This window comes from Sinorhizobium sp. NG07B (assembly GCF_002532005.1).
In the GTDB taxonomy this organism is placed as follows: Bacteria; Pseudomonadota; Alphaproteobacteria; order Rhizobiales; family Rhizobiaceae; genus Sinorhizobium; species Sinorhizobium fredii_C.
In genome coordinates this window covers 1-57,671 of sequence record NZ_NWTD01000014.1, presented here as the reverse complement: position 1 = coordinate 57,671, position 57,671 = coordinate 1, and the positions used below count along the sequence as shown (strand labels likewise).

Here is a 57,671-nt window from a genome sequence, read left to right as displayed (position 1 = left end):
CATGCGATGAGAAGCATTGCCAAACCAAAAACAATCAACTCGACAAGCTCCGGGTAAGGAGCATCTTCGAGCCAGTGAAGAAAGATAGCTGCCAATATCGACATTGCGGCTGCAAGTACGACTGGCTTTTGCCCGCCGACGAACGCGGCGATCAGCATACCGGGAATAAACGAGGACAGAACAAGGCTGTCGCCGATGAACGGTGACAGCGCTAGTCTCAGTGCGAGAATGGCTACTGGAACCGCAGTTACGATTACATAGGATCTCATCCCCTCCCCTCGCCATCTGGCAAGCATCTGCCAAGGCGGATCGTTCCACAGACGTTTTGTGAATGCATTTGCCTGATCCATCAGAGGACTAGTTTACTGTTGCTGTGTCCAGTCTTTCGCCGAGGAAACGCCTTAGTCAAGCGCACGCCGCCTATTCCATAGGCTATGCCGCAGTCATCAGCCATCCCGCGGCTATGTTGCCGCACTTCGATCGCCCCGCATAATTACGTGAATTTGGAAGCAATCCTTGCTTTCGATCAAAGAGCTCGCGAGATGAGGCCCTAGAGTGCGGTACTTGCACCGCCCTCTAGAGAAGGATCTCCCTATGCAATCAGCTCTTGCTGCAAAATACGGCGATGCGCGCCTGCCCCGCTACACGAGTTACCCGACGTCGCTACAATTCTCACCCGACGTGGACGCAAGCGCCTATCATGACTGGCTCGCCGAGATACCCCGGGAGAAACCGGCGTCGCTATACGTGCACATCCCCTTCTGTCGCTCGAGGTGTTTGTACTGCGCCTGTCACACGACGATCACGCGACGCGACCTACCGATCGGCAACTACCTTCATATGCTGCGTAAGGAGATATGCCTCGTATCGGCAACGACAAAAGCGCCCCTCAACATCGACCATGTACATTTCGGCGGAGGAACTCCAACAATCATGCGACCGAAGGAAATGCTGGCATTTATCGAGCTTCTAAACGAGCACTTCGATCTCGCAAGTACCACCCAAATCGCCATTGAGATTGATCCTAGGACGCTAGAGCAGGAGATGGCGGCGGTTCTTGGCATAGCAGGGGTCCGCCGTGCAAGCCTCGGGGTGCAGAGCTTCGATCCGGTGGTACAGAAGGCGATAAACCGAAACCAGAGCCTCAAACAGACAATAAATGCGGTTTCCCACCTGCGCCGCGCGGGCGTAGACAGCATTAATTTTGATTTAATCTATGGCCTGCCACACCAGACGGTCGAATCCTGCATCGACACGATCAAGATGGCGCTCGAAATGCAGCCAGATCGTTTCGCCGTTTTCGGCTATGCCCACGTGCCTACTCTCAAGAGGCATCAGCGAATGATTAATGAAGCCATGCTCGCCAGTGCTGGAGACCGTCTTGCTCAGGCACAGGCGATTGCGGAAAATCTCCTTTCGGCCGGGTATTGCAGCATAGGGCTCGACCATTTCGCCCGGCCAGGCGACAATCTGGCAATTGCACAGGCAAACGGGCAATTGCACCGAAACTTTCAGGGTTACACCACCGACGCCTGCGAGACGCTCATCGGCTTCGGAGCATCGGCCATTGGCCGCTTGGCAGGCGGTTATGTTCAGAATGAGGTATCCCCTGGTGACTACGCGAAACGGATTGCATCTGGTCGTCTTGCCATAGTGAAAGGCTACCGCTTGTCGGCCGAGGACCGGTTGCGGGCAAACATCATCGAGCGCCTGATGTGCGACTTGCGGGTTGACATTCCGGCACTCGCCGCCGCCCATGGATTCGAGCATAGTGCCCTTTTAGACGGGAATGACAGGCTCGCCATGCTGGAAAGCGACGGAATCCTAGAAAACGAGGGCGGGGTCATACGGTTGCGGGAGGAAGGGCGTTTCCTGATCCGTGCAGTCGCTGCAGCTTTCGATGCCTATCTGAACGTATCGACGCGAAGCTGCATCAAGGCGGCTTGAAGCTATTTTCGATGACGAAGACGGCATGGCGTGAACCGAGAGGTTGTTCAGCATATAACGTCAACCGACTTCAGTCGGACATTTGGCAGACGTCCACTGGACGATCTCGTTCGACAGGCTAGAAGTATCGCGAGAGAGCTCAACCTGCAAACGCTCACACCTGTCAGAATGGCTCTTGCGGATCTGTTATTCGGGTATCCCCTGGTAGTGACAGTCACCGCTTGCGGCGACCCATATTTTCTTGGGAGCGTTTGATCTCGCTCAAAGACCGGCGACGAAGCATGCATCAATTAAGGTGCTTTTTAAAGTCGAGGCTTTTGTCACAGCCGGAAAGTAATTTTGTGACATAGCGCAAGGGAGGGCAGGCCTAGCCGCGTTTCTGGGATTACCCGCGGCAAGGTAAGCATCTGGCTTGTTTCCAACGCTAACACGAGGAGGAGCGTGATTATGGCCCACGCAGATGGAGGTTTTATACCTGGCAAGACGGACACGGCGGAGCTGAGTGACCAGGGCTCTCCGGCCGCGGATTTCCGCATTGAAAGAAAGGAAGCGCGAAAATGGCGCATCAGCCTTCTTTCGCTAAGGGCAAGTCCCTGGTTCGAGACTAACTTTTCAAGGAGCACTCGAGACGGGCACGTGTTCGAGACTGGTCTTGCCGGGGCGAACGCCTTTATCCGAAAGGCGCGAATGGATGGCTTTAGAATCGAATATATAGGGCCACTCGCACGATCGTATTTCTAACCGGACATTCCTCGAGATTCCCAATCTGCGTCGCCGCTGGCCGCTCGAATAACGGCCAGAAAGATCTCCTCGCTCGATAGTCGACCCGCGACCCCGGCGCAGGCAGAAGGCTGCCATGAGCATGAGACCGATCGTCGCGGGGGCGAAGCCGTTGTACAAAAGCGGAGGCCCAGCGAGGCTCGCGGCCCCGAACGAGAAAGTGCGTGCCCCGAAAACTTAGCGAGACTAAAGGGCCCACCACCCACGAGGATGCTGCTGCCGTCGACGAAGCGCTCGTCAATATCCGAAGCTACTTCATGCCAAAGCGCGCAAAGCAGAAGTTGTGAAACAACGGACGAAAGCCGTGCGCTGCTCGCCTGCGCCTGGTCGCCGGGAGAGGTTTCGAAAGGAACGCGAGAAAAGCCGTACCCAAAAAGGCATTGCGAATGGGCAGGGTCGCAACCTTTATACCCTGGCCGGCTTCGACTTACCTTCCTTAGCGCACTCAGGAGGACGCCGGGTCCTTTGAGACGTCGCTTTGATAGGTGGACAGTAAGCTGGCTCGCTCCTATTGCAGGTAGTTTTCACGGAGCCTAGCGGCGGTGGCGGTGCAGCCTCCTCATGTCACGTGGAACCGCGCAAGCATCCTCTTAAGCTGCAAGTTCTGTGCATAAAGCTGTTCAGCCAGCAGTCTCTTTAGCCGCTTGTTTTCTGCCTCAAGGGCCGCAACTTCCTCTAGGGAGCTCGCATTGTCAGCGGTCGCGGATGGCCCGTTTTTGCGCTCGTTTGGACGCGTTGAAGTTGACCCAATTGCCCGGGCCGGCGCATACCTGGCACGCTTTCGAGAACGGCCCCTTGGTGTTGCTTGCGGCCCCGACGTCGGCTGGGTTTCTTCTACCACTGCAACACGCTCGTCGGGCAGACGCTCGGCCTCACGCTGCTTTTGTTCTTCAGTTCCTGCGGCAAGGTCCAACGGCACGGCTTCTGCTGCAACGTCGATATCGCCCGAAGGTTCGCTTGCAGAACCAACATCGATCTGCTGAGATACCATGTCTCCACTTGCGTCAGGCGTGACAGGTACTTCAGTCGAATTGAACAGGTGGGACGACTCCTCTTCTACTGCGCGGGCCAAAGCCTTGAGGTCTGTGTCCCCCCAAATGGAGTTTGTCCTCGCCTTAGTCTGTCGACGCCCCGACTTGAATTCAACGATGAAGCTCCGTTGTGGTACTTTCATATACCCTGAACCTTAAGCATTTTAAAAAACCACTCCTAGCCAGCGCCGGTGAGCCCCTGGCTGCGGACGCATATATCTCCTCACCTCGCGCTTCAACTCACTAGCGCGCGAGCCGCGGGAACATTCGCGTGACTGATTGCCCATCATGGACAATATCATGCCAGCGGTTACGGGCCGGCGCGGGCCTAGCTGGCTTAGTCTAGTCCGAGTCTTTTGCGCAGGTCGGCATTCTCCGCTCGCAACTTTTCCGCCAGAAGCTTGCGGAGCCGCTGGTTTTCCTCTTCCAGTCGAACGAAATCAGCCAACTCGTCGTCACCGGCCAGAACAGCCTTCTCGGGCTTTTGTTCAGCGGGCTTTGCGGTCCGTTTCCACTGATAGTAGGTCTGCTCCGATATGCCGGCGCTCTTTATGGCGTCTTTGAGTGTGCCTTTGCCTTCATTGACTTGCGACTCGATGAGCTTGAGCTTCTCGGCTTTCTCTTGTTCGCCATACCTTCTGGGCTTTGCGGCCGGCGCCGTCGATTGGGTGCGAGCTGGTTCGGCAGCCGCCTTCTGGCGTCTTGGCGACTTCTGCTTCTTACCCGTTGGTGTTTTCACTTCAGCATTCGTCTCTGCAACTGCAGAAATCGGTCCTGTGTTACTCTCGTCAGCCATCCTAAACTCTCCTTAAGTCATCACCTGTTTTGATCTGAGTGAACTACAGAGTCAACAGACCGTCAAACTCCTAGTTTTTGCATACTTAATCTTGGGTCTGTGCTGTCGAGTGATGTCGCAAGAAGGACTTCCGCCTTCGCAATTGGAACCTCGTGTCTCATCTTCATCGCATCGACGCGAAATTACCTATCTGCAGGGGGATGGCCTTAGTACCACGCGCGGATCGGGAGCCGGCAACCCAAGCTGAAACTCATCCCCGCGTCTGTGCAACGGCGCGGCATGCGGTCAGCCGATGCCCGTCAACTCGGATTACAGTTCGTAAGCAACAAGATCGGCTGCAATGCCTCGCTGAGGAAACCGGCATAACGCGAGGATGCCCTCGCACCGGCATCGCAATCGTCGTGCTGAACAAATTAGTCTCGCCCCGGATGCAAGCGGCCCAGTGACTTACGCGAAAACCTCTGTGCGACCGTGCGGCCTTACTAGGGAAGGCGACGTGATACCCGCATTCGATCTCGCGAGAGTTGGCCCATTCCAAGGCAAAGTTAGGATGAATATAGTGACCGGCCAAGAATCGATTTTCGGGACCGCGTTATCCCCGTCGGTTCGCTATACAGCAACCGCCCCAGCAATCAGGAGAAATCATGGAAACCGTGGAAATCAGCAGCCGTAGCGAGTTTGTTCTGTGGGCGATACAGCGCGCGCAGGAAATTGTGACCTCGGAGGGCGCGGCGTTTGCCATGGCGGCTCATGACATGAACGAGGAAGCGGTGACGGATACTGCAGTGATGCTAGGCAAGGCCATAAGTGACGCGTTGTTGGAAGTGTTCGATAGCCTGACAGATGATACGTTATAGTTTCCGCTCTCCTCTGATGTCGCGCCATGTGGTCGTTTCGCGTCTGCTTTAAAGACGGCTGAAGCTTCATGAACAGGTTCGCTCGCCTCACGCAACGCATGAAGCATGTCAAGCTGTAATGCCATCCTCGTGGGCTCCCGTGCTCCGGGTACACCAGGGTGAGAGGAGCGTCGGACCCGGCAAAATGAAATCGTCAGCTCAAGACGAGTCAACGACACCAAAGCTGTTAAAAAAGACATCTTAGGCCTGTCCCCGCCTTCCTTCCGACCGAAATACCTGCACGCTGAGCGAATCTGAGCGACTTGCAAACAAAGGAGAAGACCGTTGAGCGAATGGAGTTCGGGCAATGAGGAACGGAGGCTCGAGCTGACGAGCCGAATTGTGGCCGCTTATCTGAGCCGCAATGTTGTTCCAGCCGCAGATCTGCCTGATCTTATCGAGCAGACGTATTCCTCGCTGAGCAGCACATCTCAGTCAGACAAGGCCGACGTTGCCGTTGAAGAACGTCGCCCCGCCATTCCGATCAAGAAGTCGGTGACATCCGAATTCATCATTTGCCTCGAGGATGGCCAAAAGTTCAAATCGCTGAGGCGGCACCTGATGGCAAAGTACGGGCTTACACCTGAGGAATATCGTGCAAGGTGGAACCTTCCGGCTGACTACCCGATGGTTGCTCCAAACTATGCTCGACAACGCTCCGCGCTCGCGCGTGCAGCCGGCTTTGGCAAGAGACGGGAGGTACGCGAGTAGACCCGCAGCTCCGACCGGCAAGACATCGCATGAGGTGTCGTTGAACTCTGTCCGAGACAGCTGTTGCACCCGGCGCGCAAGTTGCAGGATTCCGCGTCGTCGATGCTTTCCGAGGCGTCGACGGCCAACACAAGAGCCACGTCCACGCAAGGAGACAATCCGGCGGCAGGTAAAGCGGCGCAGAAAAGGACGCCGGCAAACGCACAGAATCGTACCATTTCCCTCATGGGAGCCCGCTTGTTACAAGGCTCATGTGGGCACCTCCTCGCCGAGGTTTTGAAGTCCAGGCGGCATCTCGGCTCGCGGGTAGGCATATCAACCCGTGGCGCGAGATCGCTGCGGAAGTTACCGGAACCGAAATAGGCTTCTGCTTTAGCTATGGCTGAGACGCGGGTCATATTGAAAGCCCTGTCGCCGCTGATCGAATACGGCCGGACGAGTTCGAAAGAGCAGCTTTCTCGTCATTCGTAAGCCTGGCGCCTTGGGTACAGGCCGACCACGGCTGACCACCAATGCCATCATGCGGCCGTCTGCCTGATAAGGAGGAATCCCAGTGGCTCCGCGCCCATGGCATCGGTTACCTCGCCGGAAACAACGACTTTTCGCGTCCGCGAGAGCATTCGCCAAGTGTCGCGCAATGCGGATGCGCTTGGCATTCGGCCCCCCTTCCACCCCCCGTGGGCACAACCAGTGTGGCGATCATATTGAGTGCTCTTCACGCGACGGCCTGTGGCTTCCGCTTTCGAGCGAAATCCGCCCGCGATCATCGTCCGTTCGGACGGCCCTCAGGTAAGGGAATGGGTCGTGACCGCATCAAGGGTCGGGCTGACGATCCAGCCTGTCAGGATGCCATCGCCCTTTTCCGATTCGGGACTGGACATACTTCGCGTAGGATACCGGGTCTTTCGGCCGTTTCGCGCGATGGCGAGTCCTGTTGCAGTGATGACAAGCGGCGACGATGTTGCGCTCGTCATCGGCCCCGCCCTTGCCTCTTTCGAGGAGATGCTCCGCGGTGCAGCGGTATCGCAGCGTTTCCCTCAATGACAGCGAGAAGCGCTTGCCGAAGGCGGTTTGGTCTTCGTCCCACATGGGTTCCAAGCAGTAGTGGCAACGCCCTCGCTGGCGTTGCGCGGCTTTGTTCCTGAGCATTCTTAGCTTGCGACTGTTTCTCATGAGTCCACGTCCTTTGCTTCATTCTGAAGCGGACGTGCAGCGAACCTTTGAAGGGCCGCCCCTCAGTCGGGAGGAGAATCCTCGCACAAGACGACGCATCTGAATGCGCCACTCCGCAGTCTTTGAACCGGACGAGCGCCGTTTGTAGGCAACCCGCTGTCTAGTCTTGACCAGCAAGGCAAGCTGATGTCTCGCCCCCGCTGTTTCAGGCTAAACAAAGCGGCGTGATTGTCAACTATCGCGCCTGCTCGCCCTACCTCCAGCGCCTCCGTTCATCACAATGCGGCTTGATACCGGGTCTGGTTGGGCTGACCTGCGAGTTCTGTTCCACCTCTGCGCCCCTCTCACCAATTCTGTTTTTCGAGCGGGCGGCTGAGGCGCGGCCGTCCGACGTGAAAATTGCAATCCGCGTGACGGAGATTTGAACAGAGGCAGACATCGTCCCTGCGTGATTCAATTATACGCCCAAAGGAGCGCTGTTATGGAGGAGGTGACCGGCCAAAAGTCGGGATACATCGGAACGACCAGGGACGTCATCGTTTCTGGCGCTAGGAAACTACGAATTCGCAACCCCTCGCGTCTCCGGCGGATCATCATTCGACGGTGACCGACTTTGCGAGGTTGCGCGGCTGATCGACGTCGGTGCCCATGAAGACCGCCGTGTGATAGGCGAGCAGTTGGACCGGCAGCGAGAAGATCATCGGCGCGATGATTTCGTCGACGTTTGGAAGTACGATCGTATGCATCGTGTCGAGCTTCGAAGCGGCAGCGCCCTTCCCGTCGGTAATCAGAATGATCCGTCCGCCACGCGCCGCCACTTCCTGCATGTTGGAAACGGTCTTGTCGAAAAAGCGGTCATGCGGCGCGATCACGATCACCGGCATGTTTTCGTCGATCAGAGCGATCGGACCATGTTTCAGCTCGCCGGCAGCATAGCCTTCCGCGTGGATATAGGAAATTTCCTTGAGCTTCAGGGCACCTTCCATCGCGAGCGGGAAGCTTGTGCCGCGACCGAGATAAAGCACATCGCGGCACTTCGACAATTCGCGCGACAGGAACTCGATCTTCGGCTGGATGCTGTTGAGCACCTGCCCCATGAGGCGCGGCATCTCGGCAAGGCTCCTCACCAGCGCCTGCTCCTCCTGCTCGCTGACAGTGCCGCGCGCCCTGCCGGCAGCGACGGCGAGCGCGGCCAGGACCGCAAGCTGGCAGGTGAAGGCCTTGGTCGACGCCACGCCGATCTCCGGCCCCGCGAGAATCGGGAAGACGGCGTCGGACTCGCGCGCGATCGTCGATTCGCGCGTATTGACGACCGCGCCGATCTTCAGGCCGTGTTCCTTGCAGTAGCGCAGGGAAGCAAGCGTGTCGGCTGTCTCGCCCGATTGCGAGATGAAGAGAGCGGCCGACTGCGGCGAAAGCGGAATTTCGCGGTAGCGGAACTCCGAAGCGACATCGATTTCGACCGGCAGTCGTGCATAGCGCTCGAACCAATATTTGCCGATTAGCCCTGCCAGATACGCGGTGCCGCAGGCGGAGATCGCCAGGCTCGGCACCTTGGCGAAGTCGATCGCGTCCGAAACCGGCAGCACCCGATGGTCAATGAAGTTGATATAATGGCTGAGCGCGTGGGAGATGACCTCCGGCTGCTCGTAGATTTCCTTCTCCATGAAATGGCGATGGTTGCCCTTGTCGACCGGAAAGGCGACGTTTAAGCAGACCTCCCGCGGCCGGGCGGCTACATTGCCGTCGATATCAAAGATCTGGGCACCGGTCTTGTCGATGATCGCCCAATCGCCATCGATAAGATAGGTGATTTCATTGGTGAAGGGCCCGAGTGCGATGGCGTCGGATCCAAGGAACATTTCGCCCTCGCCGTGACCAATCGCCAGCGGCGGGCCATTACGGGCCGCCATGATCGTCAACGGATCGTCCTGGAAAAGAACGGCAAGTGCATAGGCGCCCTTCAACCGCCTCAGCGTCGCAAACATCGCCTCGCGCCGCCCAAAGCCGTCACGGCGAAATCTTGCCAGCAACTGCGCGACGACTTCCGTGTCGGTCTCGGTCTGGAATTCGGCACCCGCTTCGGACAACTCGTCCTTCAGCTCGGCAAAATTCTCGATGATGCCGTTGTGCACGACAGCGACGCCGTCGGTGAAATGCGGATGGGCATTGCGCTCGGTCGGCGCCCCGTGGGTCGCCCAGCGCGTATGGCCTATGCCGATTGCGCCGGCCAGAGGCTGTTCTCTCAACCTTGCCTCGAGATTGAAAATCTTTCCCTCGGCGCGCCGGCGATCGAGCGCTCCGCCATCGATGGTCGCAACCCCGGCCGAATCGTAGCCGCGATATTCCAGGCGCTTCAACGCATCGACCAACCGCTCCGAGACCGGCTGCTGCCCGACGATACCCACAATCCCGCACATATCCCCTCTTCGCGTTCCTTCCCGCCGATACGGCGTACTCAAATACCCCGTCTGAGCGGGCAATGCCGATAGCTTCCCGGTTGCCTCGCACGGGCGATCGTGCCTTCGCTGCGCGTCACCTGCTGTTGTCAATCGGCCGAGCGAAAATGCCGGCAGGTAAGTCTGCTGGACTTGATTTTCGTTAGTTTCAGCACTTTCTAATGGCGCTCGATGGATCGGGAAAATTGATTGTTTGGATAACAGGCATTTGCGTTACGGATGCATTACGCTGATGCGCTTCAAGGGCTCTGGCCGCAAAGTGCTCGCTGTGCTCGACGCGCGGATGACAGAGCATCTCGCAAGTCGACATGCAGCCGGTGGAACAGAGAATTGAAGCTGATGTTATCTGCTCTCAGCAGATTCTCGGCAATTGCTCGCCCGTAAGCCAGTCGACGATCCGGCGGCCGCCGAAGGAGGTCGACATCTGCACGAAGCAGTCGTCGTCAGCGACGACATGTCCGATGAGGGCCGCCTCGCGCCCGAGGGGATGTGCACGCATCGCATCCAGAATTGCTTCGGCGCCTTCCGGTGCGGCGACAGCGACAAGCTTGCCCTCATTGGCGACATTGAGCGGATCGAGCCCCAGAAACTCGCAAACCGCAGCCACCTGCGGCTTGATCGGGATCGCTTCCTCATCGATATGGAAGCCGACCTTCGACTGGCTCGCGACCTCGTTGAGAGTGGCGGCGAGGCCGCCTCGCGTGGGATCGCGCATCAGCCGGATGTGCCTCCCACCGGCTTCTACCATCATGGCCACTAGCGTGTGCAGGGGAGCGCTATCGGAGACGATCGCCGCATCGAATTCTAAGTTCTCGCGGTTCGACAACACGGCGACGCCATGATCACCAATCGAGCCGGAGAGGATAACCGCATCGCGCGGCCGGGCGGCATCGGCGCGCAGATCGAGCCCGTCCAGGACCCTGCCGACACCAGCCGTCGAGATGAAGACACCGTCGGCTTTACCTCGCTCGACCACCTTGGTATCGCCGGTGATAATCGGCACACCGGCCTCGCGCGAAGCCACGCCCATGCTGTCGGCGATGCGTTTGAGATCGGCGAGCGGAAAGCCCTCCTCGATGATAAAGCTCGCTGAGAGATATAGCGGCCGAGCAGCGGCCATGGCGATGTCGTTGATCGTGCCGTGCACGGCGAGTGAGCCGATATTCCCGCCGGGAAAAAACAGCGGCGAGACGACATAGCCGTCGGTGCTCATCACCATGCGGCCGTCCGAAACGGCGAAGGCTGACTGGTCATTCCCGGCACGCAGCCATTCGTTGTCGAAGGCCTCGTGGAAGATACCCCCGATGAGTTGTCTCATGGCACGTCCGCCGGCGCCATGCGATAGATCGACCCGGCCTTCCGCAAGATCGAGCTTTCGATTGTAGCCGTCGGTCATCATGTTCATGTGATCACCCTCCGGGCGTTCACCTGCCCTGCCTTCTCGCGCAAGCGGCCATAGGTCCAGTGTGCGGCGCAGGCACCTTCCGAAGACACCATGCAGGACCCCATCGGCGTATCGGGCGTACAGACCGCGCCAAACAGCTTGCATTCGGCAGGTTGCTTGGCTCCGCGCAGAATGGCGCCGCATTCACAGGCGGGATTGTCCTTGGCCCTGGATGTCACCATCGAAAAACGCTTCTCGGCATCGTAGGCCGCATATTGCGGACGCAGCTGCAGCCCGCTCAAAGGCAGTTCGCCAAGACCTCTCCATTCGAAGCTCTCGCGCAGCTCGAAAAAATTCGCCACCTCCGCCTGCGCCTTCTCGTTGCCGAGTCTGGTCACCGCGCGGATGTACTGGTTTTCGACCACATGCCTCCCGTCGTTGATCTGCCGCACCAGCATCAGGATTGCCTGGATGACATCGAGTGGCTCGAAGCCTGCCACTACGACCGGCTTGCAAAATTTCTCGGCGAACAATTCGTAGGGCTTTGTGCCGATCACGGCGCTGACATGAGCTGGGCCGATGAACCCATCGATTTTGATCGTGCCGAGCTTGCGGACAGGCGGGCTTTCGACAATGTGGTGCATGGCCGCCGGTGTCACTACATGGTTGCAGAAGACCGAGAAATTGCCGAGGCCCTTGGCGATAGCCGTCTTGAGTGCAAGCGCGGTTGGCGGCGTCGTGGTCTCGAAGCCAATCGCGAAGAACACCACCTCGCGCTCGGGCTCCGTCTTGGCGATCCTCAGCGCGTCGAGCGTCGAATAGACTATGCGGATATCGGCGCCGGCCGCCTTGGCCTCAAGCAGGCTCGAACGATTTGTGCCCGGGACTCGCATCAGGTCGCCGTAAGTGCACAGCGTAATCTCGGGACGGGTCGCAAGCGCGATCGCCGCGTCGATGCGGCCGATCGGCAGCACGCAGACCGGACAGCCCGGGCCGTGGATCATCCGGACATTGGCAGGTAGCAAATCGTCAAGCCCGTAACGGGAGATCGCGTGAGTGTGCCCGCCGCAGAACTCCATGAGGCAATAGGAGCGGGCCGCATCGGCAAGAGCCGCTATCCGATCCGCAATAAGCTTGGCGAGCCTTCCGTCTCGATATTCGTCGATATATTTCATGACGCGTCACCGATCGAAGCCTCTTGGATCAGCGTGAGCGTCCGTTGCGCCTCCTCAGGTTTAATCTTCGTCAGCGCATAGCCGACATGGAGGATGACGTAGTCGCCCGGCCGGACATCGTCTATTAGGGCCGTCGAGATGACCTTCAAGACGCCGTCAAGCGTGACTTTCGCCATCTCGCCGGACAGGACTTCGGTGACCTGGACCGGTATGGCTAGGCACATGTCGGGCTCTCCAGCGCCGACGCACGCTTGTTCATGATGACTTGGCGCGCATGGGCCGCTTGCCCAAGCGCAACTCCCCCGTCATTGGCCGGCGTCAGACGTGGTAGATATGGGTGAAGGCCGCGCTGCCGCAGCGCCTGCGCTAGACCCGCCGCAAGGACGCGGTTCGTCATACATCCACCGCTGAGCGCAACCTGCCGCGTGCCGAGGCTTGCCGCACCCTTGGCCGCCCAATCTGCAAGGCCGGCAATCAGCGTACCATGGAAGAGGTCGGCGGCATCGGCGGCGCCGTTGCCTGTCTCAGTCAGACGCAGAATAAGCGGCCGAAAGTCGAGCACCCCGTTCTTTATGGCATACCCACCAGGAAGGCAGCGCGGCGCCCGAACCAGCGCCTCGAATTCCATCGCCGCCTGCCCCTCATAGGTCTGAACAAGGCGAGTGCCCGATATCGCCGCGGCAGCATCGAAGAGCCTGCCGAGGCTGCTCGTAACCGGGGACCGCATGCGGTGGCTGAACATCGCCGTCAATTGCGCCATGCAGGAATGAGCCGGCGCGAGCGCCAGCGCCAGGTCGATACGGCCCGCGGCCTGAAGCGCCGCGACCCCCATGCGCCAGGGTTCACGCGCCGCGCGGTCGCCACCCGGCAGCGGCAGCGGCATGAGGGATCCCAAGCGCCGCCAGTCATGTCGCTCGACTGCAAGCATCTCGCCGCCCCAACTGCTGCCGTCGATGCCAAAGCCGTAGCCGTCAAGCGCGAGCCCTAGAACCGACCCGGCAAGCCGATGCTCCGCAACGACGGCGGCGATATGAGCGAGATGGTGCTGGACTCGCACGACCGGCAGACCGAAGCTCTCCGCCATCCGCACCGAGCGGAAATCTGGATGCAGGTCGCAGGCCGCGAATTCCAACTTCACATCAAGGATCGAACAGAGATGGGCAGCCGCCTCAAGCTGGAAGCGTATCGCCTCCCTATTGTCGAGGCCGCCCACATGTTGCGACAGGAAGGCCTCGTCCCCCCTTGTGACGCATAGGGTGTTCTTGAGGTCTGCACCGGTGGCAATCACGGAAGGTCCGTCCTCGCCGAGGTCGATGGGCTCTGGCACAAAACCGCGGGCGCGGCGGATGAAGGCGGGAGCGCCGTCGATCACCTGCATAACTGAGTCGTCGGCACGCATGATGATATCGCGATCATGGGTGACGATAAGATCGGCGACCGCGGATAGGCGGAGCTCAACATCCATATTGTCTGCGACGAGCGGCTCACCACCGGGATTGGCACTGGTCGCAACCAGCGCAGGGGGACAGAACGGCGATAAACGATCGAGCTCATCGAACAGGAGGAAGTGCGTGGGTGCGTAGGCCAGAATGAGACCTATCCGGCGGAGCCCGGGAGCAATGAGATTGGAGAGTTCGCCGGCAACGGCCTCGACCAGAACGATCGGGCTCGCGGCGGAGGTCAGCAATTCCTCTTCGGCGTCGGTCAGCTGCGCGAGTTGCCGTGCCGCCGGGATATCCCGCACCATGACGGCGAAAGGCTTCTGGTCCCGACCCTTGCGCATCCTAAGGAGATCGATCGCCACGTCGTTGCGGGCATCGCAGTGCAGGTGGAACCCGCCGACCCCCTTAAGTGCGATGATCGCGCCGCCTTCTAGCCGCGCCGCCAACTCGGCGACCGGATGGCTGAGCCTCGGACCGCAATCCGGACAGGCAATGGGCTCGGCATGGAACCGCCGGTTCTCCGGGTCGTCATATTCAGCCGCGCAGGCACCGCACATCGAAAACGAGGCCATCGAGGTCTGGGCGCGATCATAGGGAAGCGAGCCGGTGATAGTGAAGCGCGGGCCGCACTGGGTACAGTTGACGAAGGGATAGCCAAAAAACCGGCTTCCCGGATCCTTGAGCTCCCGCCGGCATTCCTCGCAAGTCGCGGCGTCGGCGCCGATACGAGCCGCACTCCTGCCGCAGAGGCTGTCGAGAATTTCGAATCGTTTGTCGCCGACAGGCGCCAGTTCCAGTACATCGACGGCGTCGATACGGGCAAGGGGCGGCGCCTGAGTTCGGATCTCCCTGGAGAAGTCGTCTGCGCCCAGGCCCTCGATCTCGATCAGCACGCCCGCACTGTCATTAAGGACGTATCCGGAGAGCCGCATCTTGCGCGCGAGCCTGTAGATGAAAGGCCGAAAGCCGACGCCTTGCACAGTGCCGCGCACCCGCAGCCTAATCCGCCGGCGGACCTGGCGTTCGGCCGGTTGTGCGTGCACCCGCGCCATTGTTCACACCACCCTCGAGCGCGCAGCGGACGCTTCGAGCCAGCCATAGAAGGCTTCCATCCCCTCGCCCGAGCGCGCGGAGACAATCAGGCTGTGCAGCCGCGGATTCACGCAGAGCGCGTTGGTGATGCAAAGCTCGATGTTGAAATCCAGATAGGGCAGCAGGTCCGCCTTGTTGAGGATCATCAGGTCGGCGGCGGCGAACATGTCGGGATATTTGAGCGGCTTGTCCTCGCCCTCGGTGACCGAGAGCACCACGATCTTGTAAGCCTCGCCGAGATCGAAAGCGGCGGGACAGACAAGATTGCCAACATTCTCGATGAAGAGCGCAGAGCCCGGCTCAGGCGCAAGGTCCTCGACCGCATGACCGACCATATGGGCGTCGAGATGGCAGCCCTTGCCGGTGTTGATCTGGATCGCGCGTGCGCCTGCCTCGCGAATGCGAGCCGCGTCATTCGAAGTCTGCTGATCGCCCTCGATGACATTGATCGTCATACGATCCTTAAGCTCGCCGATCGCCTGCACAAGCAGGCTGGTCTTGCCCGAGCCCGGGCTGGAGACAAAGTTGAGCGCGAAAATCCCCTGGTTTACGAAAAACCTCCGATTTTCGGCCGCATAAGCGTCGTTCTTGGAGAGTATCTCCCTCTCGACCTGGATGATCCGTTCCTGGCTCATGCCGGGAACATGCACGCCGCCCAGGCCGTCGCTGCGGTGATTACGGGCGCCATCGCGGTGGAGATGATCGTGAGCATGACGGTCATGGCCGTGATGGTGATGATGGTCACGGTCGAGCCCTTCGCCCTTGCTATGGCCATGGCTGCCCGCCTCGTGATTGCAGCTTTCGACGGGTGAGGCTCCACAACCGCATACCGTGCACATCAAATCACCTCCATGTCCCTGATCTTCATTTCGTCGCCTGCGGTTATCTGGATTCGATGCCGCCCGCAGCCGGGGCAGGGACCGAATCGCTTCTGCAAAGCTACTTTCTTGCCGCAATCGAGGCACCAGCCCTCGCCGGCGATGCGATTGATCTCGAGCTTCGCCCGTCCAGCGAGCGTGCCGTGCCGCACCGCTTCGTAACAGAAGAGCAACGCGTCAGGATCGACGTGGCTCAGCACGCCGACATCGAGACGGATTGACTGGACCTGTCTTGCGCCATTCAGCCGCGCGGTCTCGCACACAATCTCAATCACGCTTTCCATCAGCGACATCTCATGCATCGTCGGCCTCATGGAGGCCGACATCGAAAGCGACGCAAGGGTCGAACAGAACGGCGAGCCGGGAGACGGAGCGGGGGGCGCAATCGTCTGAGCCGATCCGCGACCACAGAAGTGTTTCGACGAAAGGGCCGGCCGGATGAAAGTTCCATGCGGTCGGGGCAAGGATTCGATAGGCCGAGAGCCTGCCGTTGTCGGCTATCTCTGCCTGATGATAAAGCCGGCCGCGTGCACATTCCACGGCTCCATAGCCGCCCGCGCCCGGCGTCGGTGCGCCGCAGGCGAGAGTTGCCCAGTCAGCTTCGCCTGCGCCGGCGAGAGTTTTCAATTGCCCGAGGCAGTAGCTGACATCGCTGATCCGGGCCAGGAAGCGCTGCACGAGATGGGAGCCCGCGGCAGCTCCCCATGCGGGGCGGCGGGCGTAGGCCCCCGTCTCGACAACCCGGCCGGGAAGATCCGGCAGGTTGGTGTAATCGGGTTCATCACGGAGGCGGGCGATGACCTCCGGGTCATCTTCGACGGTCAGCGCATCAAGCCGCCGGTCAGCAAAAACTCGATCGTCGACTATGTCCTGCAGCATTGCTGCACAGGCCGAGCCCGGCAAGGGCATGTCGCCCGGGTCGGAAACTCCGATCGCCCTGGCCACTGAGCAGAGGCGAGCGACCGCCAAAGCGAGATGTTGGGGGTTCGTCTTGCCGCTACTCGCCTGCGCAATTATCTCCTGTGAGGCAGCCTGTGCCTGTCGCAGACATCTGCCGGCGACCCTCGCAAGCTCGCTCGGCAATGGAGACAGCCAATGGAGAATCAGCGCCCGCAGAGTTTCGAAGATCCGTTCGGCGTGCAGACCTGCGGCGGCCGCGACGCGCTCCCCTTCACCCATGGGCAGATCTGCCGCATTCAGGACAGCGAGCCTTGAGGCGACCGATTGCGAGAAGCCGCATAGCGAAAACAGCTGCCGTGCGAGTGTGGGCGCCTCCTCTGCCCGGCGGCCGACGAAGATGCGGGTTAGGCCTTGCGGCCGGTTCGTCTTCACTGCGACGGAAGATGCAACTCCGCCTGACACCGTCACCGCAATACTGATCGTGCCCTGCCGGCGAAGAAACGTCATTTCGACACCTCCTCGCACCTGAGGAACCGCCCGCGCAACAGTTCCCGCCGGTTGAAGACCGCGGCTGGTGCCCGCGCAGGCTCGGGCGTAGCGGGACCTAAGAGGGCACGGGCGGCCTCCTCCGCCGTTTCGATTGCCGCTTCCATCGTGGCGAATTCGAAGACCGGCGAGAGCAGCGCGCAGGAATCGACCCGGCCGATCCCGTGGAGCTCGCCGGCAATGAATTCGCCTCTCCCGGCAGGAAGGCCGATTCGAACGATGGTGCCAATGGCGGCAGGCGCGACAGGTGTCCCTTCAGGCAGATCGACGCCCACCAGATTCATGAACCAAGGTGTGGTCACAATGCCGAAGGCGCGGCCGCGATAGGTCCGGAAGCCTGTAGCCGCGACCTTAAGCGCCGGATTGCAGATCGGCACGTCAGTCATGGCGGTTTCGTGAATGTGTCGATAGCAGGCCACAACCCGTTCGCCGAGCGCCAGCGCCGTGCCGGATACGGCCTCGCACTTGTCTGAGGAGCCGCTCATTTGAAGTGGGCCTCCTCCATCTCCCGAAGCCGCATCCTTGAGTCCTGGAAATCCTCCTCGGCGGCAATGGCGATCGAGGGTATGTCGCAGATCTCCAGCGTATCGAGAATGATCGTGTCCATGACGTCATAGAACTGCACCGACCAGACCTTGCGAGCCCCGGTCGCGACAATTCGGCAAGTTCTATATCCGCGAGAGGTGAGCCGCACCGGCCCAACCCCTAGTGAATCTTGCAGGAAGGTCATGTCTTGCGGACTCATAGGGAAGAGCGAGAAGGTGATGACATGAGCTGGGTCGCTGTCGCGATGGCGGGTGATCCGATCACCGATTTCGGTGAGCAAGGGCATGACATTCATGGCGCCAGCCGGCGCAGCGCCGTGGCTGATCGATGCCGGTAGTCGGGAACAGGCCAGCCTGACAGCAGCGGGAATGCTGCCCACCTCGATATAGTCGGCAACGATCCGACCGTCACCGACGGTGAAGCGGATCCGCCAGACGCCGGCCATGACAGCCTCCTGCACCTGGGCGATGATGCCGTTCTCCAGCACAGCGACACCGGCAACCTCGCCCTCGCCGAGGATCTGGGTGATCAGCTCTCTGTCGTCCTCTGGATAGTCGGTGATGTCGAACATCCGGCTCGGCCGGTCGGACTTATAAACCGCCAGCGCATCCGCGAGCGCCGGCAGGAGCAGCGCCGTCCTCCAACATCGGCGGATCAGCTCATCTGCCCTATTGGTCGAGAGCAAATTGAGCCTGCGAGCGTGGAGAGGTTCGGCGTCAAAGGTGATCACGCTTGCCTCACCCTTTGGGGCGGCCCAGAAACCAGGCTTCATCGCACGATCGCCTTGGCGGCACGGGTGATCGCGAGGTTCGGCCCGCCGGTGCGCACCTTGATTGACACGACGGAAGAAAACCGGGCGCCGAATTTCTCGACGTTCACCGACCGGTCGCTGGCCTTGCCGACCACGCCTGCCGTTCGCTCACGTCCGATAGCGGCCAAGCTCGGCTCAACCACGTTCAAGCGGCCCTTGAGCTTGCCATTGGCCGTTCGGCAGACCACAGCACCGCGCTGGCCGCAAAAGACCTGCGGTAGATGGGGACGAACGACCGCGACTCCTTCGACCTCTAGCCGCTGCGCGGGAGTACCGGTGAAGACCAGCGCGGGGTTGTCGGGTTCGCCCTTCGATCGTACGACACACGCATCGATATTCGTCTCATCGATGACGGATAGCGCCCGCTCCCTCGCGGGGCGGACCAAGATAGATGGCATCGTCTCCTCCACAAATCAGCACTCCGAACGTTCCGGGGTAGTTTGCAAGCGCCGTGCCAAACTGAAGAAATCGAGCTGCGGTGATCTGGAAGGGGAAAACCACCATCGGCAGTCTGGACATGTTGCTTTCACTCGGTGCGAAGATGCGGCGGCAATTCGGGCTCGCGGGAAATAAGATCGGCAAAGAGCGGTTCGAAGGCCCGGCCTTCGCTGGCTTCAACGAGGCCGGCGAGCGCGTCGTCGATCGCGCGGGCCTCATCGGCGTCGAGCACGCGAATGGCGGAGCCGAGATGAGTGAGGAGGTGGGTTCCGGTCGGCTGTGGGCCGACAAGCAAGAGGGAGATTGTAGCTATTGCGCCATGACGCTCGCACTGCGCGACGAACTCATTGGCAGTGACGATCCGCATGGGAATCGCTATGCACATGGTGCTCCTCCTCTACCTTTCCGATGCTGCAGAATCCGCAGGCGCGGGAACAGCGCTGCCGTACGAAGCCCAATAGCGCCAGCTTGTGAGATGCGCAGGCGAGCAGAACCGCGTCCGCACAGGCGATGGCCGTCTGCGGCGGCGACCTGCCGTTGGGGAACCCGATAAACCCAGCTCGATGCCGAGGGGACGCAGGATAAATTATGGCGGCAGTGGAGCCTGCCATATCGCCCACGCGTCCTTTCCGGCAGCTTGGCGCCATGTGCATAGCCATGGAAGAGGTTTTTAGGACTCTTCTCACCAGTTCGACGCCACCCGTTCGGCACGGCGCTCATAGTTTTCCATGTCGATATCGTTTTCGAGAAGCGGCGGAACCACTGCCCCTTCAGGCCTCGCGGCAACGGCGACGCCCCAGTCCCGCAGTGTCCGGAAGGCGGTGTCGACGGCCGCCGGAATGACGGCCTTGACCGGAGCTGTCAACGAACCGCCCCAGTTTTCAAGATCAAGCGGCTGGCAACCGATCAGGGTCAGGCGCTCGGGGTATTGTCCCATGAGATCTGCCGCGCTCAGCACTTCCTGGAAGCCGGTCTGGTGCAGACTCATTTTCTTGGCACTGGTGAACTTCGGCACTTCATCGTCCTCGACCACCTTCATCGTCCCCGGTGCGAGGCCGTAGTCGATCGCGTCGAAGACGATGAGCCGGTCGTGCTCGTTGACGAACTGCACCAGGTAGAGGCCCTGCGTGCCGCCGTCGAGGACGGTGACGTTGGCAGGCACTTCATAGGCCCTGTGGAAGGCTTCGACCGCACGCACGCCAAATCCTTCGTCGGCCCAGAGAATATTGCCGATTCCGAGCACGAGAATGCGGGGCGCGGCGCGAATGGGGGTTTGATGATGGAGCAACCGTCTAGTCCTCCATGTCCTTGGACAGCCGCTCGCCCGAGATCATCGACGAGATGATGCTTTGCGAACTCATGATGTCCTCGCGGACCGCTACATAAATGTGGACGATCGCAAAAATGAGAATGACCCACATTCCGAGATGATGGTTGGTGTGGATATCCTGACTATTCGGCCAGATCGAGAATACCCAGCCAAAAAGCATATATTCCCAACTGTCTCGGCCCGCACCGTCGCTGTAGAGCGCAAAGCCGGTGATCACCATGAAGAACAGCGGCATGGTGAACATGAGGAACATGGTGAACCGCGCCAACGGATTGTGGCCTAGATACTTCCTTGGCTGGGGTGCCATGAACATGTACCAGCGAACTTCATGCGACCACTCCTTCCAGAAGCGGTCGCTCCAGATGGGTATGTAGAAGATTTGCCGGGCATGCACGCCACCCACAAAGACCCAATAGACCCGCAGGATCAGGAGCACTGTGAGGATCTGTGCCGCCGCGAAGTGGATGAAGCGGATACGGCCCATCAGATAGTTGGCGCTCGCCTCCCCGGACACGGACGTCAGCGGCGAGGCGATGAGGTAGCCGGTCAGAGCGAGGATCATGATCGAGGAGGCATTGACCCAATGCCAGATGCGCACCGGTGCATCGTAAACATGGACGCTCAGGCGCCCGACTTCCTTTTTTTCATGGAGAGCCATCAGCAAACCTCCTTACCGGATCTGAACCCTCGTCCTTTCCTGCCCGTTCGGGCCCATGATATGGGTCGAGCATGCCAGGCAGGGATCGAAGGAATGGATGGTTCTCAGGATTTCAAGTGGCTGAGCAGGGTCGGACATCGGCATATCCATAAGCGCCGCCTCGAAGGCGCCGATGTCTCCAGCGGGATCACGTGGACTGCCGTTCCACGTCGTGGGAACGACGCACTGGTAGTTATCGATTCTCCCGTCCTTGATCTTGATCCAGTGCGCGAGCGCACCGCGCGGCGCCTCCGTAAAGCCGACGCCCTTGACCACCCTGGGCCACGTCTCCGGCTTCCACTTGTCGACATGGGCAGTGTAGGAATCGCCGCTTCTGATGCTGGCGATCAGCTTGTTGTGAAAGTGGCGCATCTGGTGGCCGGCCCAGGTAGATTCAAGGGCGCGGGCGGCGGTGCGGCCGAACGTCGAGTAGAGCGCCGATAACGGCAGGCCGAGATCCTTGAGGACCTTATCGACCGGCTCCTTGAACTCGGCCTTGTCCTGGGCGTAGCCGAGGACCCAACGCGCCAGCGGCCCGACCTCCATGGCATGACCCCGCCAGCGTGGCGCCTTGATCCAGGAATATTTCGCGTTCTCGTCGAGCTGTTCAATATTGGTCTTGCTGCCCTTGGCGTTTGGCCCGAGCTCGTAATGAGGCTCGGTGACGCCGTCCCAGGGATGCAGGCCCTTGGTCTCGTCGGGATATCTGTACCAGGAGTGTGTCACGAATTCCTGGATCTGCTCGGGATCGGCATGGTCGACGGGATGCACTTCCGCGAGTTTGCCGTTGATAATCGCGCCCCGCGGCAGCTTTAGGTTCGCTTCCGAATAGTCGTTGGCATGCTCCGGCACGTCGCCATAGGCGAGCACATTTTTGCCGGAGAGACCGCCGCCATAGAGCCAGTCCTTGTAGAAGGTCCCGATCGCCATGATGTCGGGAATGTAGACTTTGTCGTTGAACTCGATCAGCTGATCGATGACGGACCCGACCATGTTCAGCCGTTCCATGTTGATAGCGCCGACACCGCCGGTTCCGTCGATATTGATCGGACATGGCACGCCCCCGACCAGCCAGTTCGGATGCGGGTTTTTCCCACCGAAGATCGCGTGGATCTTGACGATCTCCTTCTGGAAATCGAGCGCCTCCAGATAGTGCGTCAACACCATCAGGTTTGCCTCGGGCGGCAGCTTGTAGGAGGCATTGCCCCAATAGCCATTCTTGAACGGACCGGGCTGGCCCGACTCGATGAATTTCTTGAGCCGTGCCTGGACGTCCTTGAAATAACCGGGCGAGGAAAGCGGCCAGTCGGATACCGACTGTGCCAGCGCCGAGGTCGCCCTCGGATCGGCCGACAGCGACGAGATCACGTCAACCCAGTCAAGCGCGTGCAGGTGATAGAAGTGCACGACGTGGTCATGAACCAGCAAGGCAAGCTGCATGAGGTTGCGGATGGAATTGGCGTTTTCGGGAATCGTGATGCCGAGCGCGTTTTCCACTGCTCGCACCGAGGTCAAGGCATGCGTGCCGGTGCAGACGCCACAGATGCGCTCCGTGAAGGCCCAGGCGTCTCTCGGATCGCGATTCTTGAGGATCACCTCGATGCCCCGCCACATGGTTCCGGTTGACACGGCGTTGCGAATGACATTGTTCTCATCGACATTGACCTCGATCCGCATATGGCCCTCGATGCGGGTGACGGGATCGACGACGATGCGTTTGCCGGAATTGTCCAGCGTGTAGCCTGTCGGAGTATCGATCGTCATGGCGGTGTTTCCTGCCCGTGCGATGCTTTGGTCCTTCCGCGCTTCGTGGTTACGCGCTTAATGACGGTCACAGCGGCATGCGCGGCGATCGCGCCACCGACGACGCCAGCCGCGGTCAAGCCGATCTTGTCGGCATCGGCCTCGATGCCGAACTGTTCAAAGTTGGTCAGCCGGTCATAGAAGCTGCCCTGATCCCAGAAGCTTTCTTCGGAACAGCCGATGCAACCGTGGCCCGACTGGATCGGGAATGAAACGCCGCTGTTCCAACGCACTGTGGAACAGGCGTTGTAGGTCGTCGGGCCCTTGCAGCCCGTCTTATAGAGACAATAGCCCTTGCGCGCGCCCTCGTCGTCCCACTGCTCGACGAACTGGCCGGCGTCGAAGTGCGGGCGGCGATAGCACTTGTCGTGAATCCGCTGCGAATAGAACATCTTCGGCCGCCCCTGACGGTCGAGCTCGGGCAGCTTGTCGAAAGTGATGATGAAGGTGACCACGCCGGTCATCACCTCGGCAATCGGGGGGCAGCCCGGAACTTTGATGATCGGCTTGCCGTGGATCACTTTGTCAACCGGCGTTGCCCGGGTCGGATTCGGCTTAGCCGCCTGTACGCAGCCCCAGGCGGCACAGGAGCCCCAGGCGATGACCGCCATCGCATCCTCTGCCATCCACCTCAGCTTGTCGACGAAAGGCCGGCCACCGGTGATGCAGTACATGCCGTCCTCGTTGAGCGGCGGGTTGCCCTCGACGGCTAGGATGTACTTGCCCTTATATTTCGCCCTGGTTTCCTCGAGAATGGCTTCGGCCTGATGGCCGGCAGCGGCCATAATCATTTCATCGTAGTCGAGCGAGATCATCGACAGCACGACATCCTTTACCAAAGGATGGGCCGAACGGATGAAGCTCTCCGAACAGCAGGTGCATTCGAGCCCATGCATCCAGATGACAGGCACACGTTCCTTGGTCTGAAGCGCCTCGGCCATGGCGGTCGCCGCACCCGGACCGAAGCCAAGGCTCGCGGCCGTCAGACTGCAGAACTTGGTGAAGCTGCGTCGGGTGATTCCCTGGCGGCGAATGACATCGTAGAATGTCTCAGCAGTTGCCATCGTGCTCCTCCAGCAATCCGTTCTAAACCACGTCCCGATTGGCAACCGCTTTGTCACAGGGGCATCGTGCAAGAAGCGGACCGGTTCCCGTTGGCCGACCACGTCTTCGTCAAGGCTTTGTTCAGAGGAGAAAACGAAGGGGTGGCGTGCCAACGATGGGTGATCGTCGTCCTCAATCGGCATGCGAGAGTATGGCGGAGCATCGATTGAGTAATCTATCAAGTGGGCCCGTCTTCAAGCCCTTCGAGCGATCTTCCTCAACATTGTTCCGAGCGAACCGGAAATTATGCTTTCCGCCGCGCCGTCACCCGTCGGCTGTGTAAGCCCACTGTCGAGGGGCTAGTCGCCATTCACGCAAGATGAAGGCGATTGCGCACGATACTGTCGTGTTTGTCGAATGCGCGACACGAGTTTGTTTTGTCGTTTTTATTTAGTCGAAGATTACACCTGATAAGTCTCGGAAAATCTTCCTCTCCCGATGCCGCACCGGAGTCGGCATGAGTTTTGAAACCCTTATTGACGCGACAGGCACTGACGACTGGCATTCAGTGGCGGGAACCAATGGCTGACCTTGATGAAAGCATCCGGACGGCGGAATCGCATTCGATCCAACGGAAGAAGACGCGTGGGATCTGGACATCCTCGCGGTCCGACTGGAAACAAACCATCGCGCCGCCAACTTCCCTGCATACAAAGCATTATGATGCGCGCCTGCCATGGTACACGATCTATCCGACAGTGTCGGAATTTTCCCCGGCGGTCGCCGCGGAGGATTGCGAGGAATGGCTGAAGGGGCTGCCAGCTGACGAGGCGGTGTCGCTCTATCTCCACATTCCATTTTGTCGGTCAATGTGCTGGTATTGCGGATTCCCTACGCGAATTACTCGTAGGCAGGCCTCGATTGTCGAGTACCTTTCGGTGTTAAGTGAGGAAATCCGTTTGGTTGCGGAGCAAGCGCCGCAGGCGCTACCGGTAAGCGACGTGCATTTCGGCGGTGGAACGCCAACCATCATGCCGCCCGCTGAGTTTCTCGCCCTAATGCAGATTCTGCGCCGCCGCTTCGCCTTTGAGAAAGCGGCTACCGTTGCTATCGAGATCGATCCTCGCACTTTCACGCCGGAAATGGCCGAAGCTTTGGAAGTTGCCGAGGTGACCCGCGCGAGCCTCGGCGTGCAGAGCTTCGATCTAACTGTTCAAACGAAAATCAATCGGGTCCAGTGTGAGGCAATAGTGGCGGCTGCCGTCGAAAACTTGCGCCGGCATAAAGTAAGTCGCATCAATTTCGATCTCATGTACGGTCTCCCGCATCAAACAGTGCAGTCCTGTGTCCAGAGCGCAACGACAGCGGTCGACATGCGCCCCGACCGGCTTGCGGTATTCGGTTACGGGCACGTTCCTTCTTATAGAAAGAATCAGCGCCTGATCGCTGAGACAGCACTGCCCGACGTTGCTGCCCGCGCTGAACAGGCAGCGGCCATTGCCGATACGCTGATTGCCGCGGGGTATCGCCAGATCGGGCTCGACCATTTCGCCTTGCCGGATGACGAGCTCGCGCAAAGGGCCGGTCGTCTGCGGCGCAATTCCTTGGGCTACTCGGCCGACACATGCCAAACCCTGATCGGCTTCGGCCCGTCGGCCATTGGTCGTCTCGGCAAAGGATATGTCCAGAACGAGATCTCACAGAGTTCGTATAGCCGACGCATCGCAGCTGGCCACTTGGCGACAGCGCGTGGCTACCGACTCAGCGTCGAAGATCGCGTGCGAGCCGATATCATCGAACGGCTCATGTGCAATTTAGAGGTGGACGTGCCCGCAGTCTGCGCAGCTCACGGATTTGATCCGATCCCCCTTCTGGATCGAGCCGAGCGTCTGACTCCGTTGGTCGAGGACGGGATCGTAGATATTGACAATGGTTTCGTCAGCGTGCGGCAGGAGCATGGCTTTGTGCTTAGATCTGTCGCTGCCGCATTCGACGCTTATCTCGACCGCTCCCGGTACTAGCGCCGTGGGGCCGCGTCGTGCTGATGAGCTATACACTTGCTCCTTCTTCAGAGTTTTGTATTTCAAGGATAAAGAAGGGCTTTGGCTTAGCTGCCAATCCCGCTGCGACACTCGCAATGGAAGCGGAGAAGCACGAGAGAAGAACGGTCCATGAATGACACTGCTACCAAGGCGGCCCAACGTACGGATCACCGGAGGGGCAGCGCCGGCGAGGTCTTTGCGACCTTTCTGAAGCTCGGACTGACCTCCTTTGGCGGTCCGATCGCGCACCTCGGCTACTTTCGTGACGAACTGGTCGTCCGGCGGCGCTGGATTGACGAAAAGGGGTACGCGGACCTCGTGGCGCTCTGCCAATTTCTCCCCGGCCCCGCCTCCAGCCAGACAGGATTCGCGCTCGGCCTCCTTCGCGGCGGCCCGCTGGGAGCAGCGGCAGCCTGGGCCGCCTTCACGCTGCCTTCGGCGATCCTGCTCGTCCTCTTCGCGTTCGGGGCGGCCTCCTTCGGCGGGCCTCTCGGCTCCGGCGTCATCCACGGACTGAAGGTTGTCGCCGTCGCCATTGTCGCGCAGGCGGTTTGGGGCATGGCCAGTAAGCTGTGCCCGGACAGGGAACGCGCGAGCATCGCGCTCGCCGCCGTGCTGATCGTCGTTCTCGTTCCCGGCTCCGTCGGTCAGCTCGCGGCCATTGTCGTCGGCGGTGTCGCCGGGCTGTTGTTATGCCGGAGAAAGGGTGAGGCAATCACCGGGCATGTCAGCTTTCCGGTATCGCATTCCGTCGGCTGGATCGCGCTCGTCCTGTTCTTCGGCATGCTCTTCGGCTTGCCGATTGCGGCCGCGACAACTTCGTCGCAAGGCTTGGCAGTCTTCGGCGCCTTCTACCGCGCCGGCGCGCTTGTCTTCGGCGGAGGGCACGTCGTCCTGCCGCTCCTGCAGGCGGAGGTCGTGCAGCCCGGTTGGGTGATGGCCGACCAGTTCCTCGCCGGATACGGCGCGGCACAGGCGGTGCCGGGGCCGCTGTTCACCTTTGCCGCCTACCTCGGTGCGGCGCTTGGCCCCGAGCCCAACGGCCTGATCGGAGCCGGCATCGGGGTTATCGCGATCTTCCTGCCCGGCTTTCTGCTGCTGATCGGCACCATTCCGTTCTGGGATGCATTTCGCACGAGGCCTGCGGCGCAGGCGCTGATGCGCGGGGCCAACGCGGCGGTCGTGGGCGTCCTCGGAGCCGCGCTCTACCAGCCCGTTTGGACCAGCGCGATCGTTGGCCCGCACGAGTTGGCGCTCGCTCTGATTTGCTTTGTCCTTCTCATGTCCTGGAAGTCCCCGCCCTGGATCGTGGTGGTCGTCTCAGCCGTCGGCGGCGTGCTGATAGGCTTCGCCTGACCTCCACTTTAGAATCGCGGCGGGCAAAATCTTCGCCTGACGGGTGAACGCATCAACGATGTCAGCAGAGTGCCAACGCTCGAGCTTCGCTCGTGGGGATATGGAGGAGGTTCGCGCAAAGCTGCCGCGAGGTCGGTTTCCAATCAAAATCAGCAGAGGAGCGGAAGTCGACGAATGGGATGTTTGTCGCATCTGTGGATATAATCGACCGCCACCGGATCAGCCAGAGAACGCCTGTCCTGCAACAACCGGTTCAGGGCGGTAGGGAAGATGGGTCCCGTCTGCCGCCGACCCGTTTTACCCTTTCCTATCCTCAAGGGGTGGTCCGACAATCATCACGGCGGGGTCTTGGGAGAGAAGCCGTTTTGCGGCCGACCGGACGTCCTCCGCGTTCACAGCCTCAATCAACTGTTTCCGCCGCTCGATATAATCGATGCCGAGATCTTTCATTTGGATATCGACCAGAGTGTCGGCGACGGTGCGGAACGAGTTGAGATTGCGGATTGCGTAACCGGCAATCGCCTTTCTCTTCGCCGCTCCGAGCTCCTCCTCGCTGACGCCCTCCTCCGCGATCCGCCTCACCTCGGCGCGAATGAGGGCGAGTGTCTCTGCTGCCCGATCCGGGCGGGTCCCCGTGGCGATAACGAGAGCCGAGGCATGGTCATTGTTCACGAGGGCAGATCGAATGTGGTAAGCGAGCCCTCGCTTCTCGCGTACTTCGTTCCAGAGCCTGGACGTGAACGCGCCTCCGCCTAGAATGTCATTCATCAGATAGGCTGCAAAGAACTGCGGGTCTTTGAGGCTAACTCCCGGATAGACCAGGCGCAGACCAGTCTGGGGTAAATTATACGGGATGCGAATTTCCTGCGCCAGCTTAGGGGCAGTGTCCGCAACCGGCGCCAAGGAGGGCTCGGCAGGCAACCCGCCGAATATCCGATCCAGATCGTGCTTGAGTGCACCGGCGTCGATCGCTCCTGCTACGGCTATGGCAAGCTTGCCCCTCGCGAAGAGCCGCTTATGGAGCGCCTTGAGATCGAAGGTCGTGGCAGTGGCAAGGGTTTGCTCGCTCCCTTCGTTCCGCCAGGAATAAGGATGATCGCCATAGAGCGCCTTCCTCCATGCGCCCTGCGCGGCCGTCTCCGGATCCTTGGCTTCCGCGATGATGCCCGAAACGATCTGGGCGCGGATGCGATCCATGGGCGCTTGATCGAAGCGCGGCTGCTCGATGGCCAGCCGGAGGAGATAGAACGCATCATCCTTCTGATTGGCGAGCACTCGCATGAAGCCGTAGACCGCATCACGACCGGCCTCGAACCGCATCTCGGCGCCGGTATCGTCCAGCCGCTCCTGGAAGGCTTCGCTGTCAAGGTCGCCGGCCCCTTCATCGAGCAATGCGGTCATGAGATGGGCAAGACCTTCCTTGCCGGAGGGATCCTGCGTGGTGCCGCCCCGGAACGCGAACCGAATGGTGACGATCGGTACCGAATAGTCTTCTACCAGCCAAGCCTTGATCGCACTCGATGTCTCCACTTCCTGTATGGCCATGGCCGCCCTAGCCGACGTCGCTGCAAGACCCAGCAATACAATTACGATCAGCAGTGGCTTGGCGGCTCCGGTCGGCAGTCGGTTGTACCATGTCATGGGGTTTTATCTCCTGAGACCGCGTGCTCCCGCGGCAGCAGGTATCCTGCCACCGAGCGGTCAGAATTAAGGTATTTCCTGGCAACCGCCTGCACCTCCGCCGCGGTTACCGCGCCGACCCTCAACGGCCATACCTCCAAGTCGTAGGCAGTGCTGCCGGTCACAAGCGCCTTCCCGTAGATGTTGGCCATTCCCGCCTGGCTGTCGCGTGCGAAGACCATCGAACGCACCAAGCGGTTTTTGGCCCCCTCCAGCTCGAAATCGGGAACACCGGTCTCGATGATTTTCCGGACTTCAGCGTCGAGCGCGCGTTCCACCGCCTCGATTGTCGCCGCGCCGCGCGGCGAGCCATAAATCGTGAAGCTGGACGGATCGAGCGATCTTCCATGGAAATAGGCGCCGGCCCGAGAGGCTATCCCCTGTTTCACGACCAATTCCTGATGGATCCGGCTGCGCGATCCTCCACCGAGAATTTCCGAAAGAATTTCGAGGGCTTCCGCTTCATTCGGCTCGGCCGTACTGTAGGACGGCGTGACCCACGCTTTTCGCACACTCGGCACGGTCACGCGCGCGTCGGTGAGCGCCACGGTTCGTTTGGTGTTCTGCTCCGGCTCCTGGGGCCTTACGCGCTGCGGCAAATCCGGGCCACGCGGTACGGCCCCATAGGTCTTGTTCGCTAGCCACCACACCTCCCCGACGTCCACGTCTCCTGCCACGACCAGTATGGCGTTGTTCGGGGCATAGTGGCGATTGTAGAACGCTATGGCGTCAGAACGATTGAGCTCTTTCATCTCGTGCATCCAGCCGATGACCGGGATGCGGTAAGGATGGTTCTGATAGAGGGTCGCCCGCATCTCCTCCTCGAGAAGCTCCTCGGGGTCCCTCTCGACGCGCGAGCGCCGCTCCTGGAGAATGACATCGCGCTCCGGCACGATGACCGCGTCGGTAAGTTCGAGATGGCGCATCCGATCAGCTTCGAATTCCATCATCGTGCCGAGCGCCTCCGACGTGACCGTCTGATAGTAGGCAGTGTAGTCGGACGACGTGAAGGCGTTCTCTTCCCCACCGATCTCAGCGATCTTTGCTTCAAACTCGCCGGCAGGGTGCTTCTCCGTGCCCTTGAACATGAGATGCTCCAGGAAATGCGCGATGCCGGATTTGCCGGGTGGCTCATCGGCGTTCCCTGCCTTGTACCAGACCATCTGCGTGACGGTCGGCGTCCGGTGATCGGGTATGACGACCACCTCCATGCCGTTGCTCAGTACAAAATATCCAATCTCGGGTTTGCCTCGCGGGATCTCGGCGGCCAGCGTTTCCGGGGTTGTAAACGCCTGCAGCACAACCATGCTCAGGGCGATTGCACGGATACGCAGATCTATTCGACCATACATCATCTGCTCCCCTCAAAGGCACAATCGTCGGCCTGTTAGCTGGTTTGAATTGTTTTGTTTAGCACCGCAGCCAGGTGGGCCCTGATCGAAGATCGGCCGCTTCACGCCTGTGGCCACATCCACAAACATGAAGCACTAAGCGTGCCAAAGGGGAAACTCTTGTAAAAGCAACGCGGCCAGGCGACCCGACAATGAGGCATGTTCCCTGGATCGTCGTACATCGGACAATTCCGATATACATTTGAGGTGTTGCTCGCCCGGGATGCTCCGAAACCTGGACTGCCCCGTCGCAAATGCTGTTCAGGCGCCGGCGTTTGGCGTGAAGCGGAATGTTCTGGCAGCCCCCCAGGTCTCGTACTGGTAAGCTGCAGCGGCACTGTCGAACCGCCAGTGAAGAGTGTGCCCAAGCGCGGCCATGTTTGGGCGAATCAGGAACGCGACATCTCCGCGAACAAATTGTCGCAAAAAGGGCGCTCCGTCCGACAATTCAATGATCTTCCCCGACCAAACCGTCGCCGCTATCGAACAACTGCGTCGGCAAAGAAACAATAGACTGTACGTTTGACGAAAAACCTATCCATGTTTGGAAATAAACTGGACAATTACATTTGTGTTAATAGCAGCAATTGATTTTTGCCGGTACAGCATTGACCGAACGCCACATGCCCGCAGGAAAGTCATGTCCGGTCTCGGTTCTTCTCCTCTCGTTCTGCCTTCTAACCCTGTCCTGCTCGGCGGCGAGAACCGCTCCGGCACCACTCTGCTGAGTGTCGTGCTCGACTCCTACCCCGGTTTGGTCGTCGGCCCGGAGATCGATTTCACCGATCCCGTCGACCTCGGCCCGCACATTCTCGCGGTATGCGACATGATCGACCGCCGCGATCCACGGCTGGCAGGTGCCACGAAGGACACCGTTGATCCTGAGTGGTTCGACAGCGCGCACTTTGTCGTGCAGTGCGAGCGTTTCGGTCTCGACCGTGACGACGTGCGGAGCCTGGTGACCAGCCTAATGGCGGAGCGTGGTACCGATCTGTCGTCCCTCGACGATCGCTGCCGGCTCATCGACGCCATTGGCGAATTCCGACGTGAACAGACGGGAGCCGGACGATGGGGCCTGAAGCTTCAGCGGAGAATCCAGGACATCGGCATGTACGCGGCGATATGGCCTAAAGCTCATTTCATTCACATAATCCGCGACGGCCGCGACCTGGCTGCCTCACACCTTAAGACCGTCCCAGGTTGGGGCTACCGGACTATTGCGCAGGCCGCGACCGGCTGGCTGGAGATCGTCACCCGGCCCCGCCAGACTGCTCCTGACGGTCGTTATCTGGAAGTGAGGTATGAAGATCTGGTGACCCACCCCCGCCAGACCGTCGGTCGGATGCTGGAACACCTCGGCTTGCCATGGGACGAGGCAGTCCTGCACCACGCGGAGCACAAGCACGCGCTGTTCGACAAACCCTGGGGGCATCCCGCAGCGGAAGCCGCGGGTAAACCGCTGGATACCGGGCGTCGGGGACGGTACCGACAGGACCTCACGCCCGCGGAAATCGAGGAGTTCGAGCGGATCGCCGGGAAGGAGCTGCAACACCTGGGCTATGACTTGTCGATGCCGGATCCGGGGAGCGCAGGGTGACGCGGGAGGAACCCGAAGCGCCCCGCCGCCGCCTGCCCCGAAGCTTCTACCATTCCTCGCAGACAGGTACCCCATTTCATGCTCACTGACATGTCATCCCTCGATCTGTCCCCGGGCCGCCTCACCGTCTGGCGGGCTTGCGCCCCCTGCATGTCCGAGGCCATTTGGGCGGAAGATAAGCGTCGGGCGTCTCACGTTCAGGAAGCACACATCGCATATGCACTCGAGGCGGCCGATGAGGCCTCCCTGCCACCGTCCTGGCTGGGCTGCGTCTTCGATCTGCCCGCCGAACTTGATACGAATGCCTTCGCTACGGCGCTTTGCGGGTGGACAGACCGCCACGAAACCCTGCGGAGCCATCTCAGCCTACCCCCTCGCTCCACGCCAGGCGGTCGTCTCCAACGCAGGACGCTACCGGCCGGAGCCGTGAGTATCCACCACAGTGCGGCGGGGGACTTCACCGAGGGGCAGCAGCTGGCGCGGTACCTGGAGGAACTCTTCGACGCCGAAGTCGGCCCACTCGAGTGGCCCGCATATATTTGTGCCACCATCAGTCGCCCCGAGGCCATAACGGTCTGTCTCGTCGCCGACCACATCCTGATGGACGGTTACTCCATTCTCGCAACGGCGCATGAGATTCGCACTCTGTACGCCGCAGCACTTGCCGTTCGTGACGGCAAGACCGTCCCGACTCCTCTTCCCCCCACATCCAGCTATCTCGATTTCGCGGAGGGCGAACGAACCGAGGCCGACACGCTGACCCCGGACGACGAATCCATCGCCCATTGGCGGCAGTTCCTCGCGGAGGCAGGCGGCCGACTACCGGAGTTCCCTGTACCAGTTAGTGACGTGAGAAGCAGCTCCGCGGCCCAGCCAAGCGGATACACCGAGCTTCTCGACACATCCACGGCGCGCGCCTTCGACACCGTCTGCCGTAAGGCCGGGGGAGACTCGTTCTCCGGTCTGCTCGCCTGCCTCGCCAAAGTCGGCCATGAAATCACCGGTTCGGGTGAATTTCGAACCATGGTCCCCTTTCATACCCGGACAGCTCCCTTCCGGTCCTCCATTGGCTGGTACGTAGGAATGGGCCCGTTTGTTTTCCCGCTCGGCGCAACCGACTCCTTTTGCGACGCGGTGCGTCGGGCGGCCACCAACCTGGCGTGGTCGAAGAACCTGGCCAGGATACCTATTCCCCGAGTGGCGGATCTCCTCGGCCAGCCGCTCCGCGATCCCTTCATGGTCTCGTACATGGACCTTCGCCGTACCCCCGGCGCCCGGGACTGGAACAGTTGGCACGCTGTCACCCTGCGTAGCCGCAGCACCGATCCGTACGAGGTATGCCTCTGGTTCGTGCGGACCTTCGACGGCCTCGTCGCCAACTACCGCCACCCGGCCACCGGCCCCGCAGGCATCGCGGTTCCCGACTATGTGGCCCGCACAAAGCACATCCTGGCCTCCGTCGCGAGCACCGCTTGCTGGCCCGCCACTTCACATCGGACAGGAGACCGTTGCCAATGACGGACATCAGACACATTGCAGCGACCTCTTGTGATTACACAACCTTCGACGCGGTTATCGTGGGCTCCGGGCCCTCTGGATCGATAGTAGCGCGAACGCTTGCGGAAAAAGGCTGCCGCGTGGCCGTCCTGGAATATGGAGGCCTGGTTTCTCCTGGTGCCATGCACGAGCCCCATCAAGCGGCATACAGCAAGGCATTCACGTCCACTGGCGCCACTGACGGTAACCCGTGGACGGCGTGTTGCGTCGGCGGCGGAATGCAATTCTACAACGCAATCACGTTCAGATATCGCCAATCGGATCTGTCAGCTTCCCAATATCTTGGGACCGACATGGAGGTCGATTGGCCCATTACCCTTCAGGATCTCGAACCCTGCTATTCTCAGATCGAGCATCTCCTGGAGATCGGTGGCACGAACGGGCACGCATCGTACCCAGCCAGCCCCCGTGGAGTGATGTTATCCGATGCGATGCAGGAACTCGGCATAAGGCCGAAGCAGATCCCCCTGGCAATCCGGGCGCCTGGCGACAGCAGAGGATGTATCAAGTGTTCAGCTTGCGATGAGCTGGTATGCCCTACGAATGCGAGAGCATCAGTGCTTGCAAGAAACATATTGGATGACTCCGAACTGCCAGGAGCAATTTCGGTTTTCTACGGCTGTTTCGTCAACCGCGTCGAGATTGGCCGCGGCGGCCGGGCCGAAGCCCTGGAGTGCTATGTGGCGCTCTCATCGGAACTGATCCGGATCCCAGTTGAAAGGATCGTTGTCTGCGCAAACGCGATACAGTCGGCGGCATTAATGCTTCGGTCGAAGAGCGGGCATGCCCCGCACGGAATAGGAAATGAATCTGACCTTGTTGGGCGAGGCCTCTCCTTCAAGATCAGCGGCTACTCCGTCGGCTACGTGGATGCGGCTAATTGCGGCTCCGAGGCAATGGCTTCGCACTGGGGACCGCATGCAACCGTTTATACAGACGAGTTCTACGAACATACTGACGTACCATGCAGATTCGGTGGCCTCATTTATGAAGCGAATTTCCTCTTGCCGAGTGAGAACATTGGCCGCGTGCGCCTGCACTATATAGCCGGGGACGAGCCATGGTCGCACAATCGCCTAGTGCTTGATGACGCCGCTGACCGGTATGGTATCCCCTATATCCGTTTCGAATACAGGAACTCGGAAAATGACAAAGCCCGAATAGGCTTTCTCGCCGACCGCGCAGATGACATTCTGCTCCACTTGGGCGCATTCCGCATCGAACGAGAACCTTCCTCGCATGCAAGAGGCAGTTCCCACCTGCACGGAACCATGCGCGCCGGATGTGATCCCAGGAGCTCCGTCGTAGACAGTTGCGGCAAGGTCCATGGGTTCACCAACATCTATGTCATGGACGGCTCCGTTATGAATTTCGCGGGGAACAGCAATCCGACACACACAATCATGGCCAACGCGAGGAGAATGGCCCTGTCACTGAAGTAGAGGGGTAATTTGGATGCTCAATCCTGGAGTTACTGGACATTTAGCTGAATGGGAGGCTGACACTCCGGCGCCCATCGTCTTCCGCTCCGCCAATGGCGCAATAGCGGAGGACATCCATGGCAAGACCTACCTGGATATGACATCATGCAGCGGGGCTTCCCCGTTGGGCAGCAATAACACGGTATTCACGACCCGGCTTGCGCAGGCGATGGAGCAAGAAACTGACGTTCTGCCATCGCCAGTGAGCGAGCAACGCCAGCTACTTGCCGGAAAAATATCGGATATGTTCCCAGACACTCCTAGAGTGTTCTTTCTGAGAACCGGATCTTGTGCAACGGAAGCGGCCGTTCGTATCGCTCGCTACCGAACTGGTCGGCCGGTTATCCTGACGGCTGGCTTCCACGGCTGGCACGACATCTTTCAACAGCATCCTTGGTCGGACAATCCGCCGGCTAAGGATCAACACATCCAGGATTATCAATACGATCTCAGTATTCTGGAACAGCAACTGGCCCGGAACCAGGGCAGAGTCGCAGGCATTTTCTTCACGCCTGAGCCCTCAGTCTTTCCTTCGGGATTGCTCCAAGAAATCTCCACGTTGGCAGGACTGCATGGAGCCCTACTGATTGTGGATGAGGTCCTGTGCGGACTTCGTTATGCAAAGGGTGGCTATTGCCGAAAGCACGGTGTGAAACCCGACATCATCACATTGGCCAAGGGGATCGCGCAAGGCGTCGGCCTTTCCGCGGTCGCCGGCACCGCGGATGCCATGGCGGGAGCCGATAGGGCTTATCTCGGCAACACGTATCTGCGCGAGAACCGGGCCTTCGTGGCCGGCAACCTGACACAGGAAATATTTGAGGAAGCAAAAATTGTTGATCGCCTCGTCGAAAGGGGCTCAGCGCTCAAGAGGCAATTCCAAACCTCCTTCAAGCGCAGCGAAATACCTGCGCGCGTTCTCGGAAGCGATACGATGTTCGATATCCTTCTGCCCTCGCAAAAGCATGGAAGGGCCTTCGCTCAGAGGTGTCTGCAACACGGCATCTACACAGGCTATCCGGGAACATACATGAGCAATGCGTCCATGAATGGCGCATTTTTCAAAGCTCTGCAAACAGCATTGGAGCTCGCTCTCGCAGACTATCGCAAGGACGAGGACATGAATGCTCAGGTTACCGACGCATCGATGGTCAACTACTGCGCCGAGGCCTTTCACGCCACCGAGAAAGCATGTCTTTCCAACAAGCATCATTGGGCCTGATGCACGGAGGGAACCCGTGAACGATCAAACGAGAGCTACAATCCATTCGCACAATGGCTCGAATCCTCTAGACGGAGTGACGATCGAAGTTCAGCTTGCAGGTTATGATCACGTAGCCTTCGATCTGGACGGAACCCTTGTAGATTCCCAGGCTGTCGTCGAAAGCGCACTCCGCCGGTGGGCGCTGGAGGAACGGATTTGTCCGGATCACGCAATGCGGATGTCGGCCGCTCGCAGGGATATCGAGCTGGTGAAGGCGATTGCGCCGGGCCTCTCGCCGGAACACGAAGCAGCTCGCATCGCGGATTACGAGATCCAAGCAATGAGCCTGTTGCGGCCAATCCAGGGGGCCGCGGAGTTCTATAGCTCTATCCCTGATGAAAGGAAATCCATCGTCACCTCTTCGACAAGGGCTTCGGCCCTCGCCAGACTCGAGGCGGCCGGAATCTCCTGCCCGAGGATCATGATTGCAGCTGAGGACGTCAGTCAGGGAAAACCGCATCCGCAACCCTATCAAAGGCTGTTGCGGATGCTGCGCATGGCCCCCGAAAGATGCTTGGTGTTTGAAGATACCCAAACCGGAATTGAAGCGGCAACCGCTGCAGGCTGCGACTGCGTGGGTGTCGGCCCTGATGCCAAAGGTCACGCTGACACCAAGGGCTGGATTGAGAATTTTCGCGAGCTCCTTGCTTACCGGCCGGGCTGAACCTGCTTCCCAGACCAAAAGGAGGACTAGAATTTGAAGGTAACAACAAAACAGTGCACATCTCTATTTGACGAGGTGCTGGTAAAAGGGTCGGTCCTTGAGCGCTACGCCGAGGAACGGGCGGACTACGGGGAACTTCTCGATGAACTCTTTCGTTCGTCCAACGCAACTCGTGACAAGATTGGCGCCCGTTGTATTTGGCATATAAATTCCACCGCGTTCGGCGGTGGGGTGGCTGAAATGCTTCCCCACCACATTTGCCTCCTTCGGGAACTTGGTTTTGATGTTCGCTGGCTTATTTTCAAGCCGAAGGACGAGCATTTTTTTCAGTTCACCAAAGGGCTCCACAATTCTCTTCACGACACCATCGCAGCAGGTGTGAATGAGCTGCTGCCGTATTATCTTCAGACATCGCAGCAGGGCGCCTCGGAGCTGGAAAGGATTATCGGACTGGATGACTTCCTTGTTATTCATGATCCGCAGCCACTCTGTGCAGCCGCACAGTTCCTGGATTCTCACCCACACCCGGCGATCTGGCGATGCCATATTGGCTATCCGAAGCGCACTCCGACAGTCGAGAAAACCTGGGGCCTCCTGAAGGAATACCTCCGTCCCTTCCAGCGCGTTGTTCTGAGTGACGAGGCATATGCCTTTGATGCCGGTCACCCCATCGATTTCATCCAGCCATCGATCAGCCCCTTCTCGACCAAGAACCGCAACCATGAAGGGCCGCCGAGCCAGGCACTGGAGAATTTGGTTTCGTTCAACGGTCATGAATTAGAGTCCAAAGCGACCCTTCAGGACATTCTCGGCTCCCAGTATTTCCTGCATGTATCCAGGTGGGATGGACTGAAGGGCATTGACCGCATCATCGCTGCGTTCGATCGCTTTGTAGGAACGGCCCGCGACGAGATTTCCGAAACACGCCTGGTGATCGCGGGACCGGATCCTTTGGGTGTGGCAGACGACCCTGAAGGACGCGAGTATTTCGAGAAATGCGTAGTACTATGCTCTCAATTGCCCAAGGAAGTGCGGAGGCGCGTATATCTCACCTGTATCTCGATGAAGGACAGTGACGCAAATGCCGAAATTGTCGGGCGCCTGCAACAGAACGCACATGCGATATTTCAGCTCTCTCGCGAAGAGGGCTTCGGCCTGACAGTAACTGAGGCTCTATTCCGTGGCAAACCCGTCATAGTGTCTTCCGCCTTTGGCCTGAAAAGGCAGGTCATAAATGGGTCGAATGGAGTTGTCGTCGATACCCCGGACATCGAGATCAAAGCTGCAGAAATGATGCATCGCCTTGTGGCTGATTACGATAATTTCAGGGATATGGCGAGAACCGCGCGGGAAAACTCCCAGCGCTCCAGTACGCAAATTTCGCAAATACCAAAATGGTATGGCTCCATTCAATCGGCTCTATCCAGCTTCGACCAGACTCAAGGCCGGGAACCCTTTAAGCCAACCGTTAGCTGAGCCAGGCGGCGGAGGTTTGCCCGCCACTCAGCGAGGTATGCTTCCAGCTCCCCGGCGGGCCAGCGTGCCGTTTGCGACGGGCGGAGGTGAAGATCCGCTGCTCGTCGAGGGCTCGGCACACTTCAGGCACGGCGTACCGCCGATCAAGGAGCTGCTGGTCATAGGCGCACAAAGCTAAGGGGCGAAACGAGAGGCAGCCTTAGCCCCCTGCACTGGATCCGACCCGAGTGGGGTGGCCATCCGATGGTTCGTCGTAAGCAAACCACAGAAAAAAATGAACACGGCCTCCCGATCCAGGTGAACGCAAAAAGTACTTCAGAATTGGGGAATTGACAATGCCAGACAATGGCTCTCCAAAGTTTTCATTTCGTGGTTCCTCCTTCGACGGCATGATCGAAGCTCTCGGTGGAGCTTTCGGTACATTTAAGGCCGAGCCTATTGGGAAAATTGGCGACTTTCGTTGGGGAATAAATCTTGTTGCGTGCGACAATGCAGTTTTGATCAGCGGTTATCACCAGAACGAGTTCCAGTTCAGTATCGCCCCGACCTCCGAAACAGCAGAGTATTTGTCGGTTGTCATTCCACGAAGTGGCGGCATGGAGGTGACGTATGGGGGCCGCTCGGCCGGGGCCGGAAGGGGGAAGCTGCTGCTCTATAATAATTTTGAACCCGACGGAGTTATTATGCATGGCCAATCAAATATAATAGACGAGCTGTTGCTTGATTGGTCCGTTATTCTGCATGCTGTCGGCCAAACATTTGAGGTGCCGCTCAACGACTCTCTGGATCTATTACCGGAGTTGGAGTTGGCCACACCGACTGGCCAGACGATCGGCAATCTCGCATCAACGATGATTAACGGCCTACGGGACAACGGCGCACTGCTGCGCTCTCCAATAGCAATGACACATCTGACGCAGGCACTGGCCGATCTGGTGGTGCGCCAAATTCCTCACAGATTATCGCACTTGCTCGACAAGAAGCCTTGCTCGATCGCCCCTCGGCATGTCCGTCGCGCGATCGAATACATGCAGGCCAATATCAATCAGCCGATCACAATGCCGATGGTAGCAGAAGCAGCTGGTGTGACCAGTCGAGCGCTACAACTGGGCTTTCGCGCCTTCAGGGAAACAACACCTGCTGCTTACCTGATGATGCTTCGTATGCGGGCAGCGCGGCAGGACCTGCTCAATCCCGCCAATAATCAGGCTGTGAGGGAAATTTGCCTGAAATGGGGTTTCTTTCATTTTGGAAGGTTCTCAGCCTCGTACAAAGCGACTTACGGGGAGAAGCCATCTGACACTAGGAAGAGGGTGGATCGATCTGCATTTTCGGTATCCCCAAGACGATAGAGCAGTAGCTGAATATTCGGTATGTACTCGTTCCACCAGGGACGGGTGGTGCGGAGTGGCAACGGTTCGACATAGGCGCCGCGAGCCGCGAACGCAGCAGGGGTGCCTCCTCCTTGGCAGGCTAACGCGACTTCATCTCACCCTTCTATCCGTGCCATCGATGCCTGCCATCCAAACAATCGATTGTAATTATGCTGCGGCGTCTTGCATGAAGATTGATGTGATCCGCAGGCGGAGCGGCATGCATGGGGGGAGCGGGCAAACGGGCACTAGCATGCACTCTCTTGATTTCGCAACCGAAGAGACGGCAACGGTGAATACAGGTCAGGCCTGGTCGGGTGAAGGTAACATTTCGCTTCGGTGGCTCGATGCCGCCCTGGACCGACAGACGCACCTGTCCGAGACTGACCCGGCCAGGCTTCAGTGGCACGACGACGCTGCCAATGACTCGTTATCTAACCTGCCAGCCAGTCTCCCGGTAGAGCTGCAGACGCTCTACCGCAGATCCCGCCGCCAGTCCGGACTGCCCAACGCCCGCTCTTCCGCGGAAGTCAGATACATCCAGCTGACCAGCCTGCCCGGGAACGTCCTGCAGCGCTTTGATGTGTTTGGCCGGCAGCTCCTGAACACGGCGACATTCATCGCCTGGAGGCCCTGCCGACACGTGACCGCGACCGAGCGAAAGAACAACTCCATTGCGCTGAGGCGGATTTGGGAATGTGCTGATGCCGTGACCTACGAGGATTTATAGTTGAGAAAGCCGTCTATCCCACTCACCATCATCGCCTTTTGCACAGCACTCCTTCCCTTCGGGAGTTCCATGGCGGATCAGCCCGCAGCACCCGCCCTCACGGTTTCAGTGGTCGCGCCGGCGCAACGGGACTGGCCGGAAACAGTTCCTGCAAGCGGATGGCTCAAACCATGGCAGGAAGCTGTTATCGCCTCCGAGACGAGCGGCCTGCGCGTAACCGACGTTCTGGTCGATGTCGGATCGGTTGTTACCAAGGGGCAGACACTGGCACGGCTTTCCCAGGAGAGCGTGCTGGCCGACCTCCGAAAGCAAGCGGCGGCCGTCGAGACTGCCAAGGCAAATTTAACAAAGGCCGAAGCGAACGCGGACCGAGCCCGGCAGCTTCGCCCCTCGGGAGCAATTTCAGACGAGAAGATCGCCGAGCGCTTAACCGACGAGCAGATGGCTGTAGCAAGCCTTGAATCGCAAAAGGCCGCGCTAGACAGCCAAAAGATAAAGTTTGCTCAGACGACCGTCACCGCCGTTGACGACGGGCTGATAACGTCACGCACGGCCGATCTAGGTGCAGTCGTTTCGACTGGTACCGAGCTATTCCGCCTGATCCGTCAGCAGCGCGTCGAGTGGCAGGCAGAAGTTTCGGCGCGCTACCTTCCGCGCATTTCGGAGGGACTGAGCGTTGAGGTCAACAACCCGGATGAGCGCCCCATCCAGGGCAAGGTTAGGCTTGTCGGACCGTCTGTCAGCACCGACACCGGCCGAGCGATAGTCTATGTCACGCTTCCTAGCGATGTTCATCCGCGTGTCGGCCTTTATGTCACCGGCAGCATTGAACTGAAGACGACTTCGGCGCTTACGGTTCCGGAGACGGCGATCGTATTCCGCGACGGGATAAGCTACGTCTTCACGGTCGGCAACGACCAACGGGTGCAACGGGTCCGAGCGGAGACTGGCCGGCGCAAGGATGGCGAGGTCGAGATTGTCTCCGGCATAGATCAGACCTCGAGGATCGTTGCATCGGGCGGCGCATTTCTGTCGGACAACGACCTCGTGAATGTCGCCGAGTAAGGTAATGAATTTCTCTGCTTTGTCGATTCTCAATCCGATACCGGCGATACTGCTCTTCGCAATGCTCACTGTCGGTGGGCTGTTAGCCTTCGAGCGGTTGCCGGTCCAATACTTCCCTGACATGGATCTTCCAAGGATCAGCATCAGCGCAACACTCGAGGGCGCGGCGCCGACGCAGCTCGAGACGGAGGTTGCCCGCGTTATCGAGGACCGACTCGCGTCGCTGAGCAATCTGGACCACATCGCAACCACGATCGCCGACGGTACCGTATCGATCGACGTCACTTTCGAGCTGGAGAGGAACAGCGACGAGGTTTTGAACGAAGTCCGCAATGCCGTCGACAGTGTAAAGCCAGATCTGCCGGCGCAGATGCAGACACCGAGCGTTACCAAAATCACCATGCAGAGCGCCGCGCTTGCCACCTACGCGGTCCGTTCGTCCAGCCTTAACGAAACTGAGCTTTCCTGGTTCGTCGACAACAATATGACGAAGGCACTTCTGTCGGTACCGGGGGTGGGACAGGTGAGCCGATTCGGCGGTGTCGACCGCGAGGTTCATGTCGACCTCGATCCAGGAACGATGGCCCCCCTGGGAGTCACAGCAGCGGCTGTTTCAGAACAGTTGAAGTCGGTCCAGGCCGATACGTCGGGTGGGGTTGGCGAAATTGGCGGCACACGCCAGACCTTGCGCACGCTCGGCGCCGTCGCGTCCGTCGAAAGCCTCAGGGGATTGCAAATTCCACTAGCCAACGGCCAACGGGTCCGGCTCGACGACGTCGCATCCGTCACTGACAGCTTCGCGGACCGATCCTCGCTGGCCTATCTCGACGGACAGCCCGTGATCGCTGTCGCGGTCAAGCGCTCAAACGGGTTCTCGGACACCGGTGTCGCCTCCGACGTGGACAAGGCGGTTGCACAGTTTGCCGCCGAGCACCCCGGCGTACAGATCGATGAAATCTACAGTAGAGACGTAGCGATCCTCGAGAGCTACCAGGGTTCGATGCACATGTTGTTTGAGGGGGGGATCCTGGCCGTCGTGGTCGTCTGGTTCTTCCTCCGGGATTGGCGCGCGACTGTCTTGTCGGCCGTGGCACTGCCATTGTCCGTCATACCGACTTTCCTCGCGATGTACCTCGCCGACTTCAGTCTCAACATCATTACTCTGCTTGCGCTGTCGCTGGTGGTCGGCATTCTTGTAGACGATGCCATCGTCGAGATCGAGAACATTGCTCGCCATCTCCAAATGGGCAAACGGCCGATTGATGCCGCCCTCGAAGCGGCCAATGAGATCTGGTTAGCAGTTATTGCGACTACGCTCGCGCTCGTAGCGGTCTTCCTGCCGACGGCATTCATGGGCGGCATACCAGGGCTGCTCTTCCGCCAGTTCGGTATCACCGCCGCAGTCGCCGTACTCGCCTCCCTGGTCGTTGCCCGCCTGCTGACACCCATGATGGCTGCCTACTTCATGAAGCCGCATTCCACCGAGGTAAAGGATGGACGAATCATGGGCGCCTACATGGCGATTGTGAAGACGTCCTTGTACCACAGAAACAAAACGCTCTTCGTGACCGCAATCTTTGTCGCGCTCTCGCTTTCCACCGTCCCCTTCCTGAAAGCGGGCTTTCTGCCGGCTGCCGACGATGCGCGGACCCAGGTGACGCTGGTCCAGCAGCCCGGCGCGACCATCGACCAAATGGACAACACGACCAGGAAGGCGGCAGACATCGTGAGCAAGCTTCGCGATGTGACGCATGTCTTCTCGTCCGTCGGTTCGGCATCGTCGGGTGATATCGAGACGGCTACGCTTGACGTCCTGCTGACGCCGCTGAACGAGCGAGACCGTAGGCAGTCGGAGATCGAAAACAATATCCGCTCGGCCCTCTCCGTGCTCCCCGGAGTGCGGGTTGCGGTCGGGAATGGTGGCAACGGTACGCAGCTCGTCCTCACCCTTGCCAGCGATGACTCCGATGTTCTCGACAAGGCAAGCGAAGCGCTTGAGGAGCAACTCCGTACGCTCAACGGTATTGGAGCGGTGACTTCGACCGCCTCGAGGCAGGCGCCTGAGGTTCAGATCACGCCGGACTTTTCACGCGCAGCCGCACTGGGCGTAACCTCGAGCGCCATCGCCGAAGCGGTGCGGGTTGCCACACATGGCGATTACACTTCCGCCCTGCCAAAGCTCGATCTGCCTCAGCGCCAAATCCCCATCGTCGTCCGGTTCAAACCCGAGGCGCGCACAAATCTCGACGACATCCGCAACATAAGGGTGGCAGGGGCCCATGGCAGTGTCGATCTCGGATCAATCGCCGACATTCGTATTGGCGGAAGTCCGTCCGAGATCAATCGGTTCGATCGGATGCGCAATACAACTCTTTCCGTCGAGCTCAACGGCCGCATTCTGGGCGACGTCTATCGGGAGGCAAAGGCGCTGCCAGCTCTTGAGCACCTGCCGGCGGGCGTCACGCTCGTGAAGCAAGGCGAACTTCAGCGCAGCGCGGAACTGTTCCAAAGCTTCGCTATTGCGATGGCAATCGGGGTAGTCTGCATATATGCCGTGCTCGTTCTGCTTTTTCACGACTTCCTGCAACCGTTCACTATTCTGATGGCCTTGCCTCTATCGCTCGGAGGCGCGCTGCTGCCACTGGTAGCGACCGGGACCAGCTTCTCGGCGCCAGTCGTCATCGGTCTGCTGATGCTCATGGGAGTCGTTACGAAGAACTCGATCCTCCTCGTTGAATACGCGATCGTGTCGCGCCGCCAGGGAATGGAGCGGTTCGATGCTCTCGTGGATGCCTGCCATAAGCGCGGGCGTCCCATTGTCATGACGACCATCGCCATGGCATCGGGCATGCTTCCGGTTGCTCTTAGCCTGACGGGAGGCGATTCAAGTTTCCGGCGGCCCATGGCCATTGTGGTGATCGGCGGTGTGATAACGTCAACGCTACTGTGCCTTATCGTTGTCCCCATCATCTTCACGTATTTCGATGACCTACTTGAGACACTGAAGCGGCTCGCACGCCGTACCGGGCTATGCAACGAAACATATGAGCAGGAAACGGATGCGTTCAACAGTTGCGAGCCGAACTCCTTCAAGCTGTCACTCAGAGACATGGTCAGAGATGACGTGGCTCGGCCATAACAACCTCGGGAGATCGACGAGCCGCGCACGTTTGCGCGGGGCAGTGTTTTGCGGACGCATCAGCGTGCCAAACATCGAGACGAACCGGGCCAGACTTCTGCAAATGCCTGAGAGCAATATGCATGCCAAAGAAGAAACTCTTCCAACACAACACGATCGAGCGAACCGGCATTCAACATGTTCAAGATTGTCGCATCTCGGACTGTCGGATCTGCGGGCGAGCCCGCGGGTGCACCCGCATCCTTAAAAGCGTCCGATGTCAGCGCCCGTGGCAGGCGCGAGCCAGCCGACCGGCAGCCATCGTCAGAGGCGGATTAAGTCTCCACTGTTCCGCTGAATGAAAAAGCCAGTGAGCCTGCAAGGCGCGCCATCTTCAAGGCCGTTGTCACTTCGGTATTGTCGGCGCCATCGTTCGCTGTGGCGGGGCCCTCAACAATGGGAATATCGGCGTTTTTGGCGAAAACGGTCTTGCCGGGCAGGAATTTGTCTGCCGTACATAACGATTGCACAATCACAAGGCCCGTCAGCTGGACCTCTGACATGCCCGGTGGTGCAGGACTAATGTTCATGCTGCAAGAACTCAAATCGTACTCGGAATTGTTGCTCTTCTCCTGGGGCGAGATTGACATTGTGTTCTCGCTCGTCAAATGGAATGCGTCTGCCCTCCATGTCACCGTGCCCCGTACATGGTTCCAACGCCAGAAAGTCCTGCTGTGGAAGAGACCATACAACCCAATGACGTGCATCTGGCGCGTCAACTCTGATTGTGGCCTTCTGTCCAACAAGCGACAGCCTTTTGCTGTTCGCATTCAAAAAACAAAGGGCATCATTTTCGAAAAGGGTCTCATTTAGCTGGAGAGACCTTCCGTGGAATGAAATTCTCCGTTGGTTACCTCGAATTAGCCCTTGAGAAGAGATGCAAGGAACAAGTGGAGATTCTGATTTCTCGAACTGCAGCCGCCAGCCATCTTTGCGCGACGACAGTAGTGGCCATCTAAACCCGGGATGTATTCCGATGGAATAAGGCAGGAACGCGCTATATGACTTGTTTTTTACGGAGATATCAATGCTCAGTTGGCTGTCCACAATTTTGAACTTAATCGTGCACCGGAATCGAAATGGAAACATTGTTTTCGTAAATTCATCGTCAGATGCTTCTAATATCACCTCACTTTCTGAGTTGGAAACCACGTCAAATTCCTGCATCCCGATAAAGCCGTGAACAGGCATCGGATAATATTGCCCTTCAATTTCGACAAGCGAAGACTCACTCCATCCGCATGAAGGGAACATCAGCGGACAAGTTCGGTTCCAACCTGGGGAGCCTCGCGGCCAAAGGAGGTCGTTTGCACCGACCTGCCACCTAATTAGCTCTGCTCCTTTGCGGTTGATAACTGCCTGTGCAGAACCGGAACGGATAACGACAGCATCATGCATGAATGTGGTTACCTTAGAAACTTCGGAATCGGCAGCCAGGCGGTCTTTTCTTCTACAATCGTCGCGCGATCGGATTAGTCTACTGTTTTTTTGACGGTTGCAACGATCAGGTCACAACAGGTTCCATTGGCCTCGGCGTCAGGCAACGGTGGTGACGCGGACGAGTGAGCAATTGCACCGGCTGCGTTTCGCCGTCGACACCGCATCCAGGGAATGAGTATCACGCCCGATTTGAAGGGGAAGCGCTTTGCAAAATTCCAGGGATGTCCTGAAGCTCACCGGCCTCATGCCATCTGCGTGAATGGACGGACGTCTAATAGTGTGTGGGATTGGAGGAGGCAGCCGAAAATTGCTGCCGTCCTTAGCGAAAGAGCAAACAGTTAGTGCGGTGGACATTTTACAAAGCTGTTTCAGGCATGCGCCGACGGCGCGTGTTCCTCCTGCCCCGGGTGGAAAGCACCGCAATTATTGCATCTCCGCCGTGACAAACGCTCTCCTCGGCCCCGTCACCTCGCTTTGTCCTTCGGCAACGCTAACGGAATGGCGTTCCAGTTCGGCGGGTTCTGCCCGAGAATGTTGCGAACGAAGAAGTCCAGGACTTTGCGGTCGGTGAACGTACCGGGTGCACCATGATCCGCACCGGGCACATAGACCATTTCGAAATCTTTTCCCGCCTTGATGAGCCGATCGGCAAGTTGAAAAGTGGAGGACGGATCGACATTGCTGTCCATTTCGCCGACGATGAGCATCAGCTTGCCCTGCAGCCGATAGGCATTGTCGATGTCGGAGGACTGCGAATATTCGACGCCGACCGGCCACCCCATCCACTGTTCGTTCCACCAGATCTTGTCCATGCGGTTGTCGTAGCAACCGCTGTTGGCGGCCGCGACCTTGTAGAATTCGGGATGAAAGAGCAACGCGCCTACCGCATTTTGGCCGCCGGCGGACCCGCCGAAAATCCCGACATTGGAGATGTCGTACCAGGGAAACTCCGCGGCAGCCGCCTTGTGCCAAAGGATGCGATCGGCAAAGCCCGCGTCCTTCAAGTTTTTCCAGATAACGTCATGAAAGGCGCGCGAGCGGTTGTTAGTGCCCATGCCATCGATCTGCACGACGATGAAACCTAATTGCGTAAGCGGCTCAGTGACGGTCGAGAACGATTTCGGGACGAACGAGCCTTGCGGCCCGGCATAGATGTCCTCCACCACGGGGTATCTCTTCTTCGGATCAAAATTGGCGGGCAGATGAATGACGCCCCAGATATCGGTCCTGCCGTCCCGCCCCTTGGCACGAAAGCTTTGCGGCGGTCGCCAGCCGGCGGCGGTGAGCTGGGAGATATCCGCGGTCTCGACATCCCTCAGTTTGGCATTGTCTAGGTGCGGTAGAGCACCATGCGGGGCGGCAGATCGACGCGCGACCACAGATCGACATAGTAGCGGCCGTCGGGCGAAAACTCGATGTGGTGGTTGGCCGGCTTGGGCGTGAGCGCGGTCAGCCCCTTGCCGTCGAAGCCAATGCGGTAGGCGTGGACAAAGTAGGGATCCTCCTCCGGGTTCATACCGCTTGCCTCGAACCAGATCTGACGCTGGATCGGATCGACATAGTCGACCGCCCGCACCACCCAATCGCCGCGAGTGATCTGGTTCTTGAGCGCGCCGGTCCGCCCGTCGAACAGATACAGATGCTCGTGCCCGTCGCGTTCCGATGCCCAGATAATCTCCTTGCCGTCATCGACATCGTAACGGTAGGTTTTCCCTGTCCAGCTCTGGTCCCTCGCCAGCGGTAGGTAATCGACGAAGGTCCTACTGGCCTCATCGATCAGCGCGCGCGTGCGGCCGGTGGCGGCATCCACCTCCACCAGACGATAGAGCTGATGGCCGCGTTGGTTGTATTCGAAGGTGAAGCCGCGCGCGTCCTTCCACCATTGGATGGGCGATAACTGGAATGGGTTCGAAAACAGGGTGTTGTCGATTGCTATCGCGCGCCGGCCGGCAACGTCGAACAGCACGGGCTGGGGAAGCGGAAGCACGTCGCCCGCCTTGAGATAATCGATGGAAGAAAATTCGGGTTGAAGCTGCTCCTTCGGCGACGATTTGAGATAGTGCACCTTGCGCTCGTAGCCGGGGCGGATGCGGTAGGCCGCGAGGTGGCGCGAGTCCGGGGACCAGCTCAGCGTCGAGAAGGCGTAGTAATTGCCTTCTGATCCGTCCCAGCTCAGCGCGACATCCTGGGCGCCGTCCTTGCTGCGCAGGAAGACATTGTAGTTTTTGATATAGGCGCTCCATTTGCCGTCCGGCGACACGCTCCACTTCTCGGGATCATTCGTTGCTGGCGGCGTGTAGTCGTAACTTACTCCCTGATAGTCCGTGTCGCTCGGATGCAATGCGGTGCGCGTGCAAGCATCATTCGCAAGGTCACAGCTCCACAGTTCATTCCCGCTGGCGAAGTTGAGCCTGCCACCATTGTCGGTCAGTTCGAAGCGGTCAAACGGAAGGTTTTCGGGCTTAAAGCTCTGCTGGGTCGCCTCGGTCAGCGCCGCCGCGAGGCGGACCTGATCGAAGGCCGGCCGCTTCTCGCCGGTGGCGGCGTTGACCAATATGAACTGGTGCTCGCCATGGCCGCTGCGGCGGTAGACGAAGCTGTCCTCGCTCGCCCAGAAAGGCACCTCGGGGAGATCGACGGTGAGTCGGCGATAGCGGTCGTTGATCGTGAGCGCCCGCTCGAAGTCGGTCACCGCCAGCGGCGGATCCCCAGGAGCCGGACCGTTCGGCAGTGCCTGCGCGCCGGCTGCTCCGGTCTCAACGATCAGCACGAGCGTTAAAGCCCAGATCTTCAACATGGCCATTTGCCTCCCTTCACTTCCTTCAGTTTTGTCGTTTACCGCTTGCTTTGATCGACGCCTCTCAAAAGCGGGTTTGCAGCAGCGTTCGGGCCCCGGGGAGCCTGCGGCCGCTTTGTTGCGCAACCGCCGCATCCGGACCTGCTGCCTAGACAAGTCTCCGGACACTCCAGAACCTGACGAGTCGATTGCAAAGTTGGCATGGACTTCCCGCCCCAGCCGCAGCCTGACCGAGCATTGTCATAGACCGACCCCCTGAATCGGCATCACGATGATCAGTGGGGAAGATTGAGCTATCACTTTGACTCGGCGTCATTAACGGGTTTGCGGGGTTTCTGCATACCCCAAGCATTATTCGTGCCAAAGAAGAACGTCTTATAAATACAACGCGGTTGGTCAAAACCCATATGTCGCATACCTGACATTGTCGGGAATCGGACATGTCGCTAAACACACCGGAGTTGATCGAAACGGTAATTCGATGAGTGGCGCGTTGCTATGGGCTAAGGCTAAATCTCAGAGGATCAGGAATGCGCTCGACACCGGGACCACCAATATGGTGGAAGCTGAGATCAAGTTGGCGCAAGAACTAAAGCAGAGAGTGCGAGATTATGTACAATGGTATCATCGAGACAAGCGCTCCCGTAAAGGCGTGTCGGTTCTGGAATATGGCCCCGGAACAGTGCGAGCATTCCAGCAAAAGACGCTTCCCCTTGTGACAGACTTGCGCGGCGAGGCCTCACGTTGCGTGCTGGTCGATCGGTCGAACGAGTTCCTTGGGGACATCGCTGAATCAGCGGCAGCTTTGGGTTAAAAATCGACTTTATACGCGATGATATATTCTCTGGACGACGCTATTTTTTCGATGATGAAACGGCTTTTGTTGTCATGTTTTGGCCGGACATTCGGGAATCTTGCTGCGTACATATGCGATGCACCCCCGGCGGAAGTGGTCGTGCAGGCGCTGAAGAAAATATCGAACTGCGCTAAGCGTTGCTGGGTTGCAATCTCGATTGGCTCAGATCTGAGGAGGGATGCTAGAAAGTCATACTATGAAGCGCATCCAGAGTTTCAGCTAAATGTTTTCTACAGAATGAAAGCAGAGTTGCCTGTCGACGGCAACTTCGCACACCGCCGTCGTAAAAAGAAATTCATCATTTTGCCTCAAGGGCAGCCATATCAGGTTATTACGCGGTGATCGATTGCACCTAAAGAACTCGTTTTCTTTTTCTAAGGCATTTTTTGAACAATGTGCGCACTTGGCAGGGCTCGCGTCGATCGATGTGATCTCGGATAATGCCGGCTCAGACATTCACGTGCTCGAGAAGGTGCCTTGAAGCCGGTCTGGCGAATATCGTTGATGAAACAGCTCCAAACTCATTTCAAGAAAGCTCACCCCCTGCTCTCCTCTCGATTCTAAGCACTCGTCGAAGTATTCCAGCTGAAATGGCTCACTTATCGTTCAAAAGCTGGAAGACCTGGTGCGCGTAAGCCGCCATCGTTTCACAGACTTTCGCCACATAGCGCGGACGCGCCTGCGAGCAGGAGTACGGCGCTATGTACGGGTCTTCTTTCCGAAAACCCGGTAAGCCGGTCAATTCCTCATTCCCGATCTGTCCACCCCAGGGGCGCACTCGATATCGGCATCAATTTTTGCACGCCGGAACACGCATGTCGTGCATACCGAGAGCAACCGCAACAATGTGCGGAAGTCCGCCGCTCCTCCCGACGCCGAAGCCGATCTTGGAAATCACTCGTTCATCCCTTTTGGACGCGATCAGTTCCTTCTTTAGAGCGGCGCTCCCACGATCATCACGGTAGGGTCGGCACAGAGAAGCCGTTTTGCGACCCTTCCGACGTCCTCAACGGTTACGGCGTCGATCAACTGCTTTCGGCGCTCGATATGGTCGGTGTCATCATCTCGCTCCTGAATTTCGACGAGGGTTTTCACGATCGCGCTGGAGGAGTTTAGATTGTCAATCGCGTAACCACCGATGAGCTTTTTCTTCGCCGCTTCAAGCTCCTCCTGACTTACGCCTTGCTCTGCCATCTGCCGGACTTCCGCACGAATGATTGAAAGCGTCTCAGCAGCCCGATCCGGGCGGGTCCCCGTATCGATCAAGAGCATAGAGCTGTGGCCGCTGTTCACGAGCTGAGATCTGATGTTGTAAGTAAGCCCTCGCTTCTCGCGCACCTCTTTCCGGAGCCTCGAGGTGAACGCTCCTCCGCCGAGAATATGATTCATCAGATGCGCTGCAAAGAACTGCGGGTCTTTGCAGCTAACTCCCGGATAGGCCAGGTGCAGCCCAGTCTTAGGGAGGTCATACGGAATGTGTATTTCCTGACCGAGCTTAGGGGCGGTTTCCGCCACCGGCAGCAAGCGGGGTTCGGTAGGCAACCCGCCGAATATCCGATCTAGATCACGCTTCAGGGCGCTGGCGTCGATCGCTCCCGCCACGGCGATGGTGAGCTTGCCCCGTGCGAAAAGCCGCTTATGCAGTGCCTTTAGGTCGGTGGCCGTGATTGCCGCGAGAGTTTGTTCGGTGCCGTCGGCCCGCCTCGAATAGGGATGATCGCCGTAGAGCGTCTTCTTCCAAGCGAGCTCTGCGGCAACGTTTGGATTCTTGGCGCCCGCGATGATGGAGGTGACGATCTGAGCGCGGACGCGGTCCAACGGCGCTTGGTCGAAGCGCGGCTGCTCGACGGGCAGCCGGAGTAGATCGAACGCATCATCCTTCTGATCGGCGAGCACTCGCATGGAGCCGTAGACCGCATCGCGCCGAGCCCGGAACCGCATCTCAGCGCCAGCATCGTCGAGCCGCTCCTGGAAGGCTTCGCTGTCAAGGTCGCCGGCCCCTTCGCCCAATAGCCAGGTCATAAGCCTGACCTCGCCTTCCTTACCGGAAGAATCCTGCGTGGTGCCGCCCTCGAACGCGAACCCAATGGTGATGATCGGCAGCGAATAATCTTCCACCAGCCAAGCCTTGATCCCCCCCGTTGTCTCGATTTTCTGTATCGCCGGGGCGGCTCGGCCCGACGCCGCAACGTCTAGGATGCGCGCGGCGAGCAGTGGCTTGGAGCTTTCGATCAGCATGCGGTTGAGCGTTGTCATTGGCATTTAGCTCCCGAGATGGCAGTTTCATGTGGCAGCAGGTATCCCGTCACGGAACGGTCAGGATTAAGGTACTTCCAGGCAACCGACTGTGCCTCGGCCGGCGTCACCGCGCGGATCCTCAAGGGCCAGGCGTGTAAATCGTCTACGGTGCGGCCGATCGCAAGCGCCCTCCCGTATATCTCGGCTAATCCTCGCTGGCGGTCGCCTGCGAATATCATCGAGCGCACTAAACGGTTCTTGGCCTTCTCCAGTTCGACATCGGTAACACCGGTGTCGATGATTTTCTGGACTTCAGCGTCGATTGCGTTTTCCACGTCCTCGATCGTCGCATCGCCCCGCGGTGCGCCATAAACACTGAAGCTCGATGGATCGAGCGATGTTCCGTTGAAATAGGCGCCACCCGAGGAGACTATCCCCTGTTTCACGATTAATTCCTGATAGATCCGGCTGCGCGTTCCTCCGCCCAGAATTTCCGACAGAAGATCGAGGGCTTCCGCCTCGCCGGCTTCGGAGCTCCCGTAGGAGGTGGTTACCCAGGACTTTCGGAAGCTCGGCACGGTCACGCGCGGGTCGGTGAGCACGACCGTTCGTTTGGTGTTCTGCTCCGGCTCCTGCGGCCTGACCCGCGGCGGCAGGTCCCGGCCACGCGGTGCGGCCCCATAGGTCTTCTCCGCCAGCTTGCGCACCGTTGTTGCATCCACGTCGCCCGCCACCACCAGTACTGCGTTGTTCGGAGCATAGTAGCGATCGTAGAACGCTTCGGCGTCCTCACGATTGAGCTGTTCAATCTCGTGCATCCAGCCGATCCTCGGAATGCGGTACGGATGGTTCTGATAGAGGGTCGCTTGCAGCGCCCAATAGCGACGAGCACTTGGGTTGTTCTCATAGCGCATGCGCCGCTCTTCGAGAACGACATCGCGCTCCGGTGCAATCACCGCGTCGGTTAGAACAAGATGCCTCATTCGGTCGGCTTCGAATTCCATTATTGTTCCGAGAGCTTCCGGCGTGACCGTCTGATGGTACGCGGTGTAGTCAAACCCCGTGAAGGCGTTTTGCTTGCCACCGATTTCCGCGACCCTCGCGTCAAACTCGCCGGCCGGGTGATTTCTCGTGCCCTTGAACATCAGATGCTCTAGAAAATGGGCGATGCCGGATTTCCCCGGAGGCGCATCGGCTCCGCCGGCTTTGTACCAGACCATCTGCGTGACGGTTGGCATCCGGTGGTCAGGTGTGACGACCACCTCCATACCGTTATCTAGAAGAAAATTTGCGATCTCGGGGCCGCCTCGCCAGTCCCCGGCGGCCGTTGTCACTTCCGGGGTCCTGAAAGCTTGCAGCGCAAACGTACTGATCTGCGAATCCATTCCTGTACCCATCATCTTCTCCCTAGGACAGGATCGTCAGGCCAAGTACTTCCTTTGGGCCGTCCTAATTTGCCCCGATGCCCCGCGTGCCGATCTACGGGCACGCACGCAACAAGTGTGCCAAAACGAACCAGGCTCGTTTTGCAAGGGAAACGCCCTTCAGATTCAGCGGCGGGAGTATGCCGCTGCCTATCCGTCGCGTCCTACTTTGTTTTGAACCGGACAGTCGTAAACCGAACATTCCGAACAAGACCTTTGCGCCAGGTTGCGTCCTTCGGGGTATCAAAGAACGCCTTCGCCTCGATAATCAGCGGAGGATCCCGGCGTACACGAGCGACGATAAACGGGTTTGTCTGCTGGCGTACGCGAGGCACGACGATGGCGCGACGAATGAAAGTGCAACGCGGAGGTTTGGATTTGCCACGAAGACTTCGCAAATGGATCGGCTTGCGCGTCTCGGGCGGCGTCGTCGGGCAGCCCTGCGCGTTCAGCGGCCGGGAAGGTCCCGCAACTCGCGCACGCCGCGACCGAGCCGCTTCCGCAGCAGAACGCGCAAGGTTACCCCGTCGGTGTATCCAACCTCTGCGGCAATGGTCTCGATGTCCGTGCGGCTGGTGCGCAAGAGGTGCACCGCGCGTTCCACACGCAGGTCCTGAAAATACGACAGCGGCGACTTTCCTAACACCGCTTCCATGCGGCGTTGAAGCGTACGTTTGCTGACGTGCAAGGCATCCGCCGCATCATCCAGCGAAAAACCGAGATGTAAGCGGTTGCGCGCCCAGCGTTCGAAGCGCTGAACCAGCGGATCGGCGTTCGCCAGATGCGTCGGGATCATGTAGGGGGCCTGGGAAGGCCGGGGGTCAACGAGCAGGTAGCGCGCCACCATGTCGGCCAACGCAGGGCTGGTTTGGCGCACCAGCCATAGGCCCAGTTCCAGATGGCCCATTGCTGCGCCGGCGGTAACTACGTCGCCTGATGGAACCAGCATGCGCGTTTCGTCGAGCCGAACTTCAGGATAGCGCTGCCGAAACATCGGTCCCAACCACCACGCAGTGGTAGCCTCACGACCGTGCAACAGACCCGACTCGGCCAACAGGAAAGTGCCGATGCATGCCGCCGCGATCCGTGCGCCATCGGCGTGCCAAGCGCGCAAGTGGCCTGCCGCGTCCTGCGACTCGCGCCCATTAAGCACTTGAGATAATGGTTCCGGCATTTTAGTGCCTAGTGCGGGAACAATCACCCAGTCGGGTTGCCTCATTGTACCGACTGGCTGCACCGGCACGCTTAGTCCAAGCGAGGTGCGCACCGCCTCCCTTACACCGACCACCACGCACTCGAACCGCGGCACGGGAAAGGATTCCAGGGCGGCGAGTTCGTTGGCGGTGGCAAGCGTGTCGAGCACGGCCGCCAAGCCGGTGTCGAACACATCGTTGATGGCGAGTACGACGAGCCTCATGGCGTATATGATACCGAAAATGTCATTTGCGGCAATACCTCATGAAATAAGCCGGATTTAGAAATGGCCTTCGTCGGATGTTCGGCGCCCCTCGAAGGAGCATTGTCCCATGATCCAGTATGCCCTGTTTGCCCGCCTCGAAGCCAAGCCCGGCAAAGAGGCTGATGTTGAGAAATTTCTGCGATCTGCACTCGAAATGGCGCATGAAGAGCGCTCCACCCCAATCTGGTTCGCACTGCGACTGTCGAACACGACGTTTGGCATATTCGACGCGTTCCACGACGATAGGGCACGGCAAGAGCACTTGTCTGGTCCAATTGCTCAAGCCTTGATAGCGAAAGCACCGGATCTGTTTTCTGTGCCGCCGGCCATTGAGCAGATCCAAGTGTTGGGACTGAAGAACGAGTCAACCGAAAACTGACCATCGTGTGAGGGCAAGTCATACCCCTCGACCCTAACGTGAAGGAGTGAATGTCATGAGCCTGAATGTACCAACCGTGCTTGCGGCGGTCCTAGTCGGCGTCACAAGCCTGGCGTCGGTGCCGGCAGCTGCGGGTCCGTCCGAAAAGTTCACACTCTCCAGTCCCGACATCGCTCCCGGCAGCAAGATCGGCGACAAGTTCGTCCTGAACGGCTTTGGCTGCAAGGGCAAGAATATCTCGCCCGCCCTGCAATGGAATAACGCGCCGGCAGGCACGAAGTCATTCGTCCTGCAATTGTACGACCCGGATGCACCGACCGGCAGCGGTTTCTGGCACTGGACCGTCTATAACATCCCAGCCACCGTCACGCAGCTGGCCGAAGGAGCCGGCAATGCCCCGGCAAATCTGCCGAGTGGCGCCTATGGCGGCGGCAACGACTACCAGGACACCGGTGCGACCGGCGTTAACGGCAACTATGGCGGCCCTTGCCCGCCGGTGGGCGACAAGCCGCATCATTACCAATTCTCACTCTACGCACTGGCGGTTGAAGACATCGACGCGGCGGCCGGCGTTCCCAAGACGGGCACGGCAGCACTGCATGGCTTTGTGCTGAACAAGGGGCTGGGCGACAAAGTACTGGGCAAGGCATCCTTTACAGCCGTGTACGGCCGCTAACCCACCACCACGTCTCGGAGATCATCATGAAGAAACTCGTTCTGGTGCGGGCCCAATGACCAGTGCTGTCCTTGCCGCTGGCGCGGCCCATCCCCGAAGCGTGCACCGCGATGGTAGCGCACGACTTCGAAACCACCGCCGTCGTCGAACGTGTCCAACGCGAAAGCGGTTAACGGCTGGACACAAGACGACCTCGCAGCGGTATCTCGGCCCGGAGCTGTGAGAGGAACGTGTCCCACAACAGACTCATTCTCGTGTGCTGCCTGCTGGAGTCCAGCCGCGATGCGACGGTCATCCGACGGCGTGGCTGAACCCACGCAGATTTGCCAGCCGTCTACTTGATTTGGAGCAAATTATATTTTTCTAATATAGTGGATAGCTGTTTTTGGGCGGCTACACGCTATAAATGGGTAAAGATATGCGGTTCAATGGTCTTGATCTGAATCTCCTGGTTGTGCTGGACGCTCTCATGACCGAGCGTAACCTCACGGCGGCAGCACGCAGTATCAACCTGAGCCAGCCGGCGATGAGCGCGGCCGTCGCTCGGTTACGCACCTATTTTCGCGATGATCTGTTTGTGATGGTTGGCCGCGAATTTATACCGACACCGCGTGCGGAAGGGCTCGCTCGCGCGGTTCGCGAGGCTCTGCTGGGTCGTGTCCCTACAGGTGGTGTAGCTCGGCGGTAGCGAAGCCGCTCGCGAGCGCGCCCTCAACAGCGCCGTAGTGAGCGGGCGGCGAAGCGGTGGTCATCGATGTTCTTCGGTAGGGTCGGGTTGCTGACACCAACCTGATTCGAAGGAACCACCGATGACCGACGACATGATGAACCTGCGTGCGCTCGTGGAGAAGTCCCCCGACGCCGATCTTTTGCGCGAGATGATCGGCTTTGCCGCCCAGCGGCTGATGGAGCTGGAGGTGGGCGCTGCCACCGGTGCCGGCTATGGCGAGAAGAACCCGCTGCGGACGGCCCAGCGCAACGGCTACCGCGAGCGGGATTGGGAGACGCGCGCCGGAACCGTCGAGCTGCGCATTCCGAAGCTCAGGAAGGGCTCTTACTTTCCGGGCTTCCTGGAGCCGCGGCGCATGGCCGAGAAGGCGCTGACGGCGGTCATTCAAGAGGCCTATGTGCAGGGAATATCGACCCGCTCGGTCGACGATCTGGTCAAGGCCATGGGTATGAGCGGCATCTCCAAGAGCCAGGTCAGCCGGCTGTGCGAGGAGATCGACGGCAAGGTCAAGGCCTTCCTCGAGCGGCCGATCGAGGGCGACTGGCCATATCTGTGGATCGATGCCACCTACCTGAAGGTCCGCCGCGGCGGCCGCATCGTCTCCGTTGCCGTGATCATCGCCGTTGGTGTCAACAGCGACGGTCGCCGCGAGGTGCTGGGCATGGAGGTCGGCACCTCCGAAGCCGAGCCGATCTGGACGGAGTTCCTACGCAAGCTGACCCGCCGTGGCCTCAGAGGCGTCAAGCTGGTTGTCTCCGACGCCCACGAAGGCCTGAAGGTCGCCGTCACTAAGGTGCTCAACGCAACCTGGCAGCGCTGCCGGGTGGGGCTGTTGAAGAATGCGGTAATGCGTCTTCAACATTATCGCGACGTTCGTGTGGAAAGGAAATTATTGTCGCCTTGGAGATCTTGGATTCTTCCCGAAACGCTTACCCAGCA

46 protein-coding genes and 3 pseudogenes (1 of these 49 running past the window's edge) are annotated in these 57,671 nt (G+C 59.2%); 22 read left to right on the top strand and 27 right to left on the bottom strand.

Annotated elements, in window-relative coordinates; translation table 11 throughout:
- Window positions 1–350, bottom strand: the 5' end (the start) of a protein-coding gene (gene fixL, locus CO664_RS26880; RefSeq protein ID WP_097527574.1) for a PAS domain S-box protein. 1,177 nt of this gene lie to the left of the window's left edge; 350 of the gene's 1,527 nt are visible here — the first part of the coding sequence; it begins with the start codon at window positions 348–350; its stop codon lies beyond the left edge, outside the window.
- Window positions 351–594: 244 nt separating this feature from the next.
- On the opposite strand from fixL, the gene hemN (CO664_RS26875) reads away from it, so the two are divergent.
- The 3 genes and pseudogenes from hemN (CO664_RS26875) to CO664_RS26865 form a co-directional block, all read left to right on the top strand.
- Entirely contained in the window at window positions 595–1,947 is a 1,353-nt protein-coding gene (gene hemN / locus CO664_RS26875; RefSeq protein ID WP_097527573.1) for an oxygen-independent coproporphyrinogen III oxidase, read from the top strand.
- 447 nt (window positions 1,948–2,394) lie between these two features.
- Window positions 2,395–2,688 (top strand): hypothetical protein, encoded by a 294-nt coding sequence (locus CO664_RS31395; protein ID WP_097527572.1) that lies wholly within the window; start codon window positions 2,395–2,397, stop codon window positions 2,686–2,688.
- A gap of 209 nt (window positions 2,689–2,897) precedes the next feature.
- Window positions 2,898–3,014 (top strand): annotated as a pseudogene (locus CO664_RS26865) (YecA family protein); the annotation flags it as partial.
- A gap of 272 nt (window positions 3,015–3,286) precedes the next feature.
- On the opposite strand, the gene CO664_RS26860 reads toward CO664_RS26865, so the two are convergent.
- Together CO664_RS26860 and CO664_RS26855 are read right to left on the bottom strand one after the other, a co-directional pair.
- Window positions 3,287–3,901, bottom strand: coding sequence for a hypothetical protein (locus tag CO664_RS26860; RefSeq protein ID WP_028004109.1), 615 nt, complete (start codon window positions 3,899–3,901; stop codon window positions 3,287–3,289).
- Window positions 3,902–4,095: 194 nt separating this feature from the next.
- Complete coding sequence (locus CO664_RS26855) at window positions 4,096–4,554, bottom strand: transposase (RefSeq protein WP_097527571.1); 459 nt, start codon at window positions 4,552–4,554, stop codon at window positions 4,096–4,098.
- Between the two features lie 644 nt (window positions 4,555–5,198).
- Between CO664_RS26855 and CO664_RS26850 the strand changes: the two genes are divergently transcribed.
- Together CO664_RS26850 and CO664_RS26845 are read left to right on the top strand one after the other, a co-directional pair.
- Window positions 5,199–5,411 carry a hypothetical protein gene (locus CO664_RS26850; protein ID WP_018098952.1) on the top strand — a complete coding sequence of 71 codons (213 nt, stop codon included), beginning with the start codon at window positions 5,199–5,201 and terminating at the stop codon, window positions 5,409–5,411.
- A 324-nt stretch (window positions 5,412–5,735) separates the two neighbouring features.
- Window positions 5,736–6,161 carry a MucR family transcriptional regulator gene (locus CO664_RS26845; protein ID WP_097527570.1) on the top strand — a complete coding sequence of 142 codons (426 nt, stop codon included), beginning with the start codon at window positions 5,736–5,738 and terminating at the stop codon, window positions 6,159–6,161.
- A 1,766-nt stretch (window positions 6,162–7,927) separates the two neighbouring features.
- Here CO664_RS26845 and glmS read toward each other — a convergent pair.
- From glmS to CO664_RS26760, 16 genes are all read right to left on the bottom strand, one after another.
- Window positions 7,928–9,754 (bottom strand): glutamine--fructose-6-phosphate transaminase (isomerizing), encoded by a 1,827-nt coding sequence (glmS, locus tag CO664_RS26835; RefSeq protein ID WP_097527568.1) that lies wholly within the window; start codon window positions 9,752–9,754, stop codon window positions 7,928–7,930.
- Window positions 9,755–10,145: 391 nt separating this feature from the next.
- Window positions 10,146–11,198: a hydrogenase expression/formation protein HypE gene (hypE, locus tag CO664_RS26830; protein ID WP_097527567.1), complete on the bottom strand. Its 1,053-nt coding sequence runs from the start codon at window positions 11,196–11,198 to the stop codon at window positions 10,146–10,148.
- Entirely contained in the window at window positions 11,195–12,352 is a 1,158-nt protein-coding gene (gene hypD, locus CO664_RS26825; protein WP_097527566.1) for a hydrogenase formation protein HypD, read from the bottom strand. The genes hypE and hypD overlap by 4 nt, the downstream gene beginning before the upstream one ends.
- Complete coding sequence (locus CO664_RS26820; protein WP_097527565.1) at window positions 12,349–12,576, bottom strand: HypC/HybG/HupF family hydrogenase formation chaperone; 228 nt, start codon at window positions 12,574–12,576, stop codon at window positions 12,349–12,351. The genes hypD and CO664_RS26820 overlap by 4 nt, the downstream gene beginning before the upstream one ends.
- Window positions 12,567–14,846, bottom strand: coding sequence for a carbamoyltransferase HypF (hypF, locus tag CO664_RS26815; protein WP_097527564.1), 2,280 nt, complete (start codon window positions 14,844–14,846; stop codon window positions 12,567–12,569). The genes CO664_RS26820 and hypF overlap by 10 nt, the downstream gene beginning before the upstream one ends.
- A 3-nt stretch (window positions 14,847–14,849) precedes the next feature.
- Window positions 14,850–15,725 (bottom strand): hydrogenase nickel incorporation protein HypB, encoded by an 876-nt coding sequence (hypB, locus tag CO664_RS26810; RefSeq protein ID WP_097527563.1) that lies wholly within the window; start codon window positions 15,723–15,725, stop codon window positions 14,850–14,852.
- Entirely contained in the window at window positions 15,725–16,066 is a 342-nt protein-coding gene (gene hypA, locus CO664_RS26805) for a hydrogenase maturation nickel metallochaperone HypA (RefSeq protein ID WP_097527562.1), read from the bottom strand. Before hypA ends, hypB begins: the two co-directional genes overlap by 1 nt.
- Window positions 16,059–17,171: a nickel-dependent hydrogenase large subunit gene (locus CO664_RS26800; RefSeq protein ID WP_097527561.1), complete on the bottom strand. Its 1,113-nt coding sequence runs from the start codon at window positions 17,169–17,171 to the stop codon at window positions 16,059–16,061. The genes hypA and CO664_RS26800 overlap by 8 nt, the downstream gene beginning before the upstream one ends.
- Window positions 17,168–17,695 (bottom strand): [NiFe]-hydrogenase assembly chaperone HybE, encoded by a 528-nt coding sequence (gene hybE, locus CO664_RS26795; RefSeq protein ID WP_097527560.1) that lies wholly within the window; start codon window positions 17,693–17,695, stop codon window positions 17,168–17,170. Before hybE ends, CO664_RS26800 begins: the two co-directional genes overlap by 4 nt.
- A complete protein-coding gene (locus CO664_RS26790) occupies window positions 17,692–18,528 on the bottom strand; it encodes a hydrogenase expression/formation protein (protein ID WP_097527559.1) in 837 nt (278 codons plus the stop codon). The genes hybE and CO664_RS26790 overlap by 4 nt, the downstream gene beginning before the upstream one ends.
- Window positions 18,525–18,965 carry a hydrogenase accessory protein gene (locus tag CO664_RS26785; protein WP_097527558.1) on the bottom strand — a complete coding sequence of 147 codons (441 nt, stop codon included), beginning with the start codon at window positions 18,963–18,965 and terminating at the stop codon, window positions 18,525–18,527. Before CO664_RS26785 ends, CO664_RS26790 begins: the two co-directional genes overlap by 4 nt.
- A 128-nt stretch (window positions 18,966–19,093) precedes the next feature.
- Window positions 19,094–19,390, bottom strand: coding sequence for a HypC/HybG/HupF family hydrogenase formation chaperone (locus tag CO664_RS26780; RefSeq protein WP_028004120.1), 297 nt, complete (start codon window positions 19,388–19,390; stop codon window positions 19,094–19,096).
- Window positions 19,391–19,687: 297 nt separating this feature from the next.
- Window positions 19,688–20,293: a HyaD/HybD family hydrogenase maturation endopeptidase gene (locus CO664_RS26775; RefSeq protein WP_176536684.1), complete on the bottom strand. Its 606-nt coding sequence runs from the start codon at window positions 20,291–20,293 to the stop codon at window positions 19,688–19,690.
- 4 nt (window positions 20,294–20,297) lie between these two features.
- Window positions 20,298–20,993 carry a Ni/Fe-hydrogenase, b-type cytochrome subunit gene (gene cybH / locus CO664_RS26770; protein ID WP_097527557.1) on the bottom strand — a complete coding sequence of 232 codons (696 nt, stop codon included), beginning with the start codon at window positions 20,991–20,993 and terminating at the stop codon, window positions 20,298–20,300.
- A 12-nt stretch (window positions 20,994–21,005) separates the two neighbouring features.
- Window positions 21,006–22,796, bottom strand: coding sequence for a nickel-dependent hydrogenase large subunit (locus CO664_RS26765; RefSeq protein ID WP_097527556.1), 1,791 nt, complete (start codon window positions 22,794–22,796; stop codon window positions 21,006–21,008).
- Window positions 22,793–23,899 (bottom strand): hydrogenase small subunit, encoded by a 1,107-nt coding sequence (locus CO664_RS26760; protein ID WP_097527555.1) that lies wholly within the window; start codon window positions 23,897–23,899, stop codon window positions 22,793–22,795. Before CO664_RS26760 ends, CO664_RS26765 begins: the two co-directional genes overlap by 4 nt.
- A 561-nt stretch (window positions 23,900–24,460) precedes the next feature.
- On the opposite strand from CO664_RS26760, the gene hemN (CO664_RS26755) reads away from it, so the two are divergent.
- Both hemN (CO664_RS26755) and chrA read left to right on the top strand, forming a co-directional pair.
- Window positions 24,461–25,900, top strand: coding sequence for an oxygen-independent coproporphyrinogen III oxidase (hemN, locus tag CO664_RS26755; protein ID WP_234819602.1), 1,440 nt, complete (start codon window positions 24,461–24,463; stop codon window positions 25,898–25,900).
- 150 nt (window positions 25,901–26,050) lie between these two features.
- Window positions 26,051–27,277: a chromate efflux transporter gene (chrA, locus tag CO664_RS26750; RefSeq protein ID WP_097527554.1), complete on the top strand. Its 1,227-nt coding sequence runs from the start codon at window positions 26,051–26,053 to the stop codon at window positions 27,275–27,277.
- 297 nt (window positions 27,278–27,574) lie between these two features.
- On the opposite strand, the gene CO664_RS26745 is transcribed toward chrA, so the two are convergent.
- Entirely contained in the window at window positions 27,575–28,918 is a 1,344-nt protein-coding gene (locus CO664_RS26745; RefSeq protein ID WP_097527553.1) for a pitrilysin family protein, read from the bottom strand.
- Window positions 28,915–30,309, bottom strand: a complete 1,395-nt coding sequence (locus CO664_RS26740) for a pitrilysin family protein (protein ID WP_097527552.1) — start codon at window positions 30,307–30,309, stop codon at window positions 28,915–28,917. The genes CO664_RS26745 and CO664_RS26740 overlap by 4 nt, the downstream gene beginning before the upstream one ends.
- A gap of 679 nt (window positions 30,310–30,988) precedes the next feature.
- Between CO664_RS26740 and CO664_RS26735 the strand changes: the two genes are divergently transcribed.
- The 10 genes from CO664_RS26735 to CO664_RS26690 all read left to right on the top strand — a co-directional run bounded on the left by CO664_RS26735 (window position 30,989) and on the right by CO664_RS26690 (window position 44,694).
- Window positions 30,989–31,945 (top strand): sulfotransferase, encoded by a 957-nt coding sequence (locus tag CO664_RS26735; protein ID WP_097527551.1) that lies wholly within the window; start codon window positions 30,989–30,991, stop codon window positions 31,943–31,945.
- A gap of 78 nt (window positions 31,946–32,023) precedes the next feature.
- Window positions 32,024–33,463, top strand: coding sequence for a condensation domain-containing protein (locus CO664_RS26730; protein ID WP_097527550.1), 1,440 nt, complete (start codon window positions 32,024–32,026; stop codon window positions 33,461–33,463).
- On the top strand, window positions 33,460–34,944 hold the full coding sequence (locus CO664_RS26725) for a GMC family oxidoreductase (protein ID WP_097527549.1): 1,485 nt from the start codon (window positions 33,460–33,462) through the stop codon (window positions 34,942–34,944). Before CO664_RS26730 ends, CO664_RS26725 begins: the two co-directional genes overlap by 4 nt.
- Before the next feature lie 13 nt (window positions 34,945–34,957).
- Window positions 34,958–36,205 (top strand): aminotransferase class III-fold pyridoxal phosphate-dependent enzyme, encoded by a 1,248-nt coding sequence (locus tag CO664_RS26720; protein WP_097527548.1) that lies wholly within the window; start codon window positions 34,958–34,960, stop codon window positions 36,203–36,205.
- A 16-nt stretch (window positions 36,206–36,221) separates the two neighbouring features.
- Window positions 36,222–36,911, top strand: a complete 690-nt coding sequence (locus CO664_RS26715) for an HAD-IA family hydrolase (RefSeq protein ID WP_234819600.1) — start codon at window positions 36,222–36,224, stop codon at window positions 36,909–36,911.
- Window positions 36,912–36,944: 33 nt separating this feature from the next.
- Window positions 36,945–38,387 (top strand): glycosyltransferase, encoded by a 1,443-nt coding sequence (locus CO664_RS26710; RefSeq protein WP_097527547.1) that lies wholly within the window; start codon window positions 36,945–36,947, stop codon window positions 38,385–38,387.
- A gap of 335 nt (window positions 38,388–38,722) precedes the next feature.
- Window positions 38,723–39,739: a helix-turn-helix transcriptional regulator gene (locus tag CO664_RS26705; protein WP_097527546.1), complete on the top strand. Its 1,017-nt coding sequence runs from the start codon at window positions 38,723–38,725 to the stop codon at window positions 39,737–39,739.
- Between the two features lie 208 nt (window positions 39,740–39,947).
- Complete coding sequence (locus tag CO664_RS26700) at window positions 39,948–40,490, top strand: hypothetical protein (protein ID WP_097540442.1); 543 nt, start codon at window positions 39,948–39,950, stop codon at window positions 40,488–40,490.
- Window positions 40,491–41,555, top strand: a complete 1,065-nt coding sequence (locus tag CO664_RS26695) for an efflux RND transporter periplasmic adaptor subunit (RefSeq protein WP_097527544.1) — start codon at window positions 40,491–40,493, stop codon at window positions 41,553–41,555. It abuts the gene before it with no gap.
- 4 nt (window positions 41,556–41,559) lie between these two features.
- Window positions 41,560–44,694, top strand: coding sequence for an efflux RND transporter permease subunit (locus tag CO664_RS26690; RefSeq protein WP_097527543.1), 3,135 nt, complete (start codon window positions 41,560–41,562; stop codon window positions 44,692–44,694).
- Window positions 44,695–45,008: 314 nt separating this feature from the next.
- Here the strand turns inward: CO664_RS26690 and CO664_RS26685 are convergent, their stop codons facing one another.
- From CO664_RS26685 to CO664_RS26675, 3 genes and pseudogenes are all read right to left on the bottom strand, one after another.
- On the bottom strand, window positions 45,009–45,263 hold the full coding sequence (locus CO664_RS26685; RefSeq protein WP_141471792.1) for a hypothetical protein: 255 nt from the start codon (window positions 45,261–45,263) through the stop codon (window positions 45,009–45,011).
- Entirely contained in the window at window positions 45,253–46,131 is an 879-nt protein-coding gene (locus tag CO664_RS26680) for a hypothetical protein (RefSeq protein ID WP_097527541.1), read from the bottom strand. Before CO664_RS26680 ends, CO664_RS26685 begins: the two co-directional genes overlap by 11 nt.
- Window positions 46,132–46,637: 506 nt before the next feature.
- Window positions 46,638–48,970, bottom strand: a pseudogene (locus tag CO664_RS26675) (prolyl oligopeptidase family serine peptidase).
- Between the two features lie 955 nt (window positions 48,971–49,925).
- Here CO664_RS26675 and CO664_RS31390 point away from each other — a divergent pair.
- Window positions 49,926–50,168: a hypothetical protein gene (locus CO664_RS31390; protein WP_234819599.1), complete on the top strand. Its 243-nt coding sequence runs from the start codon at window positions 49,926–49,928 to the stop codon at window positions 50,166–50,168.
- Window positions 50,169–50,759: 591 nt separating this feature from the next.
- On the opposite strand, the gene CO664_RS26665 is transcribed toward CO664_RS31390, so the two are convergent.
- The 3 genes from CO664_RS26665 to CO664_RS26655 form a co-directional block, all read right to left on the bottom strand.
- Entirely contained in the window at window positions 50,760–52,082 is a 1,323-nt protein-coding gene (locus CO664_RS26665) for a pitrilysin family protein (RefSeq protein ID WP_097527540.1), read from the bottom strand.
- Window positions 52,079–53,461: a pitrilysin family protein gene (locus CO664_RS26660; protein ID WP_234819598.1), complete on the bottom strand. Its 1,383-nt coding sequence runs from the start codon at window positions 53,459–53,461 to the stop codon at window positions 52,079–52,081. The genes CO664_RS26665 and CO664_RS26660 overlap by 4 nt, the downstream gene beginning before the upstream one ends.
- 475 nt (window positions 53,462–53,936) lie before the next feature.
- Complete coding sequence (locus CO664_RS26655; protein ID WP_097527538.1) at window positions 53,937–54,905, bottom strand: helix-turn-helix domain-containing protein; 969 nt, start codon at window positions 54,903–54,905, stop codon at window positions 53,937–53,939.
- A gap of 109 nt (window positions 54,906–55,014) precedes the next feature.
- Between CO664_RS26655 and CO664_RS26650 the strand changes: the two genes are divergently transcribed.
- From CO664_RS26650 to CO664_RS26635, 4 genes and pseudogenes are all read left to right on the top strand, one after another.
- Window positions 55,015–55,326, top strand: a complete 312-nt coding sequence (locus tag CO664_RS26650) for an antibiotic biosynthesis monooxygenase (protein ID WP_097527537.1) — start codon at window positions 55,015–55,017, stop codon at window positions 55,324–55,326.
- A gap of 55 nt (window positions 55,327–55,381) precedes the next feature.
- Entirely contained in the window at window positions 55,382–56,002 is a 621-nt protein-coding gene (locus CO664_RS26645; RefSeq protein ID WP_097527536.1) for a YbhB/YbcL family Raf kinase inhibitor-like protein, read from the top strand.
- Between the two features lie 418 nt (window positions 56,003–56,420).
- Window positions 56,421–56,654, top strand: a pseudogene (locus CO664_RS26640) (LysR family transcriptional regulator); the annotation flags it as partial.
- Window positions 56,655–56,811: 157 nt separating this feature from the next.
- On the top strand, window positions 56,812–57,671 hold an 860-nt coding region (locus CO664_RS26635), incomplete at its 3' end, for an IS256 family transposase (protein WP_234820018.1).

What these genes read in the sequence shown, in the direction of transcription:
- hemN (WP_097527573.1), top strand. Translation starts at nt 595, where the DNA reads ATGCAATCAGCTCTTGCTGCAAAATACGGCGATGCGCGCCTGCCCCGC.
- CO664_RS31395 (WP_097527572.1), top strand. Translation starts at nt 2,395, where the DNA reads ATGGCCCACGCAGATGGAGGTTTTATACCTGGCAAGACGGACACGGCG.
- CO664_RS26860 (WP_028004109.1), bottom strand. Translation starts at nt 3,901, where the DNA reads ATGAAAGTACCACAACGGAGCTTCATCGTTGAATTCAAGTCGGGGCGT.
- CO664_RS26855 (WP_097527571.1), bottom strand. Translation starts at nt 4,554, where the DNA reads ATGGCTGACGAGAGTAACACAGGACCGATTTCTGCAGTTGCAGAGACG.
- CO664_RS26850 (WP_018098952.1), top strand. Translation starts at nt 5,199, where the DNA reads ATGGAAACCGTGGAAATCAGCAGCCGTAGCGAGTTTGTTCTGTGGGCG.
- glmS (WP_097527568.1), bottom strand. Translation starts at nt 9,754, where the DNA reads ATGTGCGGGATTGTGGGTATCGTCGGGCAGCAGCCGGTCTCGGAGCGG.
- hypE (WP_097527567.1), bottom strand. Translation starts at nt 11,198, where the DNA reads ATGAACATGATGACCGACGGCTACAATCGAAAGCTCGATCTTGCGGAA.
- hypD (WP_097527566.1), bottom strand. Translation starts at nt 12,352, where the DNA reads ATGAAATATATCGACGAATATCGAGACGGAAGGCTCGCCAAGCTTATT.
- CO664_RS26820 (WP_097527565.1), bottom strand. Translation starts at nt 12,576, where the DNA reads ATGTGCCTAGCCATACCGGTCCAGGTCACCGAAGTCCTGTCCGGCGAG.
- hypF (WP_097527564.1), bottom strand. Translation starts at nt 14,846, where the DNA reads ATGGCGCGGGTGCACGCACAACCGGCCGAACGCCAGGTCCGCCGGCGG.
- hypB (WP_097527563.1), bottom strand. Translation starts at nt 15,725, where the DNA reads ATGTGCACGGTATGCGGTTGTGGAGCCTCACCCGTCGAAAGCTGCAAT.
- hypA (WP_097527562.1), bottom strand. Translation starts at nt 16,066, where the DNA reads ATGCATGAGATGTCGCTGATGGAAAGCGTGATTGAGATTGTGTGCGAG.
- CO664_RS26800 (WP_097527561.1), bottom strand. Translation starts at nt 17,171, where the DNA reads ATGACGTTTCTTCGCCGGCAGGGCACGATCAGTATTGCGGTGACGGTG.
- hybE (WP_097527560.1), bottom strand. Translation starts at nt 17,695, where the DNA reads ATGAGCGGCTCCTCAGACAAGTGCGAGGCCGTATCCGGCACGGCGCTG.
- CO664_RS26790 (WP_097527559.1), bottom strand. Translation starts at nt 18,528, where the DNA reads ATGAAGCCTGGTTTCTGGGCCGCCCCAAAGGGTGAGGCAAGCGTGATC.
- CO664_RS26785 (WP_097527558.1), bottom strand. Translation starts at nt 18,965, where the DNA reads ATGCCATCTATCTTGGTCCGCCCCGCGAGGGAGCGGGCGCTATCCGTC.
- CO664_RS26780 (WP_028004120.1), bottom strand. Translation starts at nt 19,390, where the DNA reads ATGTGCATAGCGATTCCCATGCGGATCGTCACTGCCAATGAGTTCGTC.
- cybH (WP_097527557.1), bottom strand. Translation starts at nt 20,993, where the DNA reads ATGGCTCTCCATGAAAAAAAGGAAGTCGGGCGCCTGAGCGTCCATGTT.
- CO664_RS26765 (WP_097527556.1), bottom strand. Translation starts at nt 22,796, where the DNA reads ATGACGATCGATACTCCGACAGGCTACACGCTGGACAATTCCGGCAAA.
- CO664_RS26760 (WP_097527555.1), bottom strand. Translation starts at nt 23,899, where the DNA reads ATGGCAACTGCTGAGACATTCTACGATGTCATTCGCCGCCAGGGAATC.
- hemN (WP_234819602.1), top strand. Translation starts at nt 24,461, where the DNA reads ATGGCTGACCTTGATGAAAGCATCCGGACGGCGGAATCGCATTCGATC.
- chrA (WP_097527554.1), top strand. Translation starts at nt 26,051, where the DNA reads ATGAATGACACTGCTACCAAGGCGGCCCAACGTACGGATCACCGGAGG.
- CO664_RS26745 (WP_097527553.1), bottom strand. Translation starts at nt 28,918, where the DNA reads ATGACATGGTACAACCGACTGCCGACCGGAGCCGCCAAGCCACTGCTG.
- CO664_RS26740 (WP_097527552.1), bottom strand. Translation starts at nt 30,309, where the DNA reads ATGTATGGTCGAATAGATCTGCGTATCCGTGCAATCGCCCTGAGCATG.
- CO664_RS26735 (WP_097527551.1), top strand. Translation starts at nt 30,989, where the DNA reads ATGTCCGGTCTCGGTTCTTCTCCTCTCGTTCTGCCTTCTAACCCTGTC.
- CO664_RS26730 (WP_097527550.1), top strand. Translation starts at nt 32,024, where the DNA reads ATGCTCACTGACATGTCATCCCTCGATCTGTCCCCGGGCCGCCTCACC.
- CO664_RS26725 (WP_097527549.1), top strand. Translation starts at nt 33,460, where the DNA reads ATGACGGACATCAGACACATTGCAGCGACCTCTTGTGATTACACAACC.
- CO664_RS26720 (WP_097527548.1), top strand. Translation starts at nt 34,958, where the DNA reads ATGCTCAATCCTGGAGTTACTGGACATTTAGCTGAATGGGAGGCTGAC.
- CO664_RS26705 (WP_097527546.1), top strand. Translation starts at nt 38,723, where the DNA reads ATGCCAGACAATGGCTCTCCAAAGTTTTCATTTCGTGGTTCCTCCTTC.
- CO664_RS26700 (WP_097540442.1), top strand. Translation starts at nt 39,948, where the DNA reads ATGAAGATTGATGTGATCCGCAGGCGGAGCGGCATGCATGGGGGGAGC.
- CO664_RS26690 (WP_097527543.1), top strand. Translation starts at nt 41,560, where the DNA reads ATGAATTTCTCTGCTTTGTCGATTCTCAATCCGATACCGGCGATACTG.
- CO664_RS26685 (WP_141471792.1), bottom strand. Translation starts at nt 45,263, where the DNA reads ATGAACATTAGTCCTGCACCACCGGGCATGTCAGAGGTCCAGCTGACG.
- CO664_RS26680 (WP_097527541.1), bottom strand. Translation starts at nt 46,131, where the DNA reads ATGCATGATGCTGTCGTTATCCGTTCCGGTTCTGCACAGGCAGTTATC.
- CO664_RS26665 (WP_097527540.1), bottom strand. Translation starts at nt 52,082, where the DNA reads ATGACAACGCTCAACCGCATGCTGATCGAAAGCTCCAAGCCACTGCTC.
- CO664_RS26660 (WP_234819598.1), bottom strand. Translation starts at nt 53,461, where the DNA reads ATGGGTACAGGAATGGATTCGCAGATCAGTACGTTTGCGCTGCAAGCT.
- CO664_RS26655 (WP_097527538.1), bottom strand. Translation starts at nt 54,905, where the DNA reads ATGAGGCTCGTCGTACTCGCCATCAACGATGTGTTCGACACCGGCTTG.
- CO664_RS26650 (WP_097527537.1), top strand. Translation starts at nt 55,015, where the DNA reads ATGATCCAGTATGCCCTGTTTGCCCGCCTCGAAGCCAAGCCCGGCAAA.
- CO664_RS26645 (WP_097527536.1), top strand. Translation starts at nt 55,382, where the DNA reads ATGAGCCTGAATGTACCAACCGTGCTTGCGGCGGTCCTAGTCGGCGTC.